Annotated in this window: 44 protein-coding genes, 2 tRNA genes, 1 pseudogene and 1 CRISPR repeat array (1 of these 48 running past the window's edge); of the genes and pseudogenes, 26 read left to right on the forward strand and 21 right to left on the reverse strand. The window is 42.7% G+C overall.

Annotation, left to right across the window (positions count from 1 at the left end; genetic code table 11):
- Nucleotides 1-157 precede the first annotated feature (157 nt).
- From V7K84_RS02525 to tehA, 3 genes are all read left to right on the forward strand, one after another.
- Nucleotides 158-334, forward strand: coding sequence for a DUF1427 family protein (locus V7K84_RS02525; RefSeq protein WP_099102416.1), 177 nt, complete (start codon nt 158-160; stop codon nt 332-334).
- A 682-nt stretch (nt 335-1,016) separates the two neighbouring features.
- On the forward strand, nt 1,017-1,964 hold the full coding sequence (locus V7K84_RS02530) for a class I fructose-bisphosphate aldolase (RefSeq protein ID WP_334836092.1): 948 nt from the start codon (nt 1,017-1,019) through the stop codon (nt 1,962-1,964).
- Between the two features lie 244 nt (nt 1,965-2,208).
- Nucleotides 2,209-3,186, forward strand: coding sequence for a dicarboxylate transporter/tellurite-resistance protein TehA (tehA, locus tag V7K84_RS02535; protein WP_334836094.1), 978 nt, complete (start codon nt 2,209-2,211; stop codon nt 3,184-3,186).
- Nucleotides 3,187-3,510: 324 nt separating this feature from the next.
- On the opposite strand, the gene V7K84_RS02540 is transcribed toward tehA, so the two are convergent.
- From V7K84_RS02540 to ald, 6 genes are all read right to left on the reverse strand, one after another.
- Nucleotides 3,511-4,140, reverse strand: a complete 630-nt coding sequence (locus V7K84_RS02540) for a response regulator transcription factor (RefSeq protein ID WP_334836096.1) — start codon at nt 4,138-4,140, stop codon at nt 3,511-3,513.
- A gap of 8 nt (nt 4,141-4,148) precedes the next feature.
- A complete protein-coding gene (locus V7K84_RS02545) occupies nt 4,149-6,926 on the reverse strand; it encodes a PAS domain-containing protein (protein ID WP_334836098.1) in 2,778 nt (925 codons plus the stop codon).
- Nucleotides 6,927-7,191: 265 nt separating this feature from the next.
- Entirely contained in the window at nt 7,192-7,785 is a 594-nt protein-coding gene (locus tag V7K84_RS02550) for a DsbA family protein (protein ID WP_334836100.1), read from the reverse strand.
- Between the two features lie 246 nt (nt 7,786-8,031).
- On the reverse strand, nt 8,032-8,661 hold the full coding sequence (locus V7K84_RS02555) for a response regulator transcription factor (protein WP_334836101.1): 630 nt from the start codon (nt 8,659-8,661) through the stop codon (nt 8,032-8,034).
- The gene (locus tag V7K84_RS02560; RefSeq protein ID WP_442940919.1) at nt 8,648-15,559 is read right to left on the reverse strand and encodes an AAA family ATPase; all 6,912 of its coding nucleotides are present in this window, start codon (nt 15,557-15,559) and stop codon (nt 8,648-8,650) included. The genes V7K84_RS02555 and V7K84_RS02560 overlap by 14 nt, the downstream gene beginning before the upstream one ends.
- Before the next feature lie 255 nt (nt 15,560-15,814).
- A CRISPR array of direct repeats spans nt 15,815-16,710; the repeat unit is 37 nt; unit sequence GTTTCAATCCCTAATAGGGATTTTAGTTAATTGCAAT.
- 301 nt (nt 16,711-17,011) lie between these two features.
- Nucleotides 17,012-18,103, reverse strand: a complete 1,092-nt coding sequence (gene ald / locus V7K84_RS02565; RefSeq protein ID WP_334836105.1) for an alanine dehydrogenase — start codon at nt 18,101-18,103, stop codon at nt 17,012-17,014.
- Between the two features lie 481 nt (nt 18,104-18,584).
- On the opposite strand from ald, the gene V7K84_RS02570 reads away from it, so the two are divergent.
- The 6 genes from V7K84_RS02570 (at nt 18,585) to V7K84_RS02595 (ending at nt 24,695) form a co-directional block, all read left to right on the forward strand.
- On the forward strand, nt 18,585-18,755 hold the full coding sequence (locus tag V7K84_RS02570) for a hypothetical protein (RefSeq protein WP_099099534.1): 171 nt from the start codon (nt 18,585-18,587) through the stop codon (nt 18,753-18,755).
- A gap of 365 nt (nt 18,756-19,120) precedes the next feature.
- The gene (locus tag V7K84_RS02575) at nt 19,121-19,414 is read left to right on the forward strand and encodes a hypothetical protein (RefSeq protein ID WP_322659799.1); all 294 of its coding nucleotides are present in this window, start codon (nt 19,121-19,123) and stop codon (nt 19,412-19,414) included.
- A 137-nt stretch (nt 19,415-19,551) separates the two neighbouring features.
- A complete protein-coding gene (locus V7K84_RS02580) occupies nt 19,552-20,565 on the forward strand; it encodes a WD40 repeat domain-containing protein (RefSeq protein WP_442940920.1) in 1,014 nt (337 codons plus the stop codon).
- 662 nt (nt 20,566-21,227) lie between these two features.
- Nucleotides 21,228-22,280, forward strand: a complete 1,053-nt coding sequence (locus V7K84_RS02585; protein ID WP_334836113.1) for a permease — start codon at nt 21,228-21,230, stop codon at nt 22,278-22,280.
- Between the two features lie 92 nt (nt 22,281-22,372).
- Nucleotides 22,373-23,146 carry a TIGR03943 family putative permease subunit gene (locus tag V7K84_RS02590; protein ID WP_334703114.1) on the forward strand — a complete coding sequence of 258 codons (774 nt, stop codon included), beginning with the start codon at nt 22,373-22,375 and terminating at the stop codon, nt 23,144-23,146.
- Nucleotides 23,147-23,198: 52 nt separating this feature from the next.
- Nucleotides 23,199-24,695: an Ig-like domain-containing protein gene (locus V7K84_RS02595; protein ID WP_334836115.1), complete on the forward strand. Its 1,497-nt coding sequence runs from the start codon at nt 23,199-23,201 to the stop codon at nt 24,693-24,695.
- Between the two features lie 72 nt (nt 24,696-24,767).
- On the opposite strand, the gene V7K84_RS02600 is transcribed toward V7K84_RS02595, so the two are convergent.
- From V7K84_RS02600 to V7K84_RS02615, 4 genes are all read right to left on the reverse strand, one after another.
- Complete coding sequence (locus V7K84_RS02600) at nt 24,768-25,760, reverse strand: RNA ligase (ATP) (RefSeq protein WP_334836117.1); 993 nt, start codon at nt 25,758-25,760, stop codon at nt 24,768-24,770.
- 286 nt (nt 25,761-26,046) lie between these two features.
- Entirely contained in the window at nt 26,047-26,838 is a 792-nt protein-coding gene (locus tag V7K84_RS02605; RefSeq protein WP_334836119.1) for a sulfite exporter TauE/SafE family protein, read from the reverse strand.
- Between the two features lie 35 nt (nt 26,839-26,873).
- Nucleotides 26,874-28,283 (reverse strand): sulfite oxidase, encoded by a 1,410-nt coding sequence (locus V7K84_RS02610; RefSeq protein ID WP_334836120.1) that lies wholly within the window; start codon nt 28,281-28,283, stop codon nt 26,874-26,876.
- Nucleotides 28,284-28,296: 13 nt separating this feature from the next.
- Nucleotides 28,297-29,751: an aminotransferase class V-fold PLP-dependent enzyme gene (locus V7K84_RS02615; RefSeq protein ID WP_334836122.1), complete on the reverse strand. Its 1,455-nt coding sequence runs from the start codon at nt 29,749-29,751 to the stop codon at nt 28,297-28,299.
- 1,012 nt (nt 29,752-30,763) lie between these two features.
- Here V7K84_RS02615 and V7K84_RS02620 point away from each other — a divergent pair.
- Nucleotides 30,764-32,290 (forward strand): hypothetical protein, encoded by a 1,527-nt coding sequence (locus V7K84_RS02620; RefSeq protein WP_334836124.1) that lies wholly within the window; start codon nt 30,764-30,766, stop codon nt 32,288-32,290.
- Nucleotides 32,291-32,490: 200 nt separating this feature from the next.
- Here the strand turns inward: V7K84_RS02620 and V7K84_RS02625 are convergent, their stop codons facing one another.
- Nucleotides 32,491-34,689, reverse strand: a complete 2,199-nt coding sequence (locus V7K84_RS02625) for an NAD(P)/FAD-dependent oxidoreductase (protein WP_334836126.1) — start codon at nt 34,687-34,689, stop codon at nt 32,491-32,493.
- 160 nt (nt 34,690-34,849) lie between these two features.
- On the opposite strand from V7K84_RS02625, the gene V7K84_RS02630 reads away from it, so the two are divergent.
- On the forward strand, nt 34,850-35,083 hold the full coding sequence (locus tag V7K84_RS02630) for a hypothetical protein (protein ID WP_094349603.1): 234 nt from the start codon (nt 34,850-34,852) through the stop codon (nt 35,081-35,083).
- A gap of 168 nt (nt 35,084-35,251) precedes the next feature.
- On the opposite strand, the gene V7K84_RS02635 is transcribed toward V7K84_RS02630, so the two are convergent.
- Entirely contained in the window at nt 35,252-35,464 is a 213-nt protein-coding gene (locus V7K84_RS02635; protein WP_334836128.1) for a hypothetical protein, read from the reverse strand.
- 65 nt (nt 35,465-35,529) lie between these two features.
- On the opposite strand from V7K84_RS02635, the gene V7K84_RS02640 reads away from it, so the two are divergent.
- The 5 genes from V7K84_RS02640 to V7K84_RS02660 all read left to right on the forward strand — a co-directional run bounded on the left by V7K84_RS02640 (nt 35,530) and on the right by V7K84_RS02660 (nt 38,736).
- Nucleotides 35,530-36,669, forward strand: a complete 1,140-nt coding sequence (locus tag V7K84_RS02640; RefSeq protein ID WP_334836130.1) for an alpha-hydroxy acid oxidase — start codon at nt 35,530-35,532, stop codon at nt 36,667-36,669.
- A gap of 90 nt (nt 36,670-36,759) precedes the next feature.
- A tRNA-Leu gene (locus tag V7K84_RS02645) sits at nt 36,760-36,843 on the forward strand.
- Between the two features lie 33 nt (nt 36,844-36,876).
- Nucleotides 36,877-37,128: a hypothetical protein gene (locus V7K84_RS02650; protein WP_334836132.1), complete on the forward strand. Its 252-nt coding sequence runs from the start codon at nt 36,877-36,879 to the stop codon at nt 37,126-37,128.
- Nucleotides 37,129-37,614: 486 nt separating this feature from the next.
- Entirely contained in the window at nt 37,615-38,412 is a 798-nt protein-coding gene (locus V7K84_RS02655) for a WecB/TagA/CpsF family glycosyltransferase (protein ID WP_334836134.1), read from the forward strand.
- Nucleotides 38,413-38,664: 252 nt separating this feature from the next.
- Nucleotides 38,665-38,736 (forward strand) — tRNA-Gln (locus V7K84_RS02660).
- A gap of 89 nt (nt 38,737-38,825) precedes the next feature.
- Here the strand turns inward: V7K84_RS02660 and V7K84_RS02665 are convergent.
- Nucleotides 38,826-39,305 carry a hypothetical protein gene (locus tag V7K84_RS02665; RefSeq protein WP_094349606.1) on the reverse strand — a complete coding sequence of 160 codons (480 nt, stop codon included), beginning with the start codon at nt 39,303-39,305 and terminating at the stop codon, nt 38,826-38,828.
- Nucleotides 39,306-39,521: 216 nt separating this feature from the next.
- Between V7K84_RS02665 and V7K84_RS02670 the strand changes: the two genes are divergently transcribed.
- The gene (locus V7K84_RS02670) at nt 39,522-40,820 is read left to right on the forward strand and encodes a hypothetical protein (protein WP_334836137.1); all 1,299 of its coding nucleotides are present in this window, start codon (nt 39,522-39,524) and stop codon (nt 40,818-40,820) included.
- Nucleotides 40,821-40,899: 79 nt separating this feature from the next.
- Here V7K84_RS02670 and V7K84_RS02675 read toward each other — a convergent pair whose 3' ends face one another.
- From V7K84_RS02675 to cobU, 5 genes are all read right to left on the reverse strand, one after another.
- On the reverse strand, nt 40,900-42,045 hold the full coding sequence (locus V7K84_RS02675) for a SpoIID/LytB domain-containing protein (RefSeq protein ID WP_334836139.1): 1,146 nt from the start codon (nt 42,043-42,045) through the stop codon (nt 40,900-40,902).
- 206 nt (nt 42,046-42,251) lie between these two features.
- The gene (locus V7K84_RS02680) at nt 42,252-44,444 is read right to left on the reverse strand and encodes a GumC family protein (protein ID WP_334836141.1); all 2,193 of its coding nucleotides are present in this window, start codon (nt 44,442-44,444) and stop codon (nt 42,252-42,254) included.
- Nucleotides 44,445-45,085: 641 nt separating this feature from the next.
- Nucleotides 45,086-46,045, reverse strand: a complete 960-nt coding sequence (locus tag V7K84_RS02685) for a ribonuclease Z (RefSeq protein ID WP_334836143.1) — start codon at nt 46,043-46,045, stop codon at nt 45,086-45,088.
- A 246-nt stretch (nt 46,046-46,291) separates the two neighbouring features.
- Nucleotides 46,292-46,711: a hypothetical protein gene (locus V7K84_RS02690; protein ID WP_334836145.1), complete on the reverse strand. Its 420-nt coding sequence runs from the start codon at nt 46,709-46,711 to the stop codon at nt 46,292-46,294.
- A 52-nt stretch (nt 46,712-46,763) separates the two neighbouring features.
- On the reverse strand, nt 46,764-47,339 hold the full coding sequence (gene cobU / locus V7K84_RS02695; protein ID WP_334836147.1) for a bifunctional adenosylcobinamide kinase/adenosylcobinamide-phosphate guanylyltransferase: 576 nt from the start codon (nt 47,337-47,339) through the stop codon (nt 46,764-46,766).
- Between the two features lie 244 nt (nt 47,340-47,583).
- On the opposite strand from cobU, the gene V7K84_RS02700 reads away from it, so the two are divergent.
- The 7 genes from V7K84_RS02700 (at nt 47,584) to V7K84_RS02730 (ending at nt 54,832) form a co-directional block, all read left to right on the forward strand.
- A complete protein-coding gene (locus tag V7K84_RS02700) occupies nt 47,584-48,411 on the forward strand; it encodes a hypothetical protein (protein ID WP_334836149.1) in 828 nt (275 codons plus the stop codon).
- A 227-nt stretch (nt 48,412-48,638) separates the two neighbouring features.
- Nucleotides 48,639-49,571, forward strand: a complete 933-nt coding sequence (locus V7K84_RS02705) for a glycosyltransferase (protein ID WP_334836150.1) — start codon at nt 48,639-48,641, stop codon at nt 49,569-49,571.
- Nucleotides 49,572-49,595: 24 nt separating this feature from the next.
- The gene (locus tag V7K84_RS02710) at nt 49,596-50,552 is read left to right on the forward strand and encodes a glycosyltransferase family 2 protein (RefSeq protein ID WP_334836152.1); all 957 of its coding nucleotides are present in this window, start codon (nt 49,596-49,598) and stop codon (nt 50,550-50,552) included.
- Between the two features lie 88 nt (nt 50,553-50,640).
- Nucleotides 50,641-51,222, forward strand: coding sequence for a hormogonium polysaccharide biosynthesis acetyltransferase HpsU (gene hpsU / locus V7K84_RS02715; protein ID WP_334836154.1), 582 nt, complete (start codon nt 50,641-50,643; stop codon nt 51,220-51,222).
- 446 nt (nt 51,223-51,668) lie between these two features.
- Nucleotides 51,669-51,821 carry a hypothetical protein gene (locus V7K84_RS02720; protein ID WP_334836156.1) on the forward strand — a complete coding sequence of 51 codons (153 nt, stop codon included), beginning with the start codon at nt 51,669-51,671 and terminating at the stop codon, nt 51,819-51,821.
- Nucleotides 51,822-51,833: 12 nt separating this feature from the next.
- Nucleotides 51,834-54,230: a hybrid sensor histidine kinase/response regulator gene (locus V7K84_RS02725; RefSeq protein WP_334836158.1), complete on the forward strand. Its 2,397-nt coding sequence runs from the start codon at nt 51,834-51,836 to the stop codon at nt 54,228-54,230.
- A gap of 125 nt (nt 54,231-54,355) precedes the next feature.
- A complete protein-coding gene (locus tag V7K84_RS02730; protein WP_334836160.1) occupies nt 54,356-54,832 on the forward strand; it encodes a hypothetical protein in 477 nt (158 codons plus the stop codon).
- A gap of 36 nt (nt 54,833-54,868) precedes the next feature.
- Here V7K84_RS02730 and V7K84_RS02735 read toward each other — a convergent pair whose 3' ends face one another.
- Nucleotides 54,869-55,267 carry a nuclear transport factor 2 family protein gene (locus V7K84_RS02735; RefSeq protein ID WP_334836162.1) on the reverse strand — a complete coding sequence of 133 codons (399 nt, stop codon included), beginning with the start codon at nt 55,265-55,267 and terminating at the stop codon, nt 54,869-54,871.
- A gap of 38 nt (nt 55,268-55,305) precedes the next feature.
- Nucleotides 55,306-55,510, reverse strand: a pseudogene (locus tag V7K84_RS02740) (zinc-binding dehydrogenase); the annotation flags it as partial.
- A 262-nt stretch (nt 55,511-55,772) separates the two neighbouring features.
- On the opposite strand from V7K84_RS02740, the gene V7K84_RS02745 reads away from it, so the two are divergent.
- Together V7K84_RS02745 and V7K84_RS02750 are read left to right on the forward strand one after the other, a co-directional pair.
- Entirely contained in the window at nt 55,773-56,687 is a 915-nt protein-coding gene (locus V7K84_RS02745) for a DUF4437 domain-containing protein (RefSeq protein ID WP_334836164.1), read from the forward strand.
- 68 nt (nt 56,688-56,755) lie between these two features.
- Entirely contained in the window at nt 56,756-57,499 is a 744-nt protein-coding gene (locus V7K84_RS02750) for a maleate cis-trans isomerase family protein (RefSeq protein ID WP_334836166.1), read from the forward strand.
- A gap of 47 nt (nt 57,500-57,546) precedes the next feature.
- On the opposite strand, the gene V7K84_RS02755 is transcribed toward V7K84_RS02750, so the two are convergent.
- A protein-coding gene (locus V7K84_RS02755) for an aspartyl/asparaginyl beta-hydroxylase domain-containing protein (protein WP_334836168.1) crosses the window boundary here: on the reverse strand, nt 57,547-57,671 show its 3' end. It continues 670 nt past the right edge of the window; the window shows 125 of its 795 coding nt (coding positions 671-795); its start codon lies off the right edge, out of view — the gene reads right to left on this strand; it ends in the stop codon at nt 57,547-57,549.

Here is a 57,671-nt window from a genome sequence, read left to right on the forward strand (position 1 = left end):
CTTAAATGATGGAGAGCTTATTATTAAATGGGGAAGAAAAATAAAAAACAAGGGAAATGCTGTTTGTGCAAATTAAAAGCACAACAGCTTAATAATATCGACTACGTGCAGATTACTATGGCGGAAACGGTGGGAGTTGAAAGCAGGGGCAATTGTAATGGATTTTAAACAAGCAGGTTTATCTCTATTAGGTGGCTGGATTATCGGTGTGGTGTTTATGGCGACAAAGCTACCCGCACCTGTTCCTCCACTTATGGGGTTAATTGGAGCAGCCGGTGTATTGCTCGGTGGTTATTGCTACGAAATTATTGCCAGACTTCTGATGAAACAATAACTATAGTGCAAAAGCAAGCTCAGTTCGTAACGACATCCTAAGCTAATCGTCATTCATTTTTCTAGAATGATTCGCTCGTAGTAAGGGCTTCAGCCCTGCTTTTATGCAACTTAAATGCTGATTAGCTTACGAAGAGGAAAAATTCGCCAATGCAGTCGAACAGTTTATTTTAGGAAGCAATGCCGCAGACATCCGCAAAAAGCGTCTTCGATCAACGCTTTAGCGCTGCAATGAATGAAACAGTCTGTCTATGCTGTTCTAGTAGTCTGGCAAGGTAACTTTGCGTGGTGGCAAGCTCTTGGGCAGAGGTGCAGGGGAGCAGGGGAGCAGGGGAGCAGGGGAGCAGAGGAGAGGCAAATACCAAGTTCTTTCCCCTCTGCCCCTCTGCCCCTCTGCTAACCACCATGCAAAGTTGACTTGCCAGACTACTAGTGGTCTATCGCATTAAATTTGAGGGATAAGAGAACGAACCGCGAAGACGCGAAGTACGCGAAGGAAGAAGGAAAGAAGAGAATTTGAAGAATTTCTCTACTTGTCAGAATTAATGCGATAGACCACTAGTTTACTCCTGCGGCACATTCGTCACCATCAGATGCATTGGTTTTGCCGACGCTGTTGGCAAGATATGTCGTAAGCCCAAAGGAAAAAAGTTTTACCAAACAATAATTTTAGGAGAAACACAATGACTCATCGAGTAAAAGAAATTCTCAGTTGGTATGGCAGCGACAATCCCGGAACGTTGACTAATTTAGCCCGGTTGCTGAATCATGGCAAACTAGCTGGAACTGGCAAAGTCGTCATGCTGCCTGTGGATCAAGGCTTTGAGCATGGGCCAGCTAGCAGTTTTGCGCCCAATCCACCAGCCTATGATCCTCGCTATCATTTTGAGTTAGCGATCGCAGCAGGATGCAATGCCTATGCCGCACCTTTAGGATTTTTGGAAGCGGGAGCGCGAGAATTTGCAGGTGAAATTCCCCTAATTCTGAAAGCCAACGATCGCGATATGTTACTAGCTGAGTCAGACCCAACGCAAGCACTCACTGGCAGCGTGGAGGATGCGCTGAGGTTAGGATGTGTGGGGATCGGTTTCACTATCTATCCAGGTTCAGCCCATCGGTTTGAGATGTATCAGCAGATTCGAGCCTGTGCCGAGGTAGCAAAGCGGCATGGATTGGTCGTGATGATTTGGTCTTATGCGCGGGGGTCGGGTTTAAGTAAAGTGGGTGAGACAGCGATCGATGTGATTGGCTATGCGGCTCAGATTGCGGCTCAATTGGGCGCTCACATCATCAAAGTGAAACTGCCCAACGAACACGTTGAACAGGATGCAGCCCGCAAGGTGTATGAGCAAGAGCAAATTCCGATCGCAACATTATCTGAACGAGTGCATCATGTGGTGCAATGTGCTTTTAACGGACGGCGGATTGTCATTTTTTCGGGTGGGCCGATCGACAGTGATGATGCTTTCCTCAATGAAGTTCGTGCCATTCATGCCGGACATGGATTTGGTTCGATTATCGGACGCAATTCTTTCCAGCGTTCCAAGCCAGATGCACTGCGATTGCTCAACACAATCATGGATATTTACAGTGGACAGTCTGAGACCATTCGCACTCCTGCACTGACCTAATTTGTCTATCAAAACAGCCTAAAAATTGGGTTTGTTGTCTCTATTAAGCTGTCGCGCATTTAATTTGCACAACTAGGGCGGGCAAGATGCCCACCCCACAAGAGATTTATTTTTTGGAGGATGCAAATTAAAAGATTTTTAGCTTACACCCGGATTTCTCACCTTGAAGCAATCTTCCCTACCCCAATATGCCTGACTTTTTTCATCGCTTGCATCTCTCTACTGCTGCCAGGAAAGCTAGATCATGAGAAAATCCCGTCCAAAGCCTACCCTATTGAAAAATTATCGTGCCATCATTCCTGCTTCTTTTTTTGGCATGATTCTGGGTTTGGCAGGATTAGGTAGTTGCTGGCGAGTAGCTGCTAAACTTTGGCACTTGCCTACCTGGATTAGCGAAGCAATTATGTTGCTGACAATTGCAATCTGGCTCGTGTTGTTGGTGCTTTATGTGGGTAAATGGCTGTGGGCGAGAGCAGATGCCTTAGCTGAATTTGAGCATCCTATTTTGTGTTGCTTTATCAGCTTAGTGCCTGTGTCTACGATACTTGTGGCGCTAGCGATCGCACCCTACTCTCGTGCGATCGCCATCACATTATTTGTTGTCGGTACAATTGGTCAGTTAAGCTTTGGCGTGTATCGTTCCGGTCAGCTATGGATGGGAGGACATAAGCCAGAAATAATTACACCCATTCTCTACCTCTCTACAGTCGCGGGTAGTTTTGTCAGTGCGATCGTTGCTAGTACCCTCGGTTATCGAGAGTGGGGCCAGTTGTTTTTTGGAGGAGGGCTGTTTTCGTGGCTAGCACTGGAGTCGATGATTATGCAGCGCCTCTACTTGTTAGAAGCATTGCCTAAACCACTACGTCCAACGCTGGGCATTCAACTTGCCCCCCCTGCTGTTGGCTGTGTTGCTTATTTGAGTCTCACCAGTGGTCAGCCCGATGCCTTTGCTCAGTTCCTCTTCGGTTATGGACTGTTGCAAGCGCTGATTCTACTGCGGCTGCTACCGTGGTTGTTTCAACAACCCTTTACAGCTACCTACTGGGCATTCACCCTCGGCATTGCCGCCTTGTCGCTGGCATCCCTGCGCCTTGTTGAACGCGGCATGGCTGGAATGATCCAAGAATTGGCACTACTGCTATTCATGGGTGCAAATATTGCGATCGGCAGTATTGCTCTAGGGACAGTGCGGCTCTTGCTGCGTGGAAAATTACTAAGCTAACGATCATTCATGATTCTTCAATACCTGTTATGTTTAACTAATAGTTAAATCGACACAAATCTTTTTATACTAATGGGTAATAACCCACAACTAAAGTTTTCATTAATACTTCTTTCATTAAAGCCTTCTACCCTCTGCCTCCTGCCTTTCTTTGTAAAGATTCCCTTCCCTTCTTTTCCCCACTTACATAGGACTTACGCAATAACTCTCTGAAACCCTCTTTCCTTCGCGTTCTTCTCTACGAGACGCTACGCGAATGCGTTCTTCTCTAACGAGACGCTGCGCGATTGCGGTTCGTTTTTTCATAATTTTGCGTAAGTCCTGTTACAAACTGACAATCCCACGCTTAACAGCAGTAATTACGGCTTGTGTGCGATCGCTCACTCCCAGTTTGCTTAAAATCCGATTTACATGCGATTTGACGGTACTTTCACCAATAATCAAAGCAGTCCCAATTTCTTGATTACCCATTCCTTTTGCCATCAAACGCAGCACTTCCAACTCTCGTTCACTAAGTTCTGGATTGCTCATTCGCTGCAATAATTTTGCGCCCACTTCTGGCGGAATGTATTTCTGACCATTATGAATAGCGCGAATCGCATTCAAAAGTTCGCCAAGTTTAGAATCTTTAAGCAGATAGCCTTGAGCGCCTGCCTGTAAACCGCGATAGATATCTTCATCGCCATCGTAGGTTGTAAGTACCACGATTCGAGCCTGCTTAAATTCACCACAAATCGCCATAATGGTTTCAACACCTCCCATTTTGGGCATTCGTAAATCCATTAGTGTGACATCAGGTTGGTATTCTCGAAACGCCTCGATCGCCTGCTGCCCATCTTCAGCTTGAGCGATCGCTGTCATTTCTGGATCGCGGTTAATGATGGTTGCCAGACCCTTTCTGACTATGGCATGGTCGTCAACAATCAGCACTCGAATCGTAGTGGATTGGCTCATTGTAATTTTCACACTCGATTGATGGTGACAATAATTTCTGTTCCTTGACCTGGTTGGCTTTGAATTGTTAGTTGTGCGCCAATGCGCTCTGCCCGTTCGCTCATTCCTAATAAGCCAAACCCACCGCTCAAAGGAGTGCTACCTACTCCAAAGCCCCTGCCATCGTCTTTAACCCGTAAGATACACTGTGTTTCGTTGTACACTAACTCAACCCGAATTTCGCCAGCACTTGCGTATTTAATCGCATTGGTTAATGCTTCCTGCCCAATTCTGAGTAAGTTATTCTCCACTTCGATTGATAAAGAATAGGCTATACCCTGAGTTTCGCAAATCAGAGCCGTGTCGGTCGTCGATCGCATTTGAGCCACAATCCGATGCAAGGCACTCTCTAAATTACCTTCTTCTAGTAGCCGCGGACGGAGTGCTGATACGGATCGCCGTGCCCCTGCTAGCCCACCGCGTGCTAGTTCCTCAATCATTTCCAGATGTACTTGGGTTGCTTCCGGGTCATCCGCCAGCACTTGTGTTGCTGCTCCAACCTGAAGCAGAATACCTGTGAAAGATTGAGCTAGTGTATCATGAATTTCTCGCGCCATCCGGTTACGCTCTTCTAAGATAGAAGTGTGTTCAGCTCGTTTACGATCGCTAATGTCTGTCATGAGACTGTAGAAACCTCTTACCTGAGCATTGTCATCGAAATCAGGAATAAAGGTGGCGCTGATGCACCGCTTATCATCCCGAAAAGGGATTTCTGCTTCTAGAAGGACAGTTTGCCCTGCAAACACCTGATTAATATACGGCTCAATCCGTTCATAAACCGCCTCACCGAGCAGTTGGCGAACAGGGTTGCCCAAAATTTCCTCACGGCTACGGTTGAACCAAACTTCATAGGTACGGTTGATAAATTGAAAGCAGCGATTGGCATCGACGTAGCTAATCAGAACGGGTAGAGCGTCGGCAATCAGTCGTAATTCCTGCTCCTGTAAGCGAAGCTCCTCGTAGACGCCGCGTAGCTCTGCTTCGTTTGCCTGCAATGCTGTGGTTCGTTCTGCAACTTGTTGCTCTAGGGTGCGATTGTATTCTGCTAAAAGCTTCTCTGCTTGTTTACGTTCGGTGATGTCTTGAAAGGCTGCGATCGCATACAGAATGTTGCCAGACTCATCAAAAATTGGAGTTCCCCAACTTTCGATCGGAATGATGCGATTCCCCTGGTGAATTTCGATATCATCCACACTGCCCTGTTCGCCGTTTAGCGCTCGCTTAATCATCAGTTGTTCGGTTGGGTAGGGGCGATCGGTTCCTGCCACATAGAGTTGATAGACCTCGACAATTTGCTCTGGGGTGACAGACGGCAGCACGCTCTTGCCCAAGAGTTGGATTGCCTTCTGATTTGCGTAATAAGGGCGACCTGTTGCATCCATAACTACAATTCCTACCGGAACCGACTCTAAAATTTTCTGGAGGCGGGTTTCACTTTGGGCGAGGGTCTGGTTTAAAGACTGCATTTTGGCAAATGCGATTTGAAGCTGCTGTGCCATCTGGTTGAACGATCGAGCCAGTTCGCCCAAATCGCCCGATCGCTCAATTTCTACTGTCTGATTCCATGCACCGTCTGCTAGCGCTTTTGCCGATTGACTGACGCTGACAATCGGTTTAGCAATCCATCGGGCAATCAAAATGCAGATTACAATGCCAAGCAACAAAACCGCAATACAAAGCAGAATCGTCGTGCGGATGCTTTGATTAATCTTGGCCATGAAATCGGATTCAGGCAACACCGTGACAATCAGCCAGTCTAGCCCACGAGTATCTTTGAATGGCATCACCTGAATCAACTGCCGCCTGCCATCGAACTTAAAATCAAGCTGTTCCGCAGTCTGGATCTGCCACAAATCGCTGAAATGCTCGCGCAAATAGGCAGCAGTAGCTCGCACGGTAGGGTTACGGCTCTCAACTGCGGACAATCGATTTGCTGCCGCCCCACCACTTATGATCGCCTCTCCGGTGGAGGTGGCAACCAGTTGCCCCGATCGCTCTAGAATAAAGGCGATGCCTTTCTTGCCAATTTGCAGGCTAGCCAAAAAACGGCTCATCTCATTAGGCAGAAATACATCGGTGGCACAGACTCCCAACAGCGATCGATCGGCAGTGCTATAGACAGGCGTACTGGCGGTGATCGTTGGCAACTCGCTAGCAAAGTCGGCATAGATTCCACTCCAGCTTGGTTCGCCTGCCGTCACTGCTGCTTTATACCAGGGACGAACCCGCGCATCGAAGGCTTTGTTGCCTTGACTGATTAACTGGTCTCGCTGACCATTGCGATCGAGGCTGTAGCCGTAGAGTTTACGATCTGTAGCAACATTACTCGACCGCAGTTCAATTGAGCGATCGGCAGGGCTACGTCGCACCCCTAGAAGAGAACCTTTGCGATCGCCACAGTAGATATCACTCACCATTGGATAAATCTGAATTTGCTGCCAGAGTGGAAACTCACCTTTGACTGCGCTAGGGTCAATTTTTCCCTGAGCGAAGGTGCTGGCATTGAGCCGATTGATGTTATGGGGTATCTCGGTATAGGTTTGTAGTTTGCCTTCGATCCGGTTCGTCAGTTCGCGCCGCAGTTGACTGGTGAGATCGTTGATGGCTTCCTGTCTATTTTGGAAGGAAAAATACCCCACTAAGCCGACTGTCACCAAAGTTTGCAGCACAAACGGCACAATCAAAACCGTCTGCAATGGTACTGTTCTGGAAACTTGAGCTACAACTTGCTTGAGAAGACTGCTCATCAATCAGATTCCTCATTTAGGGCAGTTCGCGCACGTTAGTCCATTTATTGAAGAAAGGCAGAAGGCAGGAGGCAGGAGGCAGAAGGTAATTCTGACTCCTGACTTCTGCTGTGACCGTTCGCGCAGCGTCTCCAAGAGTTGGGAACAAGGGTTTAAGGCCCTCACTGAATTCTTATTCAGTGGCTCTTGTTCAGGAGGGGTCGGAATCCCCAACTGATGTAAACCTTCTGCCCTCTGCCTTCTGCCTTCTTCAATGACGAAAATACTAGCCATGAGAAGCTCCAACGATCGCAACAAGTAATGGCTCAAGCTCTAAAGCGTCTTTATAACGCACACCATTGATAAATAAAGCTGGAGTGCTAACTACCCCACTATCGATTCCACTGGCAATGTCTTGATTGATGCGATCGACATACACTTTTTGGGCAATGTCTCGAATAAACTGAGTTACATCAAGCCCTAAATTGTCAGCGTATTCTGCTAAATACCCATCTTCTAGCTTTTGCTGATGCTTCAATAACATCTCGTGCATCTGCCAAAACTGCCCTTGTGTTGCTGCTGCTTCTGTCGCTGCTGCTGCCTTTTGAGCTTGAGGATGGATTTGAGTTTGAGGAAAATGTCGGAATACAAAGCATAGAGAATCTCTCCCGAATAAGGTCGCCTCAAGCTGGCGTTGAATTGCCTGAATTGAGGTATAAAGTTCACTACATTGGGGACACTGATAATCCCCATACTCAACAAGCACAACGCGAGCATTCAACGATCCTTGTCGATGGTCTTGCTCAGAAGGAAGTACAACTAATTGATCGCGCTCTGCTTCGCAGTTACCGCAAGGGTCGCCAGAAATAACATCGCTCATTCTAAACCCTCATTTTAAATTTTCGAGGAAAAGAGATTCATCGTCTGCACTCTGAAATTTCTTTCCTTCAAGCCTATAATTATTTGTATGAGTTTAATGTATGAGACTTGCTTAGGCTTGTCGTCAATTCAGGGTCTGTATTTTAATCAACAAAATGATTGAGGATGAGTCAATTTGAGGGAGTAGAACGAATCAAACTCAGGTTTGATTGCCTCAGAGAATAAAAGTTAGATCGGTGTAGGTAGTTCACAAGCTAGCAATTCCGCGTTTCAACGCAATAATGGCTGCCTGGGTACGATCTTTGACATCTAGCTTGCTTAAAATTCGGTTGATATGAGTCTTCACTGTACTTTCACTAATATTGAGAGCAGTGCTAATTTCCTGGTTGTTCATGCCCTGTCCGACTAACTTGAGAACTTCTAACTCACGATCGCTCAGTTCTGGAGCAGTCATCCGTTGGACTAGCTTGGCAGCCACGTTGAGGGGAATATACTGTTGTCCCCTGGTCACTGTCCGAATTGCTGTCAATAATTCCTCTGGCTCAGAGTCCTTCAGTAAATAACCCTTTGCCCCGGCTCGTAATCCTCGATAAATCTCTTCATCGGTGTCATACGTGGTCAGCACAATAATTCGGGCATTGGAAAACTCATTGCAAATAAGCGTAATCGCCTGAACACCTCCCATGTCGGGCATCCGTAAATCCATCAAAGTCACATCAGGTTGCTGTTGCTGAAAAACTGCGATCGCCTCATGCCCATTTCGCCCCTGACCAACAATGACAATATCTGGAGCCTCCTCTAACATTCCAATCAAACCCTGGCGGACAACAGGATGATCGTCCACAACCAGAACGCGAATGCTACTAGGCTGATTCATACTGACTTAATCCCCGATTAATGGATACCGCGATTTCTGTCCCTTGCTCTAAGTCACTTTGAATCTTTAATTCGGCTCTAATGCGTTCAGCCCGTTCTGCCATCCCCAGTAGACCAAAGCCATTCTGCATCGCCTGGTTTTCTACATTAAATCCCTGCCCATCGTCTTTAATTCGCAAGCTGCATTGGGTCGGTTCATAGATCAGTTCAATGTGGATTTCACTTGCCTTAGCATGTTTGATTGCATTTGTCAAAGCTTCCTGCCCAATCCGAAACAGATTATTTTCCAGATCGGAGGATAGGGGATAGGGTGTACCCATGACTTCGTAGACGATTTGGGTTGCGATCGAGGAGTCTAATTCAGCAGCAAGACGGCGTAAGGCATCCTGTAAGTTACTGCTCTCTAAAAGGTATGGGCGGTGTAGTGCCTCTACTGAACGACGTGCCTCCGCAAGCCCAGAACGGGCTAAGTCGAGGATCTGAGTGAGGAGAGTTTGCGCTTTTTCTGGGTCTGCCGTTACCTTATTGGAGGCAGAGCGAGCATGAATGATAATACCTGTAAAGGCTTGGGCTAAAGTGTCGTGAATTTCCCGTGCCATGTGATTGCGCTCTTCTAGAATGGAGGCTTCTTCGGCTCGTTTGCGATCGCTAATATCTCTTGTTAGCCAAATGACAGAATGTTCTGAGATGGGCGAGATGCGAGTTGCAAACCAGGTTTTCCACCCTCCCACGATCGAGCTATACTCAACCGTTAGGGGCTGCTGAGTGCTTAATGCTTGCCGAATACAGACAAGAAATGTCTCGGCTTGCGATCGCTCAAAAATTTCGGAAAATGTTCGACCCACCTGTTCGTCAATCGGGTTAGATAATTTCTCTGATTCGATCAGGGTTGCTCTCAAAATCCGCCCTTCTGCATTTACTACCAAGAGCGGATCGGGCATTGCACAAAAGAGCGCCCGAAGTTCTGCTTCGGAGGCTTGCAACGCTTCTTCTGCCTGTTTGCGTCTAATTCCTAATGCAATCTCGCGGGCTGAAAACTCCAACGCCTCAAAGTTGGACGACGGAATGGGATGTCGAGTAAACATCGCTATAACTCCAACAAGCTGCTCATCCAGCAGTATCGGATAGCCTGCAAATGCCACCATGCCTTCTCGTTTTGCCCATTCTTTATCAATGGATGATTCATCAAACACATTGTTAGTCAACAGAGGACTGCGTTCCTGAGCAATTCGTCCAACTTTGAGGCTACCTAGAGGAATTCGACTGTATTCACCGTCAAGACGGGTATACATCCCCGCACTGGCTTGTAACTCCAAAACATTATTGTCTTTATTTAGCGTCCAAATCCGAGCAAAGGCCGCATTAAAGTGCTTAACAACGGCTTGGGCACAGCGATGCAGTATCAAGGGCAAACTAGCACTTTGAGCCAAGGCACTATCCACATCAGCGCGAAAATCGGAGAGGATTGCCTGTTCGCGAAACTGAGCCTCGGACTGACGCAACACTTCTTCTACTTTTTTGCGTTCGCTAATATCTGTCATGAGACTGTAGAAGCCTCTCACTTGAGCATTGCGATCAAAATCGGGGATCAAGGTCGCACTGATGCAGTGTCTACCAAGCGAAGAAGGAATTTCTGCTTCCAGGATTACAGTTTGCCCTTCAAATACCTGATTAATAGACGGCTCAAACCGTTGATAAACCGTCTCACCTAAAAGTTCATGAACAGATTTGCCCAGAATCTCATCACGGTTACGGCTAAACCAAACCTCATGGGTACGGTTGATAAATTGATAGCATCGATTGGCATCCACATAACCGATCAGAGCCGGTAGAGCGTCCGTGATCAGCCGTAATTCTTGTTCTCGACCGCGCAATTCTGCTTCGCTTTGCTGTAAAGCTGCCGTTCGTTGGGCTACTTGTTGCTCCAGGGTACGATTGTAATTGGCTAAGAGATGTTCGGTTTGTTTACGCTCTGTGATGTCTTGAAAGGCTGCGATCGCGTAAGCCACGTTCTCATTTTCGTCAAAGATTGGCGTTCCCCATGCCTCAATGGGAATAATAGTCTCGCCTTGGTGAATCTCTAAATCATCCGTTCTTGTACGTTCGCCTTTCAACGCTTGGACAATTGGCATCTTCTCAGGGGAACAGTTTTGATCCGTTCCAGCCAGGTAAACTTGATAAACCTCTGCAAGATGATCTGATGTTACGGTAGGATCAACGCCTTTACCCATCAGCTCAATTCCCTGCTGATTGACATAGTAAGGGCAACCAGTCGCATCCAAGACTGCAATTCCCACTGGAACCGCTTCTAGAAATTGATTTATCTGACTTTCGCTAGCGCGTAGTTTCGAGTAGAGTTTGGCATTTTCGATCGCGATCGCTGCTTGAGTAGAAAGTAAATTCAGAACTTGCGATCGTGTAGCGTCTCCAAAGGAGACCCGCTCTGGTGTAAATGCTCCAGCCGCTAATTTATTTTCTAGATACAACACGCCCACTAGCTTACTTTGATTAAGCAGAGGTAAACATAAAATTGATTGAGTTTGATTCTGTTGAATATATGGCTCATTAATAAAATTACCTTCACGAGTAGCATCATTTAAGATGACAGATTCATGAGTACGAATAACATAATTAATAATTGATTCAGGTAGATGATTTGCAGTTGGGATAGATTGCAGCACTTGTGTAGCATAGACATTCTCACCCTCATTAAGTTCACTAGACGCTTCAATCACCCATTTTCCTGAGTTTTCTAAAATCAGAGAACCTGTTTGTGCGCCAGCATTTTCGATTAATATCTTCATCAAGGAACGGAGCAGATTATCTAGTTCAATTTCACTCGAAATCGCCTGAATTGCCTTCATTACTGCCGTTAAATCAAAAGCGATGTGTGAGCTATTAGAGGTGGTTCCAGCAGTAGTGCAGATTGGTGTGGAAGCCAAGCTCGACTGTTCAGGAAATAGCTGCGGATAGCGAGTTTCTAAATCTTTGACTTTCGCAGTTGCTCCCCACCGTTCATAACAGTAGTGAGCTTCTTTCATATAGGTTTGGGCGATCTTTTGCCGACCTCGCACCAGATAATGTTTAGCAGCTAATTCATAAGCTAACGCCTCTTCCTGGATATATTCATTTTCCCTAGCTCCTTGAATTGCTTGTTCATAAAATTCCTCTGCTTCAAACCACTGACTCAAAACTCGTGCAATCTCTGCTTGCACCAAATGATATTTATGCAAACAATTCATTGGCGCATAGTGTGCCCATTGCTTCATTTTCTCCTGACTAACCGTAACTTTTTTAAGGAGTTCCTCCTGCACTTGAGGGCTGCTTTCAGAGTATATGGCGAGTCTTGCCAGCGCATCATATAGATAGTAAAAAGGAGCAATAGGTGTGCCTGTTATTTGGATTAAATAACGTTCTGCTATGGTTGAGTTTTTAACTGCCTGAGCATACTCAGAAAATAGGTAGCACAGGAAAAGTTTATGGAAATAGACATCAAAGGTTGCCGTTCCATCATTTGTTACTTCATGTTGTGGCAATCCCTTTTCTTCGTTGTAGAATTCGCCAACTAGGCGAGTTAGGCTGACCGAAAAGCCCATCAAATTTGCGATCGTCTGCTGATATATTTTGTTCCAGGTTAGCGCCGTTTTCTGTTTTATTTGACGAATTGCTTCACTGTATTTCGTCATCTCGCGCTCAACTTCTGCGAGTTCCTTTCCAACTGCGTAGGATTGGAAGCAATAACAATGAGCGCAATAAGCAGCAAACTCTAAATCTCCAACTTCTAAACCTCTTTGGTAGGCTTCTAGCAAGGGCTGGATTGTGTTTCTAATATGCTCTTTCCAATGAATAATAAAGTTATTCACAATGAGTAATGTTCTAGCTCTGAGAGAATGAACATTAAGGTGTGACAATAGATTTAGCGCAAGTTGTCCAAACTCGTATCCAATCTCAATGTTCCCACTCGTTCCACAAAGAATTAATCCGTAAAAAGCATAGGCAAAGGGAGATACAACAGCATTACCAGATTGAATTGATAAGTTTACTTGTTTAGACACAAGCAGAGGCATCAAATTAGGAGCCGCAACATAGGCAGCGATCGTGATGCTTGATAAGATTTGCATCGCCGCTAACTTGTCCGGTTCGGTCATTTCCGGCAAATGGAGCAAGTCCTCGATTGGCTTCTCACCAATGAGTGATGCGATCGCGTCTAGCTCAAGCTGAATGTCTGACTGAGTTGGCGTTTCAGGAAAACTGATTCCCAGTTGCTGCAAAACTTGCAATCCAGTGTTGATTGCTTCTAATAGCTGGTTCTGCGCGATGTCAGTTTGAATTTTGACTTCGTAAACTTTCACGATGTCGAGAACCGTTTTAGCTGCTTGCAGAACGATCGCCGCCCAGGATTCTACCTGCTCAAACTCGCCACACAAATACGCGACTTCTGTTGTTTCTGTATATAACTCTAAGGTCAGCTCATAGTTAGTTTGCCAACTGGAGTCTGCTAGCCATGCTCTTGCTCTAGCTAAATAGTTTTTAGCCACACTATAGGCGATCGCAGCTTTTGCTTTCTGTCCTGCGATTAAATTTAATTTAGCAATTTCATTGCGTTCTGGTTGATCTGCAACAAGCTCAATTCCATGATTCAGATGATCGACAATTTCAAACAGTCGGTCTGATAGTCGCTCTGGCAAAATTTTTCCGAGGAGATTGCGACCAATTTGTAAATGAACAACTTGTTTTTGCGACTCATCGATTAAGGTATATGAGGCTTGCTGCACGCGATCGTGCAAGAACTTATACTCTTGAATTAACAAGTTTTCATCTAATTCAGATAGTGGTTGAATTAATCCAACTTGTATGGCTGTTAGTAAATCTTGAAAAATCGTTTCAGGTGGTTGATCGCAAACAATCGATAAAGTATTTAAATTAAATTCAGCGCCGACGCAAGCAGCTAACTGGAGAATTTGCTGTGTATTTTCTGGCAGTTTCTTCAACTTGTGAAGCATCAACTCCACCACATTATCGGTAATATTCTGGGCTTGAATATCAGTTATGTTCCATTGCCAGCATAAGTGTTCAGCATCAAATGTCAGCAGATTCTCGCTATACAGCATTCTCAAAAATTCATTGACAAAGAACGGATTGCCCTCAGTTTTACGCAAAACTAACTCAGCTAAGGGACGAACCATGTCTGCATTCCGATGCAGCGTCTCGGCAATCAACTGATTCAACGGCTCAAGCGTTAAGGGTGCTAAGATAATTTCCTGAAGTACTGCCCCTTGTTTTCGCAGTCTCTCTAGCATTAATGCTAATGGATGCGTTGGATTTACTTCATTATCTCGATAAGCTCCAATTAAAAATAGGGATTGGGTTTGCTCATCCAACAGCAACAGCTCGATTAACTTAATCGTTGCCGAGTCTATCCACTGCAAATCATCTAAGAAAATCGCAAGGGGATGTGACTTGGAACAAAACACCCGTACAAACTGCTGAAAAATTCGATGAAAGCGATTTTGAGCTTCAGTTGCTCCCACTTCTGGTAAAGGTGACTGCTTGCCGATAATTAATTCAACTTCGGGGATCACATCAATGATGATTTGTCCGTTGTTTCCCAAAGCTGTAAGTAAGAGCGATCGCCACTGTTGCACTTGTTCGTCTGGTTCACTAAGTAATTGCCGTACCAATTTTTGCAGAGCATCTGCGATCGCACTGTAGGGAATATTGCGCTGAAATTGATCGAATTTACCAGAGATAAAATAGCCGCGCTTTTGGGTGATTGGTTTATAGATTTCTTGCACTAACGCAGATTTCCCAATGCCAGCATAGCCAGATACCAACATCATTTCGACTCGGAATTTTGGATTACCCGCTTGTTCCCTTTGTGAAGTCGTTTCTGAATTGTTTGGTAAAGCCGCGACGCGATTTGATTCTGGACACGCTACGCGAACAAACGCCGCCAGTAACATTGCAACTTCCTTGTCCCGTCCATACAGTTTTTGGGGAATTTGAAACTGACTTGAAGCGTCTTGAAGCGCCAGTTGAATGCTAGAGATTTGACCAATTTCTTCTAATTGTTCAGCACAGATTTCTAAATCCGCTTTGATTCCCCAGGCACTTTGATAGCGATTTTCAGCATTTTTCGCCATCAGTTTCAGAATGATATCTGAAACTGGCTTGGGAATCGTTGTATTTATTTCATGAGGCGGAATAGGATGTTTGGCAATATGACAATGGACTAGTTCCAGAATATCCGTTGTGGGAAACGGCAGATATCCAGTTAGCAGTTCGTAAAATGTCACGCCTAGCGAGTAGAAATCAGTCCGGTAATCGAGCAAACGGTTCATCCGCCCGGTTTGCTCTGGAGATAGGTATGCAAGTGTCCCTTCTAAAACATGAGGACTTTTGAAAGTCGGATTCGTGCGGTTAAATTGGGTGGCAATTCCAAAATCAATAATTTTGACAACGCCAGTATCCAGATTGAGTACTATGTTTCCAGGATTGATATCTTTATGAATGATATTTGCTGCATGGATTCTGCCTAGAATATCGGTGATGGCGATCGCAAGACTTAAAAATTGGGATAAAGGCATAGGGCAGAAGATATCTGGGCGCTTGTGCATCCATTCCTCTAATGACTCTCCCCCAAAATCTTCCAAGAGAATCACCAGAGTGCGTTGATAGTCTTGCTGACTATATGCCTTCACCACTCCCTCCAAATTGAGGGAACGGGTAATTTTATATTCCTGTCTGTAGCGGGTTAGTTCTTGGGGAGAGGGATAATCAAGCTTTAGCATTTTTACCACGATCCCTACTCCATCGTCTCTGATGCCCCGGTACACGAGAGAATTGGAACTTTCATATAATATTTTGTTTTGGATAACAATACCAGGTAGAGCAATCATAGAGCCACTCTTGAGAGGATAATCTGGCATAACCCAAACTATACAGCAATCCAGCTATCTACATTTTTCATTTTTGAGGTTCTATTTGGTTTTGTTCATTTCTAGCCAGTTGTAGAGCCTTAACTGAACTCTGTTGAGCGCTGTATCAATTATGTTGAGCGTTTCTACAGCACTCATTTGACAACTGGCGTAGCACGGGACACCAGAAGCGGAAATTTTTGTTAAGGGACGGTGGCTATGGAGCTAATTTGTTTCGTTTCAATCCCTAATAGGGATTTTAGTTAATTGCAATAAGATATCTATTCCAGTCAAACTCACCCCGCGCTGTTTCAATCCCTAATAGGGATTTTAGTTAATTGCAATCCGCGCCAAGAACGCCATCTACGGAAGCACTACCAGTTTCAATCCCTAATAGGGATTTTAGTTAATTGCAATCTCTTCCAGACGACCACCCAAAAACGTAACTACCTGTTTCAATCCCTAATAGGGATTTTAGTTAATTGCAATGTATGCGAGGGGTTGGGTGCTTGCGACCATCGATAGTTTCAATCCCTAATAGGGATTTTAGTTAATTGCAATAAGAGTAACTTCACCTGCGGGTAGTAATCCCAAGGTTTCAATCCCTAATAGGGATTTTAGTTAATTGCAATTCAATGGTCATGACAGAACGAGCGCGATCGCCCGTTTCAATCCCTAATAGGGATTTTAGTTAATTGCAATTAAACCCCTGCTCAGAGAGGATCAGCTATTTTACGGGGTTTCAATCCCTAATAGGGATTTTAGTTAATTGCAATTTGAGATGCCTTGCTGTCGGCTCGAGCTGCAATGTTTCAATCCCTAATAGGGATTTTAGTTAATTGCAATTATTGATGGCAGTGGTATAGATCCAAAGCTATTTAGTTTCAATCCCTAATAGGGATTTTAGTTAATTGCAATCCGGCGGGGGAAATGAGGAGGTGCGATCGCCCCAAGTTTCAATCCCTAATAGGGATTTTAGTTAATTGCAATTTAACTAAGTTTGATACTGCGATCGTTCCTGGTGTTTCAATCCCTAATAGGGATTTTAGTTAATTGCAATTCGCCCCTTCTGAGTGCGGGTTTGAGTTGACCAGCTGTTTCAATCCCTAATAGGGATTTTAGTTAATTGCAATCGCTGGCTTCTGAAAGCGTTGCAGTATTTGGTTTTCAAGGTTCAGTTGCGCGAATGAACGAATCATAACATAGGGAATAGTAATATCACAAGATGCAAATCGCTGAAACCCATTCCCCATAAGGTGCGCGGATGGTTTTAAAGTACCATTAATCTCAAAGTCTTGTATAGATGGAGCGTACAGCCTTTTTCGCTCCTTCTCATTTTGTACACCTACCCATCCGCGCATTTGGGAAGAAAATTAGTCTGATTGGCGATCGCTACCTCTATTAAAATAAGCGATCGCCTAATCCTTGCGCATCTTAATTTACCAAATCAGGGAACACTTCTTGCACAGCAGGATGCACTAAGCGATGATTTTGCACATTCACACCCTTAGCTAATGCTGGGTTAACCTCCAGTGCCAAAATTCCCAAATTCGCCAACTGGACAACATAAGGTAATGTACTATTATTAAGTGCCTGAGTTGCCGTCCAAGGTACTGCTCCTGGCATATTGGGAACGCCATAATGCACCACACCCTCTTCAATGTATACGGGATTTGTGTGGGATGTTGGGTGTAAGGTTTCTATACAACCGCCTTGGTCAACGGCTACATCAACTATCACCGAACCAGGACGCATTTGTTTGACCAATTCACGAGATACTAGTATTGGCGCTCTACGTCCTAACACTAAAACTGCACCGATGAGCAAGTCGGCTTCTTTGACAGCAGCTTCAATATGAGCAGAGTTGCTGTAAAGCAATTCGACTCTAGAGCCAAAGAGGGTTTCCAAGTAAGATAAACGCTCGACACTCACATCTAAAATCTGCACGATCGCACCCATGCCCACAGCAATTTTAGCTGCTTCAGTGCCGACAACGCCGCCACCTAAAATTACTACTTTACCTGGTTTGACTCCAGGGACACCGCCTAAAAGAACTCCTCTACCACCTTGCTGACGTTCTAGGAATCTGGCTCCAAATTGTACTGCTAGCCGACCGGCAATCACGCTCATCGGGGTGAGCAAAGGTAGTCTGTTTGCCCCAGGTTGTTCTACAGTTTCGTAGGCGATCGCAGTTGTGCCACAATCAATTAAATGCTCTGTCAACTTGCGATCGGCTGCTAAGTGTAAATAAGTAAATAATACCTGCCCTTTTTGCAAAAACTTATACTCAGAGGTTAGCGGCTCTTTGACTTTAACAACCAATTCCCGATTCCAAGCTTTTTCTGATGTGGGGACAATTTCGGCTCCAGCACTTTTGTAGTCTTCATCGGAGAATCCAGCACCATTACCTGCTTGCGTCTCGACGAAGATGCTATGACCATTTTCTCGCAGCACCCGCACACTAGATGGACTTAACCCTACCCGAAACTCTTGATCCTTATTTTCCTTGGGAACGCCGATTTCCATATATCGCCTCTGATAATTTTTTTGTTTAACTGTACCCTTCCAATCTCAAGCTTGCTACTTCCGTCTTGCTAGTTCCGTATTAGAGATAGCTGGATTAGAAATACCTAATCTCTGTTCTAACTTTCTTAATTCAATCTGAGTAGCCCAAACTCTTACCCTTGACTATTGCCCCAGTATTTATACAATATATAAAGAATAGTAACAATTTATTAAAAGAACGATTGTATAGCTCCCTACTAGGAAGCTTTTGCTGAATTTCTCAAGGCATCTTGGCATTCCAGCATTGCAATCAGCTTTTAAGTTAACCTGACTTTTCAACGTTATCTGAAAAATTCAAAGTCTCTCTTCATTTTAAGAGAGAGATTTAGAGAGGGGTTTTCCAGATACCATGAAAAGTAAGTAGCTATTATCCCCACTTTCCGCGACTTCTAACAGAAGTCTGATATCAAGTCCCGTTTGCCAAAAAAAGGTTTCTTAAAAAATGACACAAACACAACCAACAATTACACCTAAACTAGAAGAGCCTAAGTTTGGCTTTAACGAATATGCCGAACGCTTGAATGGTCGGGCTGCAATGATTGGCTTTGGTTTGATGCTGGTGATTGAATATGTCACCAATCAAGGGGTGCTATCATGGCTGGGTCTGAAGTAGTGCCATCAACAAGCACAATCTTGAAGTTGTAAACTAGTAATTAAAAGAGTTTCAACCAGCTGGAACAACCAGTTGGTTTTGACTTCAATAATTAATAGCGGAGTACTTCGCCCTAGATAGATTAATTATACTTCTTCATAAATAACTGCCCTAGAATGTAAGCAAGAGAGGAATCGAAATACCTATTAGCGATTGAAATATCATAGACTTGCAACTAATATGTGCAAGGCGATTAATGAGTAAATTTCCTCCCCCTACTAAAAAAATCATAAATTAGTGTCTGCCTTGAATGAGAAAGGCAAATTATGGGTGAGGTATTCTTGGTAAATATACACAAAAGGTGAACTGGAACCAACCAAGCTGTGATGAATGCTGTATTACCTCGTTTTTTGAAGTCAACCTACCGAAAAGAGCCACTAATCAGTGTACTGATAACGATGGGTGTTATGGATGCCCTGATTGGCGGATTGAATGATAGCTGGTCGTTGTTTGCTTTTGGTTTGGGAACGGCAGGGATAGCGCTAGGCTTTAAGTTGTGGCGTTTCCAGCAGCGTCGTCCTTTACCAGAGGAGCCTGTAGTGCAACATTATTTGCCCTCTCGTTCTTCTAGTGCGCCTTTACCAATGTTAAGCGTTTCTAAGAAAAAACCACCTCTTTAAGATGTGCAGAGTTATGACTTAAATAACTCTGCAAAATTTATTGGGTTTAACTGTATCTATAAAAGTGAGGAAAAAGAGTGAGTAGTGAGGGAAGAGGTGGCGGTAATTTTCTGCGGCCGTATATTATCCTGGCATTTATGGCAGCTGTTGCCCTTCCAGTGAGTACCTGGGAAGGGTTTTATATTCATCAAGCTCATGCTGCCATTCAAGAAGTAACGCCAAACTCCCCCCCAGCTAACACTAACTTTGCTAATGCTCAACTACTTTACACACTCAAAGGACATAACGGAACCGTTAAATCCCTCGCTTTCAGTCCAGATAGCAGAATTCTTGTGAGTGGAGGTGCAGAAAACGAGGGTATCATTCGCCTGTGGAATTCAGCAAACGGCAAAAGGTTGGCGACTATTAACAAAGCACACAAAACAGCCGTAGAATCTTTAGTGATTTCACCAGATGGGCAAACCCTCGCTAGCTGTAGTGATGACAATACAATTAACCTCTGGAGCCTGAAAAATTTAAAATTTAGCCGCTCTTTTGTCGGACATACCAGTAACGTATTATCTTTAGCAGTGTCTCCTGATAGTAAAGTTCTCGTCAGTGGAGCTTTGGATGGAATTCGTCTGTGGGATTTGGTACAGCAGCGCCCTTTAGGCACTCTCGTAGGTTTTGATAACTTGATTTATACTCTGGCCATTAGTCCTGATGGACAGACCTTGGCTAGTGGTGATAATAAGGGTGTAATCAAGCTGTGGAATTTGAGTACTGGTAAATTAATCACTGAATTGGTAGCTCATTCTAATGTTGTTAGCGATGTGATCTTTACACCAGATGGACAAACATTAGTCAGTGCTAGCCGCGATCGCACCATAAAATTGTGGAATATTAATACTGGAGAATTAGTCCGTACCCTTACAGGACATAATAACTGGGTAAATGCGATCGCCCTTAATCCCGATGGACAAACCCTTGCTAGTGCCGGTAGAGATGGGATTAAATTGTGGGATTTAACTACAGGTGAGTTAATAAATACACTGAGTGGACATACAGACTGGGTAAGTGCGATCGCTTTTAGTCCCAATGGTAAAATTCTTGCCAGTGGTGGATTCGATCGACTAATCAAGATTTGGGGGATTCCCACAAAACGAAAGTAACAGCGATCGGACAAAATAATCGTGAAATAGTAAACTATATCCCCGATTTCTTTGAAGAAATGGGGGATATCATTTTGACGCTCCTTTCAAGGCTTTGTGAATCGCCATAGCTCAAATTATCACCTCGTGTAGAAAGTCAGGCTATCGCTAACGCCGAAAAATTCCCCCAATCATTTCCCGTATCTGCTAAACTTTGGTCTTGCCTTTTTAGAGTTTTTGTAGTAAAAAATCAACCAAAGCTCAGATCGAATTTTGCTATAACTAGTCAAAATCAATGATGGTAGCAACCAATAGCGACCCAAAATCTTGAAGAACTGTGAATACTTGATGAAAATACACCCGAACTAATATCTTATCCAGCAAATTACTGTAAGTATAAACATAGGTAATTTCAAATTATCTGTGCAGTTACTTGCCCTCTAGATCGGAACAATTTCTGAACTTAGACAATCTTAGAAATGGTCATCGTCAGTAAATGCACTCAGTTAAAAGTCACGAACTCGTGTGAAGCCAAGGTTTGTAGTGCTTAACCGCTATTTTGAAGATAGGATAACTTGCTACTTAAATGATGTTTAATTTTCCCGAACTGCTTTTGATCCCCATTTCGATAGAATGACTAGGCAGAACCCTAAAACTAAAAACCGCTTTTGACTGCGACGCTCATGAATCAACTGAACAATGGTTTTACGCTATTTTTAAGTCTGCTAGTCGAGGCGATGCCTTTTTTGCTTCTTGGGGTTTTATTCTCCAGTTTGCTGCTGTTTTTTGTTGATGAGCGCAAACTAGTAGAAAAAATGCCCAAAAATCCGCTGTTGGGTGCTTTAGTTGGCAGCGCGATCGGCTTTTTGTTTCCGGTGTGTGAGTGCGGGAATGTACCGGTAGCGCGGCGATTCCTGATTCAAGGAGTACCCACACCAGTCGCAATTGGTTTTTTGCTAGCAGCACCAACAATTAACCCAGTTGTAATTTGGGCCACTTGGACAGCATTTCGAGATCAGCCAGAAATAGTAGTCTTACGAGTCGTATTTTCCTTAACAATTGCCACAATTATCGGGTATGTTTTCAGTTTTCAAAAGGACTTAAATCCCATAGTCCAACCTGCGATCGCTCGTTATATGAAGTTTAATCCAGCCGCGCAGCCTGAAACCAAACGCCGTGGTAAGCCTTACCAAGGACAACAGGAAGAAACAGTACCGAATCTGTTGCAATCCGGGACTTATATCTTAGGAGGAAAAGCAGGTATACCTCTACGGATAGATCCTAATTTAGTATTGCCTACCTCAGTCTCTACTGCCGATAAACCGCTAGCAGCTAAACTGCGCCTAGTTGTGGATAATAGCATCCAAGAATTGCGGGAATTGGGCGGAGTGATGATTTTAGGAAGTGCGATCGCTGCTGCTATTCAAGTCCTTGCTCCCCGTGAATTAGTTCTCAGTTTGGGTGCTGGACCCATTACCTCAATTGTGGTCATGCTGATATTAGCTGTAATAGTATCAATTTGTTCTACAGTCGATTCTTTCTTCGCCCTATCTTTTGCCTCAACCTTTAGCAGCGGTTCATTGCTAGCATTTCTGGTGTTTGGGCCAATGATTGACATCAAAAGTGTTGGTTTGATGTTATCTATTTTTAAACCCAAGACTATTTTTTACTTATTTGCTTTAGCAGCCCAATTGACATTTGTCTTCACTCTTTTCCTGAACTTGCACGTCTTTTAAGAAAATATTTGTCATTAGTCATCTGTCCTTTGTCCTTTGTTTAATGACCAATGACCAATGACTAATGACTAATGACCAATGACTAATGACTAATGACTAACAAAAATCCCAAATCTAAAATCCCAAATCTGTTACTCCCTTGGCTGGATGCTCTAGCAATTACAGCTTGGGGCATTTTGATGTTGAGATATTGGCTAACTAATAAGTTGAACCTGTTGATTCACCCAAATTACTTTTGGTTAGTGATTGTGACTGGTATCAGCTTCATCATTATTGGCTTGTTCAAGATGCAGGAACTTTGGCAAAGGCGTCGCCGTGATGTTACGCCAAACACCCAGCATATTAGTTTATTTCCCCCTGGTTGGGGCAGTGGTTTATTGTTGACTACAGCAATTCTAGGTTTTATCGTTACACCGCAAGTTTTTGCTAGTGACAAAGCACTCCAAAGGGGTGTGACGACTGATTTATTGGGAAGCACACGCGTCAAACCCCAAGCCTTTCGCGCTACTGTTCGTCCAGAGGAGCGATCGCTTGTAGACTGGGTACGCACTGTCAATGTTTATCCTGAACCAGATACATATACAGGGCAAAAAGTCAAGGTGCAGGGATTTGTGATTCACCCGCCCGATATAGGAAAAGAATATTTGTTTTTAGCACGATTTGTCTTAAGTTGTTGTGCAGCAGATGCTTACCCTGTGGGATTGCCCGTCAAACTACAAAATAATCAAGAGCCTTACTCTGCTGATACATGGCTGGAAGTAGAAGGACAAATGGTGACAGAAAATTTGGCAGGTAAACGCCAACTTACCATTGCCGCTAACTCTCTGAAAAAGATTCCTCAACCCCAAAATCCTTATAGTTATTAGTTATTTGTTGATGACAAATGACAAATGACAAATGACAAATGATAAATAACCAATGACTAAATCTAAAGCATTCCAACCACTGGATCGTATAGCGATCGCACTAATGTTACTGCTGAGTGTGCTGATTGGGTTAATCATCTTGCAAGGTGATGTGGTAACTGCTCGTGTCCGGGAATTTACTTGGCAAAATCAACAAATTGGGGCAGAAGATAATTCCTTCACCCTCACCTTCAGCCGCCCAATGGAAACAAAAAGCGTCGAGGATAACTTGAAAATCGAGCCACCCCTAGCAGGTAAATTCAGTTGGGCAGGGCGGCGGATGGTTTATACACTGGTGACACCAGCACCTTATGGCACAAATTATAAAGTGCAGTTACAAGGAGCTAAAGATAAGTTTGCAGAGCAAGAAGGCAAAAATCGGCTGATACAGGCCTTTACAGGTAGCTTCCGTACACGCGATCGCGTCATCCTTTATATCGGAACCGACAAAGAAGAACAGGGACGGTTAGTTCTTTACAACTTAACTCAAGAGCAAAAAAGGATACTTACCCCCAAAGACTTGATAGTAATCGACTTTGAGTCATTTCCTGATGGGGAGAAAATTTTATTTTCAGCTCGCGCCGCAAACAATCAAGACTTACTTTCAGCCCAACTGTATACAGTGACAACTGGCGTTTCTGCTAAATCTGGACAAAAAGCACAACCAGAAGGCAAAGTTGACCTGACTTTAGATAGTAAAGATTATCAAAACCTGAAATTTGACTTATCACCTGATGGGCAAACTATTGTCATCCAACGGGGAAATAAAACTAATCCTGGCGACTTTGGACTATGGTTTATGCCAGCAACCAGTGATGGTTCAGCAGAAAAACCCACCCCCAAACGTCTAAAAAGCCAGCCGGGGGGAGACTTTATGGTGACACCAGATAGTAAAGCCGTAGCAGTTGCTCAAGGACAGGGAGCAGCGATTTTACCACTGCAAGGTGATGCCAGTAAACCTTTGGATTTTCTGCCGCAGTTTGGTTTGGTACAAGCTTTCTCCAAAGATGGCTCTCAAGCCGCGATGGTAAAGTTTAATACAGATTACACGCGGGATTTATTTTTGGTAACAAACCAAGGTGTGCAGAAACAGCTATTAAAAACAACAGGTTCAATTCTCAGTTGCCAATTTGACATTGCCTCACCCACCCTCTACTGCTTGCTAACACAGCTAGTATCCAAGGAACAATACATAGAACAGCCTTATGTAGTGGCAATTGATTTGAAAACCGGGCAACAGAAACCATTGTTAGTACTGCCTCCCGCTCAACGGAATGTGCAAATGAGTTTATCTGCCGACGGTTTGGGCTTGTTATTTGACCAAGTAGTACCGCAGACAAATCCCCCAGCATCATTACCCACAAACACTTTAAAAACTGATGATGGAGATACGATCGCTACCAGTAGCCTGTGGTTAATGCCTCTGTTGCCCATCGCTGATGCTACGACTGTTGAAATTAAACCAGAACAACTCCCCTTAGCCGGATTTCATCCCCGCTGGCTACCTTGAGAGAATAATTGCAATTGCTAAGTCAATTTCGGAAGGTTAGTTAAGGTGTCGCTACCAAAAATCAAGTTGAACCTAATGGAGTTCAGTTCCATCCTTACGGAGCAGATAGCGATCGCTAATCAACTTCAAGACGACTCTACCTGTTTCTGGATGCGTTTTCTCAATCACTGGTTGCACAACAACGCCTTCCATAATGCAATTGGGACTGACTACACTATTGGCATTATTGAACTGAGACACCGCTTCCCAAGTGTAAGCACCGATATAAAGTACAGGTACTCTCGGCAAAGCAAATTCCTCGCAAAAAGCCACAAAATCGCTGTGATTGAGAAAAGAACTGCCGCGACGCACAGCAAATATAGCAATTCCAATATTGCCATTATTCAAGCCGTATTTGATATCTTGCACGCCGTAGATTTCACCAAAAATCTGAGTTCCTGGTGGAAGTTTCTGGAAAGCCTCGTTTTCGTTGTAAGCACGAACATAAACTAATTTTTTGTTGACTTCGCTGTTTTTCCAGAAGTAATTATGGCTGCCAATTTTAGTTGTGCTATCAGCATCAACTAAGACAGTGAAGTTAGTTCCGTGCAACTTTTCTGTGACAACAACTTCTTCACCTTCCATTAGGATATTTTTGTAACGTTTCAAGTTTTCTGGACTGGGGAATTTGTAATGTCCAATAAAACTCTCTACTTCCCCGCTCATTCCTTGAGGAATTGGATATTCGTACTTTGTTACACCAAAATACTCTGTGTAGTCATCTCCGACATTTCCCGTAAAGTTTTTACCAACGGGAATAAGCAAACCCTCAGAAAAAATTCCGCGAAGTTTCGCAGCACGCAGTTTTTTTGAGTAGTAGTTACGAATACCAAACTCATCTAAAAAGTTTTCTGGAATAACACTATTAATAGGAAAGTAAAAAGCTAAATCTCCAGAGTTCAAGTTACCTTTAACTATAATTACCTGATACCCCATATCTTCAATAGAGGCAATATCTAGCCGATCGGCATTGGGATGAGGATTAATACTATTTATTTTGACAACTTCAACTTTAAAAATACTCATAGCTCATCTCTTTTAAAAAAATCTATTTTAGAAAAACTCTAAATTTATTACAAAGTATGTGCGCGTAGCTAGCCGTGCATACTTGTCAAATTAAAGCTGAAACCTTTGAAAACCTAGACTTTGACTCTTTTGTAGTAGTGTGGCAAGGCTAAAATAGTTTTTAAAGCTAAAGGCTCATAGTCGTCTTTAGCTTCAAAAATAAAGTATAATATAATGTGTTGCCACGCTGCTAAGGTGCATTAGCCTGGGCCTTGGGATTGAATTAAGTAATCAAACAAACCTGATATTACGAATTAGTAATTATTTGTTGATAATTTATCCAAGCTTCCCAAAAAATATAAATTGATAGTATTCCTAAGAAGATGCGAAGTACTAAGCTCACAGTATAATCTGGTAGTTTTGGCAATGTGCGAGTACTCATTTGAACGCCTAAAAGACCTCCACATCCCAAAACCATACCTTGAGCAAACAGAATATTTCCCTCTAATGTATGTCCTGTACAGGCAGCTAAAGCAGTGATGACAATCACGCCCAAACTAGTCTGAATTGCTACTTTAATTTCCTCTCCTAGTAGCAGCATTTGCAGTGGTACCATAATCGTACCGCCACCTAAGCCGAATAAACCTGCTAAAATTCCTGCTGCTCCCCCAGTGCCAATTTTAGAAACTAATGGGTTAAATACTGGGGCTGTATCCTCTTTTTCCTGGAAGGACAGTTGCTTGCGAAGCTCAATCAGATAGATGTTAGTAAGTAGTATGATGCCAAATGTAAATAGTATTATATAAGATGGAATTTTATTGGCGAAATATACACCTATTCCAGTAGTTAAAAAAGCTGGAATTCCTAAATAAATTACTCGTTTAAAGTCAAAGTAGCCCATCCACCAATTTTGCAAACTTCCAGAAATTGAAGTAATTACAATAGCAAGGCTACTAGTAGCGATCGCTTGAACGGGAGTATAACCTAGTGTGACTAAAAGAGGAATTGTGATAATACCGCCACCTATTCCTAAAAGTCCAGCTATGACTCCAGATATTAAACCCCCACTCACTAAAATCAACCAACTAAAATCAATCATAAATAATTCTTTTTCTAGAGACTGACTTGGTGTGATTAACCTTGTACTGTCACCGGATGGCTAACAACACCTCCGTAGAGCAATCCAGAGTCATTCCACGGAACTGTACTCGGTTGTGTATTACCTAAATTGTCAGTAGCACGAGCCTGGAGAAAATATTCCCCAGGAAGCGGGTTCCATTCAATGTCCCAGCGTACCCATGCAAATGGAAAATTTGGTTCTCTCAGTCGTGCAAATTGCCAAGTTTTACCACCATCTAGACTGACTTCCACACGGATAATTTTTCCTTTTCCAGACCAAGAACGCCCACGTAGTAAGTGGGTTTTAGCAGAAAGCGTAGCTGGCCAAGCCAACTCGAAAGCGCTCTTAACATTTTGATAGGTAATCAGCTTACCTTTATATGGTGCGATCGCTGGGTAGTCTGCACCAACTAGCACCATTTGCTCCGTTACCCACTGCGTATATATCGGTGTTTCAGAAACCTCAATCCGCTCAATCCATTTAACGTTGGCGTTTCCTCCCCAACCAGGAAATAAGACACGGCATGGCTGACCATGATCTGGAGGTAATGGTTCTCCGTTCATTGCGTAGACGACAAGCGAGTTATCTGCTAATGCTTTGCTAATTGGAACTACACTACTGAACTTAGATTTATTTGTCTCCTTTGAGTCCAACGAATCAACATCTGCACCCTCAACGAGTACATCTTTTGCTGTGGATTTCAGTCCAGCTCGCTCTAATAACATACCAAGTGGTACACCAGTCCACTCAGCCACACCAATAGCCCCAAGTCTCCACCGCGTTCCAGGGAGTGGTATGTTGTAAGCTTCTTCAAAGAAGCGCCGACCGTTAGCAGCACACTCAATGGCACAAGTGATTGAGATGGATGGCATGGCGATGATTTCATCGTAGGTAAACTCACAGGGGGCAGAAACGCCAGTTCCATGAATTTGCAAACGCCATGTAGATGGGTCAAAGAGAGGTGGTGCGCTGCGGTTGTGAACATAGAACCAATCATTTGGTACTAAATAGCCACGCCCATACATCGCTTCCCAGTTCATCTCTAATGTGCCTTTGCTATGAGAGATATACCCTGGTGGCAATGGCTTAAGTATTTTGCTGCCTTTAGTTTTAATAGCTGCCTGACTGGAAGCAGGTGCAGGTTTAGCGAACCCCCCGATGGCTGTGGCGCCAACCATAGTAGCTAGTATTTTCAGAAAGCGCTGGCGCGAAATACCCGCATCTGTACTTTTTTGCCAAATGCACTGTTCAACCCGTGCCTGTAAATAATCCTCTTGCTCAAAGAGGTTTTCATCGCTCAAGCTATTACCCCCTTGTAATTTGTACTTCGTAATTAAGAAACAGAGAATGAAGGAGTAGGCGAGAAGTTGCAGTAAGTCTTTCCCCTCTGCGCCTCTGCCCCTCTGCACTTCTGCTTCTTCCAATGCCCTGAAAAAACTAGCTGTTTATCGCTGTCCAAACACCGGTTATCTGGTCTTGTGTGTAATTGGGCAAATAGTGAGCCAATCCGTTTTTAGCTATTTGAGCGATCGCATTTATAAAGCGATCGCAATCTTCTAATGTATTATATACAGCAAAGCTGGCTCGGATAATACTAGGAATATTACGTGTAATTCCTCTATCTACTTCCCGAGCAATCTCACAGTCTTGCTCGTCTGAAACATTCTTAAGTTTGCGAATATATTCATAAGTGCAGAAAGCCCCAGCCCGAACGCCAATACCATATTCTTGTGCCAGAATCTCTGCTACTAAGCGTCCGTCAAATCCATCAATATCAAAGGGAATAACATGGGCTAAATTATCTCCAGGAATATGTAATTTGACTCCAGAAATCAGCCCAAGCCGTGTATATGTAAATTCAACTAGAGAGTGTTCATACTGAGCAATGCGATCGCGCCCCACTGCTTCGATAATTTCAATCGCCTTGGCAATAGCGATCGCACCCATTGCGTTTGGTGTTCCGGGGTCATGGGCCCGTTCTGTATAAAAACGCTTGATCTCTAAGTTTCTGGTGATATAAGGTAGGTTTCCACCCCCAATTTGATAAGGGTAGGAACTATCAAAAAATTCCTTTGGCCCCAGCAAAACCCCAGTTCCATAAGGGGCATACATCTTGTGTCCTGAGAAAGCCACAAAATCTAAATGACATGGGTCATCATCAGCACGCATATCAACTCGTTCATGCTGAATTAACTGACACACGTCGGCAAAAATCTTCGCGCCATACCGATGTGCTAAAGCTGCAATTTCGTAAATTGGGGGTCTGTAACCTGTAATTGTCGAAGCACCTGTAATAGTTACTAACTTAATTTGCTCGGCTTCGGGGAGATTTTGGTGTGCTTTGAAAATATCTTCAATTTCTGCCACATTTACACTTCCATCCGGCTGGGTTCTGTACTGCACAACTTCGTCTCTAGTAACCCAAGGCAGCAGGTTAGATGAATGCTCAATATCAGAAACTAAGATTTTCCCAGGTTTTTTTGCCCAAAGTGTGGCGGCTCCATTAATTGCTTCTGTTGTATTCTTCGCAAAGATTACATAGTTGTCTGAAGATGACCCAACAAAATCCCGAATGATGTTTCGGCTGGCGTCATATTCTCGTGTAGTGATGATGGATTTTTGCCCAGAACCTCGATGTACGCTGCCATAGGTGTCAAGCATTTCGTCCACGTACTGCTTGAGGGTTGCAAAGGGTGTGGTTGTAGCTCCATTATCCAAGTTAACGTACTTGACATAGTTTCCGTTAAGAGTTTTCACCTTGAAAGATAGAGACTCATCTGTAAATAATGGTCTGATTTCTTTGTCCCAAAAGCTGTCACAATTTTCTACAAGCAGCGGTAATTTAGCAGTCTCTTGCTTGATATTTGCGCCAATTGCAAGTATATCAGTCATCTTTAGCACCCCTATTTTAAATTTTGATTTTTTGGAAAAAGCCTAACTGCCGCAACACTTTATTTCGCGCTACAACCGGATTAATTGTCAGTAATTATGGTCTTTATAATTACTTTATTTCTAGTAGAAAACGCGGTTATTACAATTATTCTTTAATAAAATAATTAAAATTAGTATCCGTGAAAATGCTAAAGTTTAATATTTTTATCGTAAATTAATATACAGTGTAAAAAATACGCTAAGTAATAAAGTATACTTTAAATGATTTTATTCCAGTCATTAAACAAACTTGACATATTGAAGATAAGTAGATCGAAAAGCTTATAACCAATAAAACCTGCAATTGCTTACTGGCAATGTATTTATCGAGAAAAAAGCCCTGACTAAGCTGAGATTACTCTTTAAAAAAGTTTTATATTTTACTTAGACGACTTGTTACGTCTTTATTAAGACTTTATAAGTATTTACTCGTATTTTTCGGGATCTCTTAACATTGCAGTTATAGTGGAAGCTCTTAGTTGTTTACTGACATTAAATAGCGATCGCTTAGGATGAGAGAATTATCATTGAAGAGTAGATACTTGTACGGACATCTATATTTAAGTACTCAATCAGGCATTACAAAATGTATTTCAGGAGACAATCATAATTTATTTCTTAAGACAGATGCGATTATAAAAAATAAAGTATAATCTGAGGCAGTTTTTTCATCTAAAAAACTTCCTCAGCCAGCCAATACAGTTTAATTTTTAATGTATCGGGTTTCTCCTCTCTCTCGCCTATCCTCAAAGGCGGCCAGAGTTCCCCTTCCACCTCTTCTTGACGGGGCAGAGCATCATAGTGTTATAACGGCATCAGTCTAGATACAAAATGGGGAACACCAATTGATGATTAATTGCTGGAGCTTGGAGAGTTAAACTTAGCTTCTAGAGCAAACCCTGATTAGACACAGTTGATAAGCAATGCTAATGCCAGCACTGCTGAATATTTTTAAGCAGGTGAGTCAAGAGTGATGAATGAAGCTGACACCTCAAACAAGGGGGCTGTGATGGAATCCCTAAATTCTGCTAATTCGCCACAATCAGAACAGGCGAGTTGTCCCTTTTACTCAGTTGTGCCTAATGACAATATGACGGTTAAAAAACTGCCACTCCTCATGCCAGCTGAAGATACACAATTTTCACAAGATACCACCCAGCAGGACTGGGTTGCAGAGCCTGAAAGCGGCAAACAAGCACTTATTGACTCGGAATTTCAGAACCTGCTGGCATTGAACGAAGAATTACGTGCGGCTAACAATAATTTGTATGCACAAGTGGAGCAGCTAAAAGACAACCTAGCTGAGTCAGAAAAGGTTTTGCAGTGGCAGAAAACGCGTTCTAGCGTTAGCGAGTCGATGCTCAACCAACACACTCAGGAATTAGCTGCGGCTCAAGAACAGATAAAATCTTTATTTCAACAATTAGAAACTGCCGTACAAACTGTTCAACGTCAGGAAATTTTCACTGATACTTATAAAGCACAGTTACAAATTAGCCAACAACGTCTGGCCCAGTTAGAGCGAGAATGTACGTTGCTACACACTAATAACAACGAACAATCTCAGCAGTTATTGCAGTCCGAAAATGTTTGTCGCGAGTTACGTACTAGACTAATGCGACAACAACGCCAGACGCTGCAATTCAAAGCAGCTTTGGAAAAATGTCTAGATACCTCGGTTCCTAGCTATGACTCCTTAGAGGATGCTGCAAAACATCCTAAAGACATAACTAGTAGCCAAGGAAGATTTTCTAGAAAAGCTCGGTCTTTGTTTCCTAATGCACAGCCAATTCAACCTTGGTCAGCAGAAGAAGAATCATTAAGTAACGATCTTGATAATTCTTGGGGTGAACCCTCAGCACCAATCCCATTCCAAAGAAATGAAGCCTCTGCAACGCCGCCATCATCTCCTTGGAACTGGACAGTTAAAAAAGACACGCCAACACCAACACAACCCGCGCCATCTCCAGAAGTTGATGATTCTCCAGATACAACTGAAGCGGTTTCACCTTCGGGTTCATCAAATTTAGATCGGCAATTAGATAGTCTAATCCAAATGTTTTTCACCTCCCAGCCTGCATCTACATCACCACCACCTCCTGCGAAAACGGATGTTAGTGATGCCCCGATTTGGGAGACTTTAGCAACAATTTTAGAAGACGATGAGGAACTAGAAAATCCACAGGAGGGACATTTGGAGGCAGAAATTAATCCTCCTGCAACTACCTCTACTTCTTGGACGACGGATTCTGTGCTTTCACCAGCCAATAACTTACTGCTTTCCTCTAATCCATCTCACACCGAAACGCCTGTTGGAGAAACTGAAGACTACTGGTCAGAAGTTTCACAATTGTCAGCAAGTGATTTGTCCTCAGAGTTATTAGGTGATAACACCAATGATGACAATTCACCTTCACCAGTAGTTTATCCCCAGCGTCCACCCAAAGGGCGTAAGTCATTGGCATCTGTAGAACTGCCGAATTTTCGCCCCAAGAGTTAGGAATTAGTTGTCATTAGTCATTTGTCCTTAGTCATTTGTCTAATACTAATGACCAATACAACTCTTGGAGAGGCTACACTTCGACTACGCTCTGTTACCACGCCAACGACTACGCGGTAGTTGAATCTCGACTTCGCTCGATTTCCGCGCAGTCGAAACTCAGTACAAGTGACCAATGACTAATGACCAATGACTAATGACTAATTCAGAATCCTTGCTTCTGACTTCGGAATTATGGCTCCTGGGTTGGATTTTGCCACCTGACTTCGCGATCGCGGTTTGCCTGTGGCGATCGCATAATTAATCGCCAACAGCCACAGCCACAAGCCGGGATTCCGGGGTTCTAGCCAAGAACCTATTCGGTTCAAGAAGCGCGGGAACCACGGACTTAATAAAGCACTAACTAGGGCATGACGACCGAAGGTGAAATAACTACCAAGCCATCGCCCTAAATCTCTAGGGCCAGCCAGTTCCCAAATCCATAAAAGCAAGGCAGGATTTTTCCTAGCTGCTTTGAGTGCTAAACGGTTAAAGGTTAACCAATCACACCGATCTTTGATGAAGTTATCTGCTACTTCTGGCGGTTCGTCTGCTAACAGCCCAAAAAAGGTATTGAGCATGGAGTTAATCCGCTGCGGCGGTAAAAATTTTCCAGTGGGCACCATCATGCCTTTGGAAAATAGCCAAGTTACGGAAACGTTGCTTTGGTAGGCGCGAATTTGGTTCAAGTGGCGGAAACTCAACAAGTCATGTTTGAGGGCAGTATCCAACAGCGCTGTTAAGCGCTCTAAGTTGCGAACTAGCGAACCAAAACCGGTGAAAACGAGGGGAGACTGGAGTGATGCCGCATCACCGATCGCAATCAATCGATCGAAGGCAACTGTGCGATCGCGGCTTCCCACACTAAAATGCCCTGGTATATATCCAAATGTCGGCTTCTTCCACACCAATTTGTCCATATCGCACCTGCGATACTCTGGCAAAATTGCGAAAAAGTCTTCGTACATCTCCAGTAAGGAACCGGGATTTTCAGCATTGACTTCGTGGTAATGAAATAAATAAATCGTCAGTTCATCATCTGCTGCGGGAAACAATTCCCAAATCAACTGCCTTCCCCGCGAAATATCTCCATGACTGTAAAGAACGTCCCCATATTGGGAATCCCATACTCCCGGCTCAAATCCGCTCTCAATTGCCGCTCCCACCGTCGGACAGACACTATCAAAGGCACGACCACCGTTTAATTGCCAAGCGATGGGGGACGCGGTTCCCATTGCATCTATTAGCAGTCGTCCACTTACTTGCTTCTCAGTTTGACTGGGCAAGTGCTTGACTTGCAAAACTACCTGTGATATATCAATATCTGCACGGATAAATTCTGTTTCATCCCAAATTTCACCGCCTGCCGCTTGCAATTTTTGCCCACACATTTGGAGCCATTTTTCGGAATCCAAGCCTAAATTTAGGACTGTAGGTGTGTGGAGGACGGGCGATCGCAGTTTGGCTGGATTATTAGCATCAAAAAACTTATTGAATCCGTCTTTGTATTCCCTGGCAATGATGGTTTCTAACTCAGCGGGGGTGACTAAACCCAAGTTAACCAAGCTTTGAATCTCGTCGCGCGAAATATTCCATTCTCGGTTCATCCGCCCAAAGGGCATTCGTTCCACCAGCAAGACTTTATATCCGAGTTTTGCCATCAATGCTGCATGGATTGCACCTAATGCACCGCCAATGTAGATGATGTCGTACTGGGCATGGGACACAAGAGGCTGAGGGGCTGAGGGGCTGAAGGGCTGAGGAGAAAGACTTCCTCCAACTTCTCCCCTGCCCCCCTGCTCCCCTGCTCCCCTACTCCCCTGCTCCCCTGCTCCCCTGCTCCCCGACGAAAACACCACTTGACGCGGCTGCTGCGGATTCCGCACACCTTCGCGCCATCGTTTTTCCCACCAATAGGCACGAGTTAGGTCATATTCACCGTTGGGCATTTTCTGAAAATACTTGACGGTAAGGGGGTAAGTCGAGCCTAGTGCGGCAAATATTGATTGCTGGGATAAATCAATTGCTGGCGGTTCTGGGTAATGATGCGGAAAACGGCTTCTGATTTCCTTGGTCAAGCGTTGCAGAATTTGTCTTTCACCGGGGAAAGGTTGTTCTGCCCAGCGAAACACTTTCAGATAGGTAGTTCGTTGCACCGACCAGACAAATACGGAAAGTTCTGTAGGCAAGTTTTCGGAAAGACTCACTCCAGCAGGTGTAGTTGCACTGGGTATTTGAAGGCGAAAGCCTTCCGAAGTAAGCACTTTTTCTCCATTTCCAGGTTCAAAATCTGTTTGTAACCAACTACGCACAGTTTCTATTTCTGGAGTTGGAACTTCTAAATAAAGGATTTCTTTCATGTTTTCCTGACATCTCCCATCAATCTACTCACTAAGACAGATTTTCTTAAGGCAAAAAGTAGGGTAAACTCCGCCCTATTAGTTTCGTAAAGATTCAGTGAAGAAATTTTAAGAGTTTGTCAAATTTATTGTTCATTTTGTATTTCTGTAAACCCACGCCATGAATTATCCCATTCCAGACAGTCCCCAAGAAATTATTGCCCTACGACAACAGCCGATTGATGAAGAACTAGTTGCCAGTGCGATCGCTGGAGTCATTAAAATTGTCCGCGCTCAGGGTCAATCTTTGGAAGAATTAACCGCTCAGTTGTTAGCAGACGATCCACTGCTGGATCAGCAACAACGTCGCTGGTTAAGCCAATTAGTTGCCCAATCCTGGGAAAAGTTCTCCTAAAACCTTGGATAAGATGAAGTTTTGGTCGCAGCATTAGATTTCTAGGTCTGTACCTAAATGTTGGCGATTGCATTTTCGGTATAGGAGTAATAATAATGGTCAGTATGGGATTGGCAATTGGGTTGCTATTTTTGTGTTCATGGCATAGAAGCCACTAAATTAACCATATCAGCGTTTTACGTTGCTTATGAATTTTACAACGTTCTGAAACGGAAAGACCTCTGCTTTGCGCCAGAGGTCTTTTTTTTGGTAGCAATCTTCATGCTGTTTGAACAACGCCTCGGCAAATAATTTTGTTGAGCGATCGCTAACTAAGTAAGTAAAAATAAATACATTTGAAAGCCTTGACAAGGAATAATCGTAGTCAGCGGCTCTAGCCATTTAAAATCTTATGCAGAGCGATAAATCGCTCACTACGAACAAAAGTTTTATTTTAGATTTAATATATGTCTACCGATTTATCCACCGACGCTCGCTTTCAACCCATCAACCTTTTTGAATACGAAAAGCTAGCAAAAGAATATCTGTCTCAAACGACACTTGATTACTACAGCAGTGGTGCTTGGGACGAAATCACATTGCGAGATAATCGTGCTGCCTTTGAGCGAGTCAAGCTGCGACCTCGGATATTAGTCGATGTGAGCGATCGCAATCTAAGTACCTCTATTTTAGGGCAACCCCTGCAACTACCTTTGTTAATTGCACCGATGGCTTTTCAATGTCTAGCCCATCCAGACGGAGAAGTTGCCACTGCCCTAGCTGCTGCATCAGCTGGTGTGGGTATGGTGTTAAGTACAATGGCAACAAAGAGCATTGAAGAAGTGGCGACTGCATGTAATCAGTTTCCAGATTCTCTGCGGTGGTTCCAGCTTTACATCCATAAAGACCGGGGATTAACTCGTGCTTTGGTAGAAAAAGCCTATAAAGCCGGCTACAAAGCACTTTGTCTAACTGTAGATGCACCCGTTCTCGGACAGCGAGAGAGAGATAGACGTAATGAGTTTGCCTTACCCCAAGACTTACATCTAGCTAATCTTGCTAGTATCTCAGGGCTAGATATTTCTCATGAAAAAGGCGAATCTGGATTATTTACTTACTTTGCCCAACAGCTAAACCCAGCAGTTACTTGGGACGATTTGGAATGGTTGCAATCTTTATCTCCACTACCTTTAATTATCAAAGGAGTTTTACGCCCAGATGATGCTGTGCGGGCTGTAGAATATGGAGCCAAAGCAATTGTTGTTTCCAATCATGGTGGCAGACAACTTGATGGTGTGATCGCTTCTTTAGATGCCCTCGCTGAAATAGTAGCCGCAGTCGATGGTAAAGTAGAAGTGGCCTTGGATGGCGGCATTCGTAGAGGCACAGACATTCTCAAAGCTCTGGCATTAGGGGCAAAAGCAGTACTAATCGGACGACCTATTTTGTGGGGACTAGCGGTAGCCGGGCAAATCGGCGTATCTCATATCATCTCACTACTACAAGATGAGTTAAATGTGGCAATGGCACTTAGCGGCTGTGCCAAAATGCAAGATATTGACCCTAGTTTATTGACCCTGCCACGCTTTAAGTCGGAGAACTGTTAGAAATGTGATTCCAGCAAAACTTTCAGAAATAATTTTCAGACTTGTTACAAAATCTTTTAATTATAGTATACTAGTTAAGGTTAGATACAAGGGCGGGTGGCGGAATTGGTAGACGCACCACACTCAAAATGTGGCGGCCTTACGGTCATAGGAGTTCGATTCTCCTCCTGCCCACTACCAAACAAGTGCTAAAGAGGTTAAAAACTTATGCGCCTGAAAAGATGGGAATCTCCCCGTAAAGAAGGCAGGAATGACAAAGGTAGAGGCGGTTCTGCTAGGAAGCGTCAACTGAAAAAGCAAAGGCAAATGTTACGCCAAAGACTCAAAGAAAGTAACAAACCAGACAATACCAAAAACGAGACAGCAGGGAAAGATAAATTTATCTTTCCCTTATTTTTTGGGCTTTTATTTCAGAAACAAATAAAATTTAGGGATTTTTCAATACAGAGACTAAATTAAATCTGTCTGTAATAAATTTTAAAATCATCATAAAAAATTATTAGCCATTAAAATATACTAATTAATTCAACCTCTTAAGCGCATATTTACGTATAAAAACGGCAGACTAAGTGGCTAGCATTTTACTTATCTACTTAAGTAACAAGTAGTATATACTACTTGTTGTGCAGCATTTCTCTAAGAATTTCTCGCAATTATAATGCTGGGATGAACTAACCAAAAATAAATTATGAAGGAAGTATGAATTTTGTCAAGCAGTGTGTAAACTCCTTAACATAAAACAGTAAGCTAAGACACAGCAGTAAATAATTCTAGTATTACCGATTAAGCCAAAAGTATACTAAAAAGGCAATTGCACCTCCATGTGTTAACTTCCAACAATGACACAAGCCTACAAAAAGTCAGGAGTCATCCAATCCGAATATTAAATCATTGGGATTGGTCTAGGTAATCTATGAATTATTTTCTTGGATACAGGAGTTATTGATGGTGGCGAGAGTGCTTCTACCTATTAAAAAAGTGCTTGATTTTCCTATTACTGCTTTACGGTTTGACGACCAGATACAAACAATAGTGAAGTGGGCGAGTAGGCGTGAGAGTAAAACTATATATGTAGCCAATGTACACATGCTCATTGAAGCCCATTGGAATCCAGAGTTTGCCACCGTATTGCGAAATGCAGATATAGTTACTCCTGATGGTATGCCTCTGGTATGGATGATGCGAAAAATGGGAGCGCTTTACCAAGACCGTGTGGCAGGGATGGATATTTTTCTCGCATTGTGTCAGCTAACTCAAACACAAAATCTGAGTATTTTCTTTGTAGGTTCTCAAACAGAAATTCTGTCTAGGATGCAAAATAGGTTAGAGAAGGAATTTCCGCAGATAAAGATTGCGGCAATGGAACCTCTACCCTTTCGTCCCCTAACTGAAATTGAAGACGAAGCCTTGGTTCAAAAGATCAACTCTAGTGGCGCTAGTGCTGTTTTAGTGTCATTGGGATGTCCCAAACAAGAAAATTGGATAGCTCAACATAAGGGCAAAGTACAAGCTGTAATGATTGGACTGGGTGGAGTTTTCCCAGTTTATGCCGGAATTCATAAGCGGGCACCCCGCATAGTTCGAGACTTAGGACTTGAATGGCTGTATCGATGGATTCAAGAACCGCGCCGACTTTGCGGCCGCTATGCTAAGACTATTCCCCTCTTTATATGGCTGGCTACTAAGCAACTACTATCATCAAGTCGGATTGCAGGGGTCTTTCTTCACGAGACTGGGGATTAAAGAAAAAGAAATAGGTGAGACTGACTTTAGGGCGTCGATCCTCAAGTAAAGCAGATTTTAGATGTGAAGGAAAGAATTTTATGCCTTAAGCATGAAGATTCAAGGGTTCAACCTCAAAATGATGAAAGATTCTAAGTGTAAGGATTCCGACTCATCAATCTCCTGCTGTAAAAACCGATTATCTGAAATCAACTATTAAAGTACTTGACATTAACCCAGGACTAAGTGTTATATTAACCATAGTGAAATTGTTGGGGCGTCGCCAAGTGGTAAGGCAGCGGGTTTTGGTCTCGCCATCCCTGGGTTCGAATCCTAGCGCCCCAGTTAATCTGAAGACAGGCGTAATAGCCTGTCTTTTAGAGTATTTAATTGCATTTTTAAGATGTGTCTCAATGCATCTAATTCTGTAAATGTTACTTATCAGGAGATTTGAGAGCTTGATCTAGAGTCTGCCGAGCCAGTTCTGCTTTAGATCGCGCTTCTTGGTAACGCACATTAGCTTGAGCAAAATTTTTGAGAACTTTAAAACCTTCCTTGAGTCGAGTAATTTCCTCTTCTGTCACCGAGTCATCAGTAAACAGAATATCAACAGCTTTGCGAATTTCCAAGGCTTCAGATCGTGACTCCTGAACTTTCAGCTTGAGCGTCGCCAAGTTACTCAGAATCTGGACAGCTTGTGTAATACTATCCTCACCACTAGCAGTATCAATAGTTGACTCTTTTACCTCAATTAATTGTTGAGGGCCAAATCCTTCTTCCAGTTCCGTGGGTAGCTTACCTGCATCCATCAGTTCCATTAGCTGATCCATTGCTTTATCACGAGCTTTGGCTGAATCTTTTCCAGAAACAGTAAGGATAATTTCTGGGCTTTGAGCGAGAGTGTATTGAACCATATTTGAGTAGAAAATTTGCTGATTTAACCAAGCTGAGGAGAGTAATTATATCATTTTGCGTGTCAGATCATTTGTTGATTGTCTAGTCAATTAAAGAGTTGAAGACCGAACGTCAACACTTTGAATTTTGAATTGTTACCTCTACCCCTGCTAAGTCGCTCAAAATAAAACTTTATACTTAAGAAAAGGAATAATTTTCAATAGGAGGGGAGAGCAATGGCTCCCAGTCCCACCATCATGCAGGCTGTGGAACAACTGGGCTACCGTGTCACCGTTGGTGATGTGGCAACTCAGGCAGGATTGAACGTCGCTGAAGCTAATCAAAGCTTGTTAGCCCTAGCATCTGATGCTGGCGGACATTTACAGGTAGCGGATTCAGGTGATATAGTTTTCCTTTTTCCACAAAATTTTCGAGCAATTTTGCGTAATAAATACTTCCGGCTACGATTGCAGGAATGGTGGAAAAAAGTCTGGAGTGTTCTGTTTTACCTGATTCGCATTTCTTTTGGAATTTTCTTAACTGTTTCCATCGCCCTGATAACTGTTACCATCTTCATTATCATTACCTCTATCAATTCAGACCGTGACGGTGACAATCGGGGCAGTAATTCCGGGGGTGGGGGGTTCTTCTATTTTCCAAATTTATTTTGGTATCTTAGCCCAAATTATGACACCCACTACCAAGAACGGCGACGTGAAAGCCGGGAAGAAAGCAATCTGAATTTCTTTGAAGCCGTGTTTTCGTTTTTGTTTGGTGATGGTAATCCTAACGCCAACTTAGAAGAACGTCGCTGGCAAGAAATTGCTACGGTGATTCGCAGTAATCGTGGTGCAGTGGTAGCAGAACAAATTGCCCCATATTTGGATGATATTGGCGAGGGATACACAAGAGAGTACGAAGATTATATGCTGCCCGTTCTGACGCGATTCAATGGGCAACCATCAGTCAGTCCAGAAGGGCAAATTGTTTATTACTTCCCAGAGTTGCAGGTGAGTGCAGTTAAAAAGCACCGTTATGCAATATCAGATCGCTTAGAGGAATTTCCCTGGCGTTTTAGCGCCGCAAGTTCCGGGCAAATTATGCTGAGTGCTGGGTTAGGTGTACTAAATTTTGTTGGTGCTTTAGTACTGGGAAGTTTGTTGAGAGATGGCACTGTTGCCGTCCAATTAGGTGGACTGGTAGCTTTTGTACAAGGAATTTATTGGCTGCTATTGGCTTACGGAGCAGGTTTTTTAGGCATACCGCTATTGCGTTATTTCTGGATTCGGTGGCGTAATCGGAAGATTGTCGATCGCAACCGCGATCGCCTTTCCAGAGCAAGATTATTAGCAAGTCCTGATGCACCTTTGCAACAAAAAATCAACTATGCCCAACAATTTGCAACAGAAAAAGTCATTGGCAATGAAGATTTAGTGTATTCTAGCGAAACTGACTTACTCGACCAAGAAGTTGAACGTTCTGCACAAATTGACGCTGAATGGCAACGGCGCTTAGAACGGGGGAGTGGGGAATAGGAAGCAGAGGGGCAGGGGGAGAAGAATTAATAATCAGTCCTCAATGCCTAATCCCCAATGCCCAATGCCCAATCCCTGATTACTTCGCTTGAATTGGTGTTAGAGCTACACCTTGATAATAATGTCCCAAAATTTGCAGGTGGTTTACTCCTTGCCGAGCCAGATTGTACGCCCCCCACTGACTCATGCCTAAAGCATGACCGTAGCCAAGCCCTTGCAGTACAAAACTACCATCGGCCCCCTTGGTGACGCTAAATTTGGTACTTTTTAACTTGAGGGCTGTTCGCACTTCCTCGCCCTGTAGCACCTTCGTGCCCCTATTGCCGACAATTTTTAAAACTTTAACACTGCGGAAAGGTGAGTATGTCTCTGGAATCATCGCCGTTACACTGCCCACCTCTGGAAATTTAGCGCTAATTTCACTGGGCGAGAAGGTCTTCACCCAATTACACTCGCGGATGTTTTGATCGTAGTCTTGAACAGCACGTAGATAAGGTTCGCTACTTCCCCAAACATCTTCTACGTTTTCAGTGTGTCCCCCAGAACAAGCGTGGAAGACTGAGAGAATAATCCGGTTTTTGTAAGTTAGTACCTGCCCTAGAGTAGAATCCACTGCGGCGTAAGTAGCAGGAGATTCACTGATGACACCTTTGTAAATTTGCCAGCGATCGGGAGTATTGCCTAAATCGTAAACGGGATTATTACGTTGTTTTTCTCGTTCGTAGAGGGCGTAAGTGCGGGCTGCGATCGCTTGGGCTTTTAGTGCTTCTTGGGGCCAGCTAGCATCCATTTCGCCACCGAGAACGCTGTAGAGATATTCTTGATCGTCAACCCAGTTAACAGCCGTTAAGCCTTTTTCTGTGGGGACAACCAGAGTTCTGCCTCGATACCAGCGATCGCCAATATAAACAAATCCTTTACCAGTTGGCTCAATCCAAAATAAACCAGACTGCCACTTATCTAAAGCAACTCCGCCAGGAACTGCTTGGGCATAATATGCACTCATTGCTGGCAACTGTCCAAGAGTCCGGCCAGTACTATCCTTAACGATGCCAGTGGTGGAACTACCCACTTTTACCTGATTAACGCCCCTCTCAATTGCCACGCGTAGGATTACAGACGCTTGGGCTGGGGCAACCAAAGCTATCCACAAAAAGATACTAACCCACCAATAACGTACTTTAATCTGAGAAAATAAAGAGCCTAAGTAAAGTTGGAATTTCATACCGATCATCTAATCACACTAGTATCTAATTGACGCTCTGGATTATGGCGTCTACTACTTTAAGATGAGACAGTTCTCCAACGCAGGAGGTTGCCACCTCCTACTAATTATGCATTTTGTTTTAGCTATAAGGTAGAAATCAGAAATTAGGGAAAGTGAATCGTCCAAATCTGACGGTTGTGAAAGAGAAACTTTTATTCTTCGATTTACGATGCCAATACCTTTTGAGAATTGCTCGCTTCATTAGCGATAATTCCAATTAAATTCAACTTACTCAAAATTTCTGTTGCTTGAGTCAGTTCAGTTCGAGTCACTTTCCCCATTCGCTCTACCATGACAATACCACTGCAAAAAGATGCCACAATCCTGGCATCAACCGTGCCTAAAATAGATGGAGAATCTATTAGTACTAGGTCATAATTTTGTTCAAACACCTCTATTAGTTCTTTCATCCGTTGAGAACTGAGCAACTTCACTGTGTCTTCTGGTTCTGGCCCAGCAGTCAAAATATCAATAGAGGGGTGAATGGGCTGGATGTAATCTTGAAAATGAGTAGTTGTCTCATCAACTAATAATAGAGATAGTCCCCAATCATTGGATAGTTCCAGGATTTTGTGCAAGCTAGGATTATGTAGATTAGCGTCAATTACCAATACCCGTCTATGCATTCGGGCCGCGCTAGCTACAAGCCCTAATACTAATGTTGTCTTTCCTTCCCCTGGTAGTGCGGAAGTAAACATCAGCGACTTGAACGGTAAGGGATATTTTAATATTTGAATATTTTGGTAGATCATATCCAAAGTTTCATGGACGGGCAATTTATTACTGGCTTCTATTACAGAAGAATCTGAGCTGATTCTGACATTCCAAGGCAGCCCCATACGCCGCTTTTTGATGCCACATGATGGTAATTTTGGTACCGATCCCAATACACGTAGATTCGTCAGTTTCTTTAAATCTCCGGCACAATAAATAGCGTCATTAAACTTTTCCAAAATCAGGGCTGTGAAAATACCTAAAATCGGCCCAATTACTGCTCCTCCAACCAAAAAGAATAATCTGTTATTACCCATATAAATACCCGGAGAAGGTTCTGCCAAAACTTGCCAGTTATATCCTTCCTGAGAAATTCTCAGTCCTAATGACTGTTGCACCTGGAGTAGTTGTTCAAGGTTTTTGCGGCTAATTTCTACCTTTGACAGTAGACGATTATACTCTGCTATTAAACTTGGGTATTTGTTTAGCTCAGAGTGTAGTTGCTGTTCTGACTCGACTAGATTTTTTTCGTTGGCGGTTAGTCCTAAAACACTTGTCTGTACTAAAACAAACTCATCTAATAGCGTTGGATCGACCCCTAACATTTGTCCTTTGAATAGGGGTTTTTCCTTACTAGTATTACTAATAGTTTTCACTTCTTCTCGTAAGAGGGAAAGTTGACTTTGGCGTTGCTGTTTTAATTTTTGTACCGATGGATAATCATCTGTGTAGCGGAGCCGCTCCTTAGCCAATGCTAGTTCAGTCTTTTGAATTTCACTTAATAATGCTTGATAGCGGCTTGACTGATTTAAACGAGAAGAAAGTAGTGTATTCTGCTGGGACGAAGACGCTATTAGTTGCTCTAGATTATCGTAGCGAGCGTTTACATCTTGAAGGTTGGCACGAGTGGTTTGCAGCTGTTGTTGAATATCGGCTAGAGATTCTAGCAGAATTTTGCTTTGGACTTCGGGATCGAGTAATTTATGCTTTTTGCGAAACTGTTCTAAGTTTTTCTCAGCTTTACTTACCTCTTTTTTTATCTCAGGTAGACGAGTGTTTACAAAAGCTAATCCCTGATTCAGACGTTCTTTTTGCTGCTGTTTGTTGTAGTTTTGATAAACTTTCTGTAGCGCTTGAAGTACTCTTTGTGCTTTGACTGGATCGTCATCATGAAAAGAAACTTTAAATGCCTGATTAAAAACTTTATTTGCTCCTATCCCTCCCGCTTCTGGAGTTACTTCTAAAGGTGCTTTTCTGTTATGTTCTTTTTGACCATTGATGTCTTGTAAAGTTAGATTGGGATAATCAGAATGTAGTAAATCTACAGCTTTCTGAAGCAACTTAGAACTCAGCATGAGTTTCATCTGAGTAGTGGAATCAACAACTTGAGAATTTGAATCAGTAACCTGAGTATTTGACTGCGCCCCTTCAGATAAATTGGAATTCACCAATATCTGCATATTGCTCTGGTAAGTAGGTTTGGCCATGACAGCCAAGAGGCTAGCAGCTGACATAACTACACAGGAAACTCCAAAGATCAGAAAGCGTCGGCGAAGCAAAATAGTAGATAGTTGTCTGATGTCAACTGCGCTTTGTGCTGAAGTAGTAACCTGTTGCTTTTGATTCAGACTAGTCTTAGCCACTATTAAACTCCTCTAATATCGAAACACTATATTTATTTGGAAGATTTATGATAAATATGAAATGATTTTTTTTACACCTAATAGCTGCGATCGCATACTTAATTCTTCTTCCAACAATGACAAGCTAATTTGGCATAATATTATGCCAACTGGCGCTTTCATGTTCATCAATTCATGCATATAAATTCTTAATCAGTGCTGGAAGTATAAATTTTTAATAAATATTTTATTTAAGGAATAAAAATCTTGACGAAAAATTAATGATTTTTTCTAAGTATTTGAGTATCAAATTATTCGATTCACAATCTTACTATATATATTCAAGTTATTTTGATAACTTGTAATATAAAAAACACATTGATAAAAATATTTAAACCATATTATTTGTATATTCTTGATACATTTAGTTAACCGTAAATTGTTGGTTAAATAGTTGACTTACTCGAAAAACAAAGCTACTGTTTATTTGCTTGATCTTATGATTGAGACTATTAAAATCTAAGATAGAACCTGGTTAATTTTAGATTTTAGATTAGAAGCGTTCAATAGGAAATCTAAAATCTAAAATCGTTCAACTGAGCGTAGCCGTACTCCTGCCCTACGGGACGATATGCGTAGCGTTCCGCAGGAAAGTCCAAAATTTAAACGCCTACCTTGGTTAACTCTATTTCCCGTCGTCTAGGTACTTCATGAATCATAAAATCGTAAGCCATATCAGTACGGGGAAAAATAGCACGAGCTTCCTTGAGAAGATCCTTTAACTCCAAGGTATTTCCGGGAGCATAGCGGGGACTGAAATGACTCATAATCAGCCGACGTGCCCCAGCAGCTAAAGCTGTTTGCGCAGCCATTGTCGTTGTAGAATGCAACCGCTGGAAAGCCATATCTGCATCTTGATGGGCAAAGGTTGCTTCGTGAATTAATACATCTGCATCATGAGCTAATTGCACTGCACCATCACAATAAATTGTGTCTGTACAATAGGCAACCTTTCGACCAATCTCTGTAGGGCCGCACAATTGCGTGCCATCAATCACTCGTCCATCCGTAAGGGTAACTGTTTCACCGCGCTTGAGTTGACCGTAAACCCGACCAGGAGGAATTTGCAACGCCTTGGCTTTTTCCACATCAAAGCGTCCGGCTCGGTCTTTTTCGGCTACGCGGTAGCCAAAAGCTGTAATCCGATGATGCAAATTACCACAGCTAACGGTGAAGTCATCGTCTTCATAAATTACCCCTGGACGGATGGCGTGAACTTTGATCGGGTAAGAAAAATGCGTGTAGGAATAACGTGAGGCGGATTGAATGTAATCATTTAATCCAGGTGGGCCATAGATATCAATTCGTTCCACATTGCCAGCCAAGCCGCAAGTAGCAAGAAGTCCCATCAAGCCAAAGATATGGTCGCCGTGCATGTGGGTGATAAAAATTCGGGAGAGTTGACTCATTTTGAGTTCACTCCGCATAATTTGATGCTGAGTACCTTCGCCACAGTCAAATAACCATAGCTCTGCCCTTTGGGGTAATCTCAGAGCGACACTGGAAACATTGCGCGATCGCGTGGGTACACCGGAACTCGTCCCTAAGAATGTTATCTGCACAGTGTTCTTTAGTCTTCCTATTGCTCAATTTGCAGCTCTATTTTCTATAGTGGCACGGTTAATGAGTAAAATATTTAGGATTTTGGGGATTGGGCATAGTTAAGAACTAATAGTTATTTTTCCCTAGCTAGTACAGGTATACAAAAATTCCGTAGTCAGACTCAAGGGCACTACAGGAGAAATTAAAATAATCAAATAATTAGAAAATTAGAAAAAAGTTCTCAGATTTCCAAATTTGTTGTTTGTTTATGTAATATTCTTTACAAGCCGATCGCGAATTGTTTGGAGTTGGTCTTGAGTTTTAATTGGCTCTCGCGGTGCTGGCAATTCAGTATTTGGCCAGTTAGGTAAATCATTGCAGGGACATAATAACGCCGGCATCCCGACATTTCGCACTGCTACTGGCATACTGCATCGGCTGCAAGGTAGCATATTCCATGCTGGCGTCAACAATTCAGCAATAGTTTCATGTGTACCCTCAAGGTAACAATCACCCGATTCCGGTGAAATAATTTTCTGCCAGCACTCTTCAAATTCTTGACTATAGCGATCGCCATTTAGCACCGATTCAGGCAAAAAGCTTGCCTTGCCGTTGCCCGTAATCACTTTCTTACCCAACTGAAACCAGTAGGCAAGGTATTTTCTAACTTCTTGTTTGGTTGCCATATTACAATTCTAGATTTTAGATTTTAGATTTGGGATTGATTTGAATCAAGAGTTAAGAATCTTGACTTCTGAATGTTCCAGCATCTCCTTTATTTGGCAATGGCGAACCAAGAATGCTGAGATTGAGAACATGGCCGCCAGTCACTAAATAAACAGTTTCGCTAAGTGTTGCTAGCTGGCGTACTAAAGAACCGAGGCGATCGCGGAACGCCCTCCCAAGTGGATAAGCTGGTATCACACCCCAACCCACCTCTTCTGCTACGAACAGGATATCAGCAGCAACCAGTTCCACCGTCTCCAAAAACTCTGCAAGGGTATTTTCCCAGCTAGATTCGTCCTGTTCTAAGAGATTGGCAACCCAAGTTCCTAAAGAATCAACTAAAAGACAGGTATAGGGTTTGGCATCAGCAAGGGTAGCAGACAGTTCCACAGGTACAGATAAAGTTACCCAGTCTTGGGGACGACGTTGTTGGTGTTCTAAAATGCGTTGATGCCATTCTTGGTCATCTAGGTTATCGGTGGCTGTTGCTACATAAACAACTGCTTTTCCTGACTGCATGGCTAAAGTTTCTGCCCATTCACTTTTACCAGATCGTGCTGGCCCTGTTACTAAGATGATTTTACCCAAAGTTTTTTACTGAGTATTTTAACAAGAGAAACACTGCCTCCTGCCTCCTCCATATATCTACAGTTGCAATTTATCACCACATTTTTTTACTTCATAGGTGAGATTTTTGGTTTCAAATAACTTTTAAGGGATAAAATTAGCACCAGCATCATTAGATGTTACAACTGGCAAAAGCCAAAAATCCCAACTACCCCATTCTCAATTATTCAATACTACTGGGGACAGCAAACTTTAGGATGTCTTTATGAACGCAGGCTTAAAACGCATTGAAGCAACTTTACACGATTTAGGGAATCGCGGCACTGACTCTACTGCCGAAACAACTGATTCGACGACAAAACGGCCTTTCTCTTTTAGAATCAGCGTCGGAGCTAACGAACCCACAGAAAGTACACAAATTCCATCTTCTCAGGATGGGGAAGTAAAGTCAGAAGGACAAACAGTTGAATTGGATGTAAATACTGAGAGTAATTATCCTTCTGACCAAAATTTCTTTCCTCACCATGATTCTGTGCAGACCTTTCAAGCAGAAGAGAATGGTAACAGAACACCCAGCCTACCAAAGTTAAAAACTCCGACCTTTAGTAGCCATCGCCACGGTGCTAATCCAGCATTAGCGATGAATCTCTTGCAAGAAATACAGGAAACTGTCGCTGGTTGGCAAACAGAATTGCAAAATATTTTGAAGCAGATTCAGGATATTTACTTAGAAGGGCCAATTGTCAATGGCTGGTTAGAATCCAATCCCACCGAACCAGAACCAGGAGGAACTGCGACACTGCGCCATGCAGAAGTTGACCGCCTGATGAACTACGTAGAAGAAATTTGTGCCACTGGTGGAAAAGTATCTTATCAATCATCTATTACTGGCTATCGCCTCTGTGGTGTAGACGATACTGGTAAAGTTTGGTCGCGTCCATGTCCACCGGATCAGGTTCCCAATGTTAGTATGGCGATCGCTCGTTATCAAAAGTTACGTCAACTGTTAGGGCGCAAGCAATCTTTGGAAACCCGCCTTAGCCAACTGGCGCAAACTCTTGTAGTTTTACACAGTCATATTCAACAAACGTAAAGTTTTAAAGATTATTTCCGAAGAAACTCGGTTGGTAGGTCGGTAACTTTTGGTTTAGATTAACTCTCAGCAGTTATAGCGTTGGATTTAGATTTTAATCTAAAATCGTTCGACTGAGCGACTTGCCTTGAGCGTATGGCTAAAGCGAAAGCTCCGCTAACGCGTAGCGTCTCGTAGAGAAGTCGAAAGGAGCCGAAGTCCCAAATCTCAAATCCAAAATTCAATCTATGCCAGATACTCAAATCTCTGCCATTATCTGTACTCACAATCGAGATACCTATTTAGGGGCTGCAATTGATAGTCTTTTAGCGCAGGATTTTGCTGCTGACTTTGAAATTGTAGTAGTTGATAATGGATCTAGCGATCGCACCCGTGAGGTTGTAGAAGAAAGGGCCCACAATCCGCGCCTGAAGTATGTTTTTGAATCCACCATTGGTTTATCTGTCGCCCGCAACACGGGTGCAAAGGTCGCCAGTGGTGATATTCTTGCTTATCTAGATGACGATGCCGTTGCCAGTCAGGGCTGGCTACAAGTTTTATATTCTGCCTATTACAATAATTCTAAGCTAGCGATCGCAGGTGGCAAAGTCACTCTCCTGTGGCCCCCAGGAATTCAACAACCACGGTGGCTATCTCCGGGGCTAGCTGCAAATCTGGGTGCATACGACTTAGGTGACAGTAATATCTACATTGAGCAACCTGGCTTAACACCCAGAGGCTTAAATTATTCCATCCGCCGCAGTTTCCTCGAAGAAATTGGCGGTTTCGATCCTCATCTCGGTCGAGTGGGTAAAAATTTATTATCTAATGAAGAACTGCAAATGACCGAATTTGCTCTACAGCGTGGTTGGCAAGTTGCTTATCTTCCCGAAGCACTCGTCGCTCACAATGTAGCTCCAGAGCGCCTCCAACGCTCTTGGTTTTTAAACCGAGGCTGGTGGCAGGGTATCAGTGAATGCTATCGAGAACAACTCGCTGGTAAAGCTGGGATCGCTCAATTGCAGAGAGGTAGCGAAAGATTTCTGCGAGGCTTGTATAAGGCTTTACAGTATTTCTCCGATCCAGCAGAACGGTTTGACAAACTGGTGTATGCTTACGGTCAGATTGGTTACTTAAATGCTGCTATTCAGGGTCTTTTATCTACATCAAATAAGAAATAACCAGTAACATAATTTTTACTCAATATGTCATCTAAAATACCAGTTTCAGTACTAATTCCGGCAAAAAACGAACAAGCTAACTTGCCTGCTTGCCTTACTAGCCTCAGCAGAGCAGATGAAATATTTGTAGTAGATTCTCAAAGTAGCGACAACAGCATTGAAATTGCTAAAAGTTACGGTGTAAATGTCGTACAATTCAACTTCAATGGACGCTGGCCTAAAAAGAAAAATTGGTCTTTAGATAATTTGCCTTTTCGTAATGAATGGGTGCTAATTGTAGATTGTGATGAGCGGATCACCCCAGAACTTTGGGAAGAAATTGAGCAAGCAATTCAAAATGATGAATATACAGGTTATTATCTCAACCGCCGCGTATTTTTCTTAGGAAAATGGATTCGTTATGGTGGGAAATATCCTGATTGGAATCTACGTTTATTTCAACATAAAAAAGGTCGCTACGAAAATCTAAATACAGAAGATATTCCTAATACTGGTGATAACGAAGTTCACGAGCACGTGGTTTTGCAAGGGAAAGTTGGGTATCTCAAAAATGATATGCTCCACGAGGACTTCCGCGACCTTTACCACTGGTTAGAACGCCACAACCGCTATTCAAACTGGGAAGCCAGGGTTTATTTTAATATTCTTACAGGTAAAGATGATAGCGGTACTATCGGCGCTAATCTATTTGGCGATGCCGTGCAACGCAAACGATTTCTGAAAAAAGTTTGGGTACGCCTACCATTTAAACCGATGTTGCGGTTTATTTTGTTTTATATAATTCAACGCGGTTTTTTAGATGGCAAAGCGGGATATATATATGGGCGATTGCTGAGTCAATATGAATATCAAATTGGCGTTAAACTTTACGAATTACGCAACTGCGGTGGTCACTTAAATACTGCAACTATCCCGGATGAAGGAGCAGAGGAGCAGGGGAGCAGAGAAGCACAAGCAAAGCTATTGACCATTGACTCTTAAATATACCAATTTTAGATTTTGAATTTTGAATTTTGGATTAAAGGAAAAATTTAAAATCTAAAATCTAAAATCTAAAATCTAAAATTAAATGACTAATGACCAACCTTTCGTAGATTTACGCAAATATGACCAATCTTGGTTTGACCGAGGGCGTCCAAGTTGGTATGTTTTATTATGGTGGTTTGTACAAGCGATCGCCTTTCCTCTAACTCCTCAACCGTTAAATATTCTGCGTTGTGCTTTGCTACGATTATTTGGCGCTCGTATCGGGAAAGATGTATTAATTCGACCTACAGCCCGATTTACCTACCCCTGGAAAGTCACTATTGGCAACTACAGTTGGATTGGAGATAACGTAGTTTTATATAGCCTCGATCAAATCCATATTGGTGAACATTGTGTAATTTCCCAAAAAAGTTACCTGTGTACTGGTACTCACGATCTCCAAGATCCTGCTTTTGGGTTGAAAACAGCGAGTATTACCATTGAAAATGGTGCATGGGTAGCAGCAGATTGTTTTGTTGGGCCAGGAGTGCAAATCGCAGCTAATGCTGTGATTGGCGCTCGTAGTAGTGTTTTTAGTAATATGCCTTCTGGGCAAGTTTGTTGGGGAAGCCCCTGTCGTCCTAAAACAGCTCGGCTAAAACTCGATCCTTCCACAACCCCGTGATTTTATAGATTAAACGTAGTAAGGACGTGCAGCTAGCTGTGCGCCCTTAACTATATTGCAATACGCTTGGGTTAAGAGGATGTTTGAAAAGTCTTGTTGTTGGTAGCAAAAAGTTTTAGATCCCCCTAAATCCCCCTTTTTAAGGGGGACTTTAAGAAGTTTTCCCCCCTTTTGAAGGGGGGCTAGGGGGGATCAATAAGTGCCTAAAATCACACCTAAGCACTTTTCAAACAACCTCTAAGGCTAAAAACTCAAACTGGCGTAGGTTGGGTTGAGCAACAGCGAAACCCAACATTATCAAGGTTTTGTTGGGTTTCGCTGTTGCTCAACCCAAATGTTGTATTTGAGATATAGGCATTCTGTGAAAATAGTTTACTTTTAATTAAATCTTTTTAATTTCAAGTCCAAAATTTGTCAATATCTAAAAAATTGGCGCAAAATATGATATGCCAAATCAACCAAGAGATAGTCGAAATAGCAAAGTTTTTTTGCCATTCCAACAAGTAGGTGATAAAATACCACCTGCCACAGATATTCATCAACTTGTCAAAGATTTTATTTTAAAGGCAAACAAATTCGATAATTTAAAAAAAATTTAATAAGAGGCAAGTATGAATTTTAATAAAAATGAAAAGCCTGTTATTCTAATAGTCGATGATACTCCTGTAAATTTACAAGTATTATTTGACTTTTTAGAGTATTACAGCTTTCAAGTTTTAGTATCTGAAGATGGAATAAGTGCCATTCAGATGGCAGAATATGCTTCACCCGATCTGATTTTATTGGATGTATTAATGCCAGTAATCGACGGTTTTGAGACTTGTAGACTTTTAAAAAAAAATCCAGCCACTCAAGATATTCCCATAATATTTATAACTGCCATGAGTGACAAGGTAGATAAAGTCAAAGGTTTGAATCTTGGCGCAGTAGATTACATTACCAAACCTCTAGAATATCAAGAGGTTTTAGCTAGGGTAAATACCCATTTACGTTTACGAAACCTCACAAAAAAACTCACAGAGCAAAACCAACGTTTAGAGACCGAAATCTTGGAGCGCCTGCGGATAGAGGAAAAACTACGATGTCATTCAGATGCATTAGATGAGTGGAACAATCGCTATCAAGCACTAATCCAAGCAAATGGTCAAATTCTCTACGACTGGCACTTGCATACCAATGAGATTAAATATGATGGCAATGTAGAGCGAATATTAGGTTACTCTATGCCTGAGATGTTTGGAGGTTTGAACCGCTGGCTAGAATTGGTTCATCCTGACGATCGCAGCTTCTTTAACAAAGAGATTAACCGCGTTTTATCCACAAAAGAGCGATTCCATCTTGAATTTCGCGTATGTCGTAAAGATGGCACTTATATCACAGTTGAAAACAATGGCTATATCTTTTTAGACTCTACAGGTAAAGTTGCGCGGATGGCAGGCTTTGTAATTGATATTACCGAACAGCAAGCTGCGCTGCGCCAACACAAAGATGCAGAACAGAAAATCCGCGAGCAAGCTGCTTTGCTTAACATCACCACAGACGCGATTATCGTTCAAAATTTGATTAACCAAATTCAATTTTGGAATAAAGGAGCTGAACATCTCTACGGTTGGATGGCAGAAGAAGTACTGGGCAAGAATGCTAATCAGCTTTTTTATCAAAAGCAAAGTTTTTGGCAATTGAAAAACATCCAGGAAACTTTAGCTGAGAGTGGTTCGTGGCAAGGTGAGTTATATCAAGTCACAAAACAAGGCAAAGAAATCATCGTCGCTAGTCGCTGGACACTGGTAAACGATCGTCAGGGGCAAGCCAAATCCATTCTGATTGTCAACTCCGACATTACAGAGAAAAAGCAACTCGAAGCGCAGTTTCTCCGGGCCCAGCGGATGGAGAGTCTTGGCACTCTAGCAAGTGGCATCGCCCACGACCTCAACAATGCACTGACACCCATGATGATGACAGTACAACTTTTAGAGGCAAAGCTGCCGGATGAAAACAGTCAGAAATGGCTAACAATTATGGAAACAAATATTAAACGTGCAGCAGATTTAGTTAAACAAGTGCTGTGGTTTTCACGCGGATCTGTAGGTAACTTTAACACCTTACAGATACGTAATTCAATTTTAGAAATTGAAAATATTGTTAAGCAAACATTTTCCAGAGCTATTGAAATCCACATTGATGTTCCTCAGGAAAACCTGTGGAATGTCTTTGGTGATGCGACTCAGTTACACCAAGTGCTAATGAACCTCTGCATTAATGCTCGTGATGCTATGCCTCATGGCGGTATCTTAAATATTTCTGCCAAGAATTTCTGGGTTGATAGCCACTATGCCCGGATGAATATTGATGCTAAGGTGGGTTCTTATGTAATGATTACCGTGCGTGATACAGGTACAGGAATTAAAAGAGAAATAGTAGATAGAATTTTTGAGCCATTTTTCACAACAAAAGAAGTGGGTAAAGGTACAGGGCTTGGTCTTTCAACAGTCCTTGGCATTATCAAAAGCCACAGTGGTTTTGTGAATATAATTAGTGAAGTGGGCAAAGGTACAGAGTTTCAAGTTTGCTTACCCGTAACGCAGACAATCGAAGCAGATGGTAAATTAGCTAGAGATCAGAAATTACCAGCAGGGCATGGAGAATTAATTCTCATTGTTGATGATGAAGCTTCAATTCGAGAGGTTACTCAAACCTGGTTAGAACAAAATGCCTATAAAGTTTTAGTGGCTAATGATGGAATTGATGCGATCGCACTATATACAAAACATCAACAAGAAATTAGTGTAGTGTTGGTTGATATGATGATGCCATGTATGGATGGGCCAACAACTATCAATGTATTGAAAAAAATTAATCCAGACATCAAAATTATTGGTGTTAGTGGATTAGCATTCAATCATGAAATGATTAAAAACCTTGGTAATAGTGTTAAAACCCTTTTATCCAAGCCCTACACCTCAAGCGACTTGTTAATAAATTTACAGATGCTGATTAGCACAAAGTAGAGTTTGTCGTTTGTCATTAGTCATTAGTCATTTGTCATTAGTGAATAACCAATGCCCAATGCCTAAGCAAAATGGTAAGTCGCAGTGGTAATATGTTTTCATGGCTGCTCTAATCCTTGCTATTGATGAACAAACTATTGGATGAAACGCTGTCAATCAAAATTGCTGAACAGATAAACAGCAAAGCTAGCACTCCGTTTGATAATGCTTATAAAGCAGCATTATCTACTGAGGGAGCAAGGTATATTCAGGGATTTTTAGCTTTTGCTGGGAAGCCATATAGACCGGTTGAACACAGTTGGATTGAGCTAGACGACACCTCTGATGTTCGGATTATCGATCCCACATTACCTCACCTGAACAAAAATCCCCAAGAAATCTGGTATTTTGCAGCACATAGTCTGACTGTTAAAAAACTGAAAGCTATCATTGAAGAATCAAAAGAAGATTATCCAGAAGACGATCCATTGCCAATTTATGGCGATCCACCTTATGAATATTACGGTGATGTAATGTTGGGTGGTCAAGACTATCTGGCAGCATATCAAGCCGCAGAGGGTAAGTGCAGAGAAATCAACGAACTCAACCCTGAGAGTAACTAATAAAAATCAATTAAATAATTCATAATTACGACTTATTTAATACGATTTACCATCGCTGCCAAAGTATTCCCTATAGCCACAAATTTTGTCTCCACGCACATCAAAAGAAACCGCTACCCGATTTCTGTAAGGCTGTCCGAATAAAAGGCCTTCGTCCCGAAACTCAAAGACAGCAGTCGTTTCATTACTGGTAACACGGTCTAGACCAGTCAGTTTCAACCCAGGACTAAAGGATTCAGAAACGTACTCGAAAAATTCTCTAGCTCGCTCTTTTCCCACATTTAAACCGTGGAATTTTGCCATTGGAAACCAAAGGGTGAAATCTTCTGTGAGCATATCTAACAATGCTTCCCACTCTCCTGTTGCCATACCATGCGTCAGACCCTCAAATGCCTGTTGAGCAACTTTTAAAGTATTTTCTGAATTTTGTGTCATTTTTACCCTCGCCTGGATATAAACTAATACCGTGTTGCTTAAAATCTCACTACCACTTTGCCACAATTCTGACCACTGAGGAGATATTCTACAGCGTCGGGTATTGATTCTATGCCCTGAAACTGTGTTGGGTCAACAGCAACTTTAAGTTTGTTTGTGTAGAAGAGGTTTAAGAGGCGATCGCGTGCCTCTGTCATATGTTCATTTCATGAGAAAGCCACAAACAAAAGCAGCTTTTAAAAAAAAATCATAAACGAATCTATCACTTTACAAATAGTAATACCTTTGCTCTAATTTTATTAGACTTACTTTTAGTCTTCTAATTTTTGTATTTTTATTTCAATTGCAACTCAAGGCTAATTAATTAAGCAAGTCTAATTAATATGCTGTAAGTCAGAAGTTAGTAGATGCAGAAAACAGATATGGTTAAAGGACATAAAAACAATAAAATATCATATTCACTCGATAATAATGTTAATCTTCACCCATAAGTACAGGTATTAAAATGAGCAATAACACCTCAGTAGGGCGCAAACATGTAGAAACTGAAGAATCACTTAACTCAGTTCTTAACTTTCCACAAGTGCCTTTTAATGTGAAAAACTTTATTACTGATAAACACAGTAATGCTCAGGTTCTATCCCTCAACGAAAATACAGGTGAATCTACACAGCGAGTTGTCCTGAAAAAGGGTTGGAACACGCCTATCGGTCATTTCACTACCGATGTGGAAATTTTTGTGCTAACCGGCGCACTTTGCCAGGGTGGGTTTAGACTACGCAATCTCAGTTATTCTTTCATCCCAGCTGGTATACCTACTGGCCCTTGGAAAACGGAAGAAGACACTATTATCTTGTGGATGCCAAATGCTACCCCTACTTACATTACAGAAGACTACGCAAGCCTTGAGCAAATCCCAGAAACTTCTGTATATCATGTGAATATGCAGACCCATGAACGGATGACTGAATTTGTTCCCTTGCAAGAACTCCACGCGATGAAATGGGAAAGCACAACCTTCTTACCTCCTGGTTCAGCACGTAAAAGCCTGTATACCAATAAAAAAACCGGACGCGCCACATGGATTCTAGGCTTAGTACCTATGTGGATTGAAGGCAATTTTTATGCTGGTCATCCTACTACTGAGGAGGCGTATGTCATTAGTGGAGATGTGCTTGGACATTGGTCTATGAACGATGATCCTTTTAATAGACGCTATACAGCAATGTGCAAAGATGGCTATTACTGGCGACCAGCACATATTCCACACGGCCCGTTTTGGACAGAAAGTGGAGCATTACTTCTGTTTCGCACCAATGACCGCCTAGACTGTTATTGGATACTGCATAACCCAGATATTACTCAGCAAGATGAGATACGTCTCCAAGCTGCACTCGATCGCGACAAATCCCACTCCTGAAACACAACTAGCAAAGCAGATTAGGGTAAATTAATTAGCTCATAAACGGTTTCCACGGGTATTCCACAATGACAGATGCGTTAGGATGGCGAAAAAAATTCGGTGTGCTTGCGCCCAGCACAAACACAATCGTCGAACCAGATTTTCACGCGATGGCTGTACGGGGCGTTACATCCCACATATCCCGGATTCATATTAGAGACCAGGACTTGAGTAGCGACGAAAAGATGGTGCGTATTTTGGAGCAGATCGACAACGAAATTCTTTTCGCGGTTGATCGGGTGATGACGGCTGGTATCGACTACCTGATCGTGGCAATGAGTGCCGAGACTTTCTGGGAAGGACTCAAGGGGAACAGAGCCTTCGTGAAACGGCTTGAGGATTATACTGGTCTCCAAGTGGCTGTGGGCGGCTCGGCATGTCAGGCGGCTCTCGAAGCGTTCAAAGTAAACAAGATCGCCGTTATCACTCCTTATCAACCTGTAGCCGACGAGAGACTATGCCGCTTCTTTAGTGACATTGGGGTGGAGGTCGTCCGGCTGAAAGGACTCCGTTGCCCCACTGCAATAGCGATCGCCGAGGTCTGTGAAGATACTCTTCGCAGCTATCTTCAGGAACTCGACGGTGATGACGTAGACGCGATCGTGCAGATGGGTACCAATTTGAGTATGCTCCAGCTTGCCGACGAAGCGGAGCGGTGGTTTGGAAAGCCGGTCATTGCCATTAACGCGGCAATCTGGTGGTATGCCTTACGACATAACAATATCCAAGATCGAGTGTACGGGTGTGGGAGACTCTTGAGAGAATTTTGAAAATGACGAATTATCCTTCCTAGCCAGTTTGAACATCATAATTAAGCTTATAAAGCTTTATCCCACTCTAACTGATGAGCTAAACCATACTTGATAAAATCTTCTTCTTTAGCTTTATCGCCTGTACCAAAAACACCTAAACTATAAGGATTATCTTGCATCCGTTGTGTGA

The organism is Nostoc sp. (assembly GCF_036917315.1).
In the GTDB taxonomy this organism is placed as follows: Bacteria; Cyanobacteriota; Cyanobacteriia; order Cyanobacteriales; family Nostocaceae; genus Nostoc.

Excerpts from the sequence above, each read along its gene's own strand:
- V7K84_RS02525 (WP_099102416.1), top strand. The coding sequence starts at position 158 with ATGGATTTTAAACAAGCAGGTTTATCTCTATTAGGTGGCTGGATTATC.
- V7K84_RS02530 (WP_334836092.1), top strand. The coding sequence starts at position 1,017 with ATGACTCATCGAGTAAAAGAAATTCTCAGTTGGTATGGCAGCGACAAT.
- tehA (WP_334836094.1), top strand. The coding sequence starts at position 2,209 with ATGAGAAAATCCCGTCCAAAGCCTACCCTATTGAAAAATTATCGTGCC.
- V7K84_RS02540 (WP_334836096.1), bottom strand. The coding sequence starts at position 4,140 with ATGAGCCAATCCACTACGATTCGAGTGCTGATTGTTGACGACCATGCC.
- V7K84_RS02545 (WP_334836098.1), bottom strand. The coding sequence starts at position 6,926 with ATGAGCAGTCTTCTCAAGCAAGTTGTAGCTCAAGTTTCCAGAACAGTA.
- V7K84_RS02550 (WP_334836100.1), bottom strand. The coding sequence starts at position 7,785 with ATGAGCGATGTTATTTCTGGCGACCCTTGCGGTAACTGCGAAGCAGAG.
- V7K84_RS02555 (WP_334836101.1), bottom strand. The coding sequence starts at position 8,661 with ATGAATCAGCCTAGTAGCATTCGCGTTCTGGTTGTGGACGATCATCCT.
- V7K84_RS02560 (WP_442940919.1), bottom strand. The coding sequence starts at position 15,559 with ATGATTGCTCTACCTGGTATTGTTATCCAAAACAAAATATTATATGAA.
- ald (WP_334836105.1), bottom strand. The coding sequence starts at position 18,103 with ATGGAAATCGGCGTTCCCAAGGAAAATAAGGATCAAGAGTTTCGGGTA.
- V7K84_RS02570 (WP_099099534.1), top strand. The coding sequence starts at position 18,585 with ATGACACAAACACAACCAACAATTACACCTAAACTAGAAGAGCCTAAG.
- V7K84_RS02575 (WP_322659799.1), top strand. The coding sequence starts at position 19,121 with ATGAATGCTGTATTACCTCGTTTTTTGAAGTCAACCTACCGAAAAGAG.
- V7K84_RS02580 (WP_442940920.1), top strand. The coding sequence starts at position 19,552 with ATGGCAGCTGTTGCCCTTCCAGTGAGTACCTGGGAAGGGTTTTATATT.
- V7K84_RS02585 (WP_334836113.1), top strand. The coding sequence starts at position 21,228 with ATGAATCAACTGAACAATGGTTTTACGCTATTTTTAAGTCTGCTAGTC.
- V7K84_RS02590 (WP_334703114.1), top strand. The coding sequence starts at position 22,373 with ATGACTAACAAAAATCCCAAATCTAAAATCCCAAATCTGTTACTCCCT.
- V7K84_RS02595 (WP_334836115.1), top strand. The coding sequence starts at position 23,199 with ATGACTAAATCTAAAGCATTCCAACCACTGGATCGTATAGCGATCGCA.
- V7K84_RS02600 (WP_334836117.1), bottom strand. The coding sequence starts at position 25,760 with ATGAGTATTTTTAAAGTTGAAGTTGTCAAAATAAATAGTATTAATCCT.
- V7K84_RS02605 (WP_334836119.1), bottom strand. The coding sequence starts at position 26,838 with ATGATTGATTTTAGTTGGTTGATTTTAGTGAGTGGGGGTTTAATATCT.
- V7K84_RS02615 (WP_334836122.1), bottom strand. The coding sequence starts at position 29,751 with ATGACTGATATACTTGCAATTGGCGCAAATATCAAGCAAGAGACTGCT.
- V7K84_RS02620 (WP_334836124.1), top strand. The coding sequence starts at position 30,764 with ATGAATGAAGCTGACACCTCAAACAAGGGGGCTGTGATGGAATCCCTA.
- V7K84_RS02625 (WP_334836126.1), bottom strand. The coding sequence starts at position 34,689 with ATGAAAGAAATCCTTTATTTAGAAGTTCCAACTCCAGAAATAGAAACT.
- V7K84_RS02630 (WP_094349603.1), top strand. The coding sequence starts at position 34,850 with ATGAATTATCCCATTCCAGACAGTCCCCAAGAAATTATTGCCCTACGA.
- V7K84_RS02635 (WP_334836128.1), bottom strand. The coding sequence starts at position 35,464 with ATGGCTAGAGCCGCTGACTACGATTATTCCTTGTCAAGGCTTTCAAAT.
- V7K84_RS02640 (WP_334836130.1), top strand. The coding sequence starts at position 35,530 with ATGTCTACCGATTTATCCACCGACGCTCGCTTTCAACCCATCAACCTT.
- V7K84_RS02650 (WP_334836132.1), top strand. The coding sequence starts at position 36,877 with ATGCGCCTGAAAAGATGGGAATCTCCCCGTAAAGAAGGCAGGAATGAC.
- V7K84_RS02655 (WP_334836134.1), top strand. The coding sequence starts at position 37,615 with ATGGTGGCGAGAGTGCTTCTACCTATTAAAAAAGTGCTTGATTTTCCT.
- V7K84_RS02665 (WP_094349606.1), bottom strand. The coding sequence starts at position 39,305 with ATGGTTCAATACACTCTCGCTCAAAGCCCAGAAATTATCCTTACTGTT.
- V7K84_RS02670 (WP_334836137.1), top strand. The coding sequence starts at position 39,522 with ATGGCTCCCAGTCCCACCATCATGCAGGCTGTGGAACAACTGGGCTAC.
- V7K84_RS02675 (WP_334836139.1), bottom strand. The coding sequence starts at position 42,045 with ATGAAATTCCAACTTTACTTAGGCTCTTTATTTTCTCAGATTAAAGTA.
- V7K84_RS02690 (WP_334836145.1), bottom strand. The coding sequence starts at position 46,711 with ATGGCAACCAAACAAGAAGTTAGAAAATACCTTGCCTACTGGTTTCAG.
- V7K84_RS02700 (WP_334836149.1), top strand. The coding sequence starts at position 47,584 with ATGAACGCAGGCTTAAAACGCATTGAAGCAACTTTACACGATTTAGGG.
- V7K84_RS02705 (WP_334836150.1), top strand. The coding sequence starts at position 48,639 with ATGCCAGATACTCAAATCTCTGCCATTATCTGTACTCACAATCGAGAT.
- V7K84_RS02710 (WP_334836152.1), top strand. The coding sequence starts at position 49,596 with ATGTCATCTAAAATACCAGTTTCAGTACTAATTCCGGCAAAAAACGAA.
- hpsU (WP_334836154.1), top strand. The coding sequence starts at position 50,641 with ATGACTAATGACCAACCTTTCGTAGATTTACGCAAATATGACCAATCT.
- V7K84_RS02720 (WP_334836156.1), top strand. The coding sequence starts at position 51,669 with ATGCCAAATCAACCAAGAGATAGTCGAAATAGCAAAGTTTTTTTGCCA.
- V7K84_RS02725 (WP_334836158.1), top strand. The coding sequence starts at position 51,834 with ATGAATTTTAATAAAAATGAAAAGCCTGTTATTCTAATAGTCGATGAT.
- V7K84_RS02730 (WP_334836160.1), top strand. The coding sequence starts at position 54,356 with ATGAACAAACTATTGGATGAAACGCTGTCAATCAAAATTGCTGAACAG.
- V7K84_RS02735 (WP_334836162.1), bottom strand. The coding sequence starts at position 55,267 with ATGACACAAAATTCAGAAAATACTTTAAAAGTTGCTCAACAGGCATTT.
- V7K84_RS02745 (WP_334836164.1), top strand. The coding sequence starts at position 55,773 with ATGAGCAATAACACCTCAGTAGGGCGCAAACATGTAGAAACTGAAGAA.
- V7K84_RS02750 (WP_334836166.1), top strand. The coding sequence starts at position 56,756 with ATGACAGATGCGTTAGGATGGCGAAAAAAATTCGGTGTGCTTGCGCCC.